The sequence below is a fragment of the Kitasatospora sp. NPDC059973 genome, from assembly GCF_042737525.1.
In the GTDB taxonomy this organism is placed as follows: Bacteria; Actinomycetota; Actinomycetes; order Streptomycetales; family Streptomycetaceae; genus Kitasatospora.
Map to the genome: position 1 here is coordinate 1 of NZ_JBHWUI010000025.1, position 57671 is coordinate 57671.

At 72.0% G+C, this 57671-nt stretch carries 46 protein-coding genes and 2 pseudogenes (1 of these 48 running past the window's edge); 26 read left to right on the plus strand and 22 right to left on the minus strand.

From position 1 onward, the window contains the following. Positions 1-768, minus strand: a pseudogene (locus tag ACFWA9_RS09660) (hypothetical protein); the annotation flags it as partial. 309 nt (positions 769-1077) lie between these two features. On the opposite strand from ACFWA9_RS09660, the gene ACFWA9_RS09665 reads away from it, so the two are divergent. The 7 genes from ACFWA9_RS09665 (at position 1078) to ACFWA9_RS09695 (ending at position 8798) form a co-directional block, all read left to right on the plus strand. Further along, entirely contained in the window at positions 1078-1839 is a 762-nt protein-coding gene (locus tag ACFWA9_RS09665; protein ID WP_352286999.1) for a 3-hydroxybutyrate dehydrogenase, read from the plus strand. 41 nt (positions 1840-1880) lie between these two features. Then, positions 1881-3293 (plus strand): MFS transporter, encoded by a 1413-nt coding sequence (locus ACFWA9_RS09670; RefSeq protein ID WP_380385007.1) that lies wholly within the window; start codon positions 1881-1883, stop codon positions 3291-3293. A 135-nt stretch (positions 3294-3428) separates the two neighbouring features. Beyond that, entirely contained in the window at positions 3429-5375 is a 1947-nt protein-coding gene (locus ACFWA9_RS09675; protein WP_380385010.1) for a helix-turn-helix domain-containing protein, read from the plus strand. A 182-nt stretch (positions 5376-5557) separates the two neighbouring features. Further along, positions 5558-6355 carry a lipoyl(octanoyl) transferase LipB gene (gene lipB, locus ACFWA9_RS09680; protein WP_352286991.1) on the plus strand — a complete coding sequence of 266 codons (798 nt, stop codon included), beginning with the start codon at positions 5558-5560 and terminating at the stop codon, positions 6353-6355. A gap of 150 nt (positions 6356-6505) precedes the next feature. Next, positions 6506-7462: a lipoyl synthase gene (locus ACFWA9_RS09685; protein ID WP_380385013.1), complete on the plus strand. Its 957-nt coding sequence runs from the start codon at positions 6506-6508 to the stop codon at positions 7460-7462. 333 nt (positions 7463-7795) lie between these two features. Next, positions 7796-7981, plus strand: a complete 186-nt coding sequence (locus tag ACFWA9_RS09690) for a hypothetical protein (protein ID WP_380385016.1) — start codon at positions 7796-7798, stop codon at positions 7979-7981. A 127-nt stretch (positions 7982-8108) separates the two neighbouring features. Continuing rightward, positions 8109-8798, plus strand: coding sequence for a DUF4191 domain-containing protein (locus tag ACFWA9_RS09695; protein ID WP_329487350.1), 690 nt, complete (start codon positions 8109-8111; stop codon positions 8796-8798). 91 nt (positions 8799-8889) lie between these two features. On the opposite strand, the gene ACFWA9_RS09700 is transcribed toward ACFWA9_RS09695, so the two are convergent. After that, positions 8890-9357 carry an RDD family protein gene (locus tag ACFWA9_RS09700; protein WP_380385019.1) on the minus strand — a complete coding sequence of 156 codons (468 nt, stop codon included), beginning with the start codon at positions 9355-9357 and terminating at the stop codon, positions 8890-8892. A gap of 254 nt (positions 9358-9611) precedes the next feature. On the opposite strand from ACFWA9_RS09700, the gene glnA (ACFWA9_RS09705) reads away from it, so the two are divergent. Then, positions 9612-11024 carry a type I glutamate--ammonia ligase gene (gene glnA / locus ACFWA9_RS09705; RefSeq protein ID WP_329487352.1) on the plus strand — a complete coding sequence of 471 codons (1413 nt, stop codon included), beginning with the start codon at positions 9612-9614 and terminating at the stop codon, positions 11022-11024. Positions 11025-11121: 97 nt separating this feature from the next. Here the strand turns inward: glnA (ACFWA9_RS09705) and ACFWA9_RS09710 are convergent, their stop codons facing one another. Continuing rightward, the gene (locus tag ACFWA9_RS09710; protein ID WP_380385022.1) at positions 11122-12339 is read right to left on the minus strand and encodes a cytochrome P450; all 1218 of its coding nucleotides are present in this window, start codon (positions 12337-12339) and stop codon (positions 11122-11124) included. A 143-nt stretch (positions 12340-12482) separates the two neighbouring features. Here ACFWA9_RS09710 and ACFWA9_RS09715 point away from each other — a divergent pair, with 143 nt between their 5' ends. Next, a complete protein-coding gene (locus tag ACFWA9_RS09715) occupies positions 12483-12839 on the plus strand; it encodes an ArsC/Spx/MgsR family protein (protein ID WP_329487354.1) in 357 nt (118 codons plus the stop codon). A 46-nt stretch (positions 12840-12885) separates the two neighbouring features. Here the strand turns inward: ACFWA9_RS09715 and ACFWA9_RS09720 are convergent, their stop codons facing one another. Then, on the minus strand, positions 12886-13356 hold the full coding sequence (locus ACFWA9_RS09720) for a pyridoxamine 5'-phosphate oxidase family protein (RefSeq protein ID WP_380385025.1): 471 nt from the start codon (positions 13354-13356) through the stop codon (positions 12886-12888). A gap of 84 nt (positions 13357-13440) precedes the next feature. Here ACFWA9_RS09720 and ACFWA9_RS09725 point away from each other — a divergent pair, with 84 nt between their 5' ends. Together ACFWA9_RS09725 and ACFWA9_RS09730 are read left to right on the plus strand one after the other, a co-directional pair. Beyond that, positions 13441-13992, plus strand: a complete 552-nt coding sequence (locus ACFWA9_RS09725; protein ID WP_352286983.1) for a DUF1697 domain-containing protein — start codon at positions 13441-13443, stop codon at positions 13990-13992. A 104-nt stretch (positions 13993-14096) separates the two neighbouring features. Continuing rightward, complete coding sequence (locus tag ACFWA9_RS09730) at positions 14097-14642, plus strand: DUF1707 and FHA domain-containing protein (protein ID WP_329487357.1); 546 nt, start codon at positions 14097-14099, stop codon at positions 14640-14642. A gap of 32 nt (positions 14643-14674) precedes the next feature. Here the strand turns inward: ACFWA9_RS09730 and ACFWA9_RS09735 are convergent, their stop codons facing one another. After that, on the minus strand, positions 14675-15637 hold the full coding sequence (locus ACFWA9_RS09735) for a DUF1152 domain-containing protein (protein ID WP_380385029.1): 963 nt from the start codon (positions 15635-15637) through the stop codon (positions 14675-14677). Positions 15638-15700: 63 nt separating this feature from the next. Here ACFWA9_RS09735 and ACFWA9_RS09740 point away from each other — a divergent pair, with 63 nt between their 5' ends. Further along, positions 15701-16294, plus strand: a complete 594-nt coding sequence (locus ACFWA9_RS09740; protein WP_352286977.1) for a DUF6891 domain-containing protein — start codon at positions 15701-15703, stop codon at positions 16292-16294. A gap of 751 nt (positions 16295-17045) precedes the next feature. Here ACFWA9_RS09740 and ACFWA9_RS09745 read toward each other — a convergent pair. Together ACFWA9_RS09745 and ACFWA9_RS09750 are read right to left on the minus strand one after the other, a co-directional pair. Continuing rightward, complete coding sequence (locus ACFWA9_RS09745; RefSeq protein ID WP_380385032.1) at positions 17046-17765, minus strand: hemerythrin domain-containing protein; 720 nt, start codon at positions 17763-17765, stop codon at positions 17046-17048. A 341-nt stretch (positions 17766-18106) separates the two neighbouring features. Beyond that, complete coding sequence (locus ACFWA9_RS09750; RefSeq protein ID WP_380385035.1) at positions 18107-19174, minus strand: alpha/beta hydrolase; 1068 nt, start codon at positions 19172-19174, stop codon at positions 18107-18109. Positions 19175-19609: 435 nt separating this feature from the next. Between ACFWA9_RS09750 and ACFWA9_RS09755 the strand changes: the two genes are divergently transcribed. Continuing rightward, complete coding sequence (locus tag ACFWA9_RS09755; RefSeq protein ID WP_380385038.1) at positions 19610-20371, plus strand: SDR family oxidoreductase; 762 nt, start codon at positions 19610-19612, stop codon at positions 20369-20371. Between the two features lie 48 nt (positions 20372-20419). On the opposite strand, the gene ACFWA9_RS09760 is transcribed toward ACFWA9_RS09755, so the two are convergent. The 6 genes from ACFWA9_RS09760 to pulA form a co-directional block, all read right to left on the minus strand. Further along, complete coding sequence (locus ACFWA9_RS09760) at positions 20420-20641, minus strand: hypothetical protein (protein WP_329487364.1); 222 nt, start codon at positions 20639-20641, stop codon at positions 20420-20422. A gap of 167 nt (positions 20642-20808) precedes the next feature. Then, positions 20809-22584 carry a carbohydrate-binding module family 20 domain-containing protein gene (locus ACFWA9_RS09765; RefSeq protein WP_380385042.1) on the minus strand — a complete coding sequence of 592 codons (1776 nt, stop codon included), beginning with the start codon at positions 22582-22584 and terminating at the stop codon, positions 20809-20811. Positions 22585-22872: 288 nt separating this feature from the next. Further along, the gene (locus tag ACFWA9_RS09770; RefSeq protein ID WP_329487365.1) at positions 22873-23211 is read right to left on the minus strand and encodes a P-II family nitrogen regulator; all 339 of its coding nucleotides are present in this window, start codon (positions 23209-23211) and stop codon (positions 22873-22875) included. After that, positions 23208-24530, minus strand: coding sequence for an ammonium transporter (locus ACFWA9_RS09775; RefSeq protein ID WP_352286965.1), 1323 nt, complete (start codon positions 24528-24530; stop codon positions 23208-23210). The genes ACFWA9_RS09770 and ACFWA9_RS09775 overlap by 4 nt, the downstream gene beginning before the upstream one ends. Before the next feature lie 295 nt (positions 24531-24825). Further along, complete coding sequence (locus tag ACFWA9_RS09780) at positions 24826-27156, minus strand: M4 family metallopeptidase (RefSeq protein WP_352286962.1); 2331 nt, start codon at positions 27154-27156, stop codon at positions 24826-24828. A gap of 559 nt (positions 27157-27715) precedes the next feature. Continuing rightward, positions 27716-33241 carry a pullulanase-type alpha-1,6-glucosidase gene (gene pulA, locus ACFWA9_RS09785; RefSeq protein ID WP_380385046.1) on the minus strand — a complete coding sequence of 1842 codons (5526 nt, stop codon included), beginning with the start codon at positions 33239-33241 and terminating at the stop codon, positions 27716-27718. A gap of 321 nt (positions 33242-33562) precedes the next feature. Between pulA and ACFWA9_RS09790 the strand changes: the two genes are divergently transcribed. Next, positions 33563-34528, plus strand: a complete 966-nt coding sequence (locus ACFWA9_RS09790) for a phosphatase PAP2 family protein (protein ID WP_380385049.1) — start codon at positions 33563-33565, stop codon at positions 34526-34528. A gap of 139 nt (positions 34529-34667) precedes the next feature. On the opposite strand, the gene ACFWA9_RS09795 is transcribed toward ACFWA9_RS09790, so the two are convergent. The 3 genes and pseudogenes from ACFWA9_RS09795 to ACFWA9_RS09805 form a co-directional block, all read right to left on the minus strand. After that, positions 34668-37685, minus strand: a complete 3018-nt coding sequence (locus tag ACFWA9_RS09795) for a bifunctional [glutamine synthetase] adenylyltransferase/[glutamine synthetase]-adenylyl-L-tyrosine phosphorylase (RefSeq protein ID WP_380385052.1) — start codon at positions 37683-37685, stop codon at positions 34668-34670. Between the two features lie 389 nt (positions 37686-38074). Then, positions 38075-39313, minus strand: coding sequence for a hypothetical protein (locus ACFWA9_RS09800; protein WP_380385055.1), 1239 nt, complete (start codon positions 39311-39313; stop codon positions 38075-38077). A 238-nt stretch (positions 39314-39551) separates the two neighbouring features. Further along, a pseudogene (locus ACFWA9_RS09805) lies at positions 39552-39638 on the minus strand (glutamine synthetase); the annotation flags it as partial. Between the two features lie 961 nt (positions 39639-40599). Here ACFWA9_RS09805 and ACFWA9_RS09810 point away from each other — a divergent pair. The 5 genes from ACFWA9_RS09810 (at position 40600) to ACFWA9_RS09830 (ending at position 44008) form a co-directional block, all read left to right on the plus strand. Beyond that, the gene (locus ACFWA9_RS09810; RefSeq protein ID WP_380385058.1) at positions 40600-41067 is read left to right on the plus strand and encodes a hypothetical protein; all 468 of its coding nucleotides are present in this window, start codon (positions 40600-40602) and stop codon (positions 41065-41067) included. A 53-nt stretch (positions 41068-41120) separates the two neighbouring features. Beyond that, the gene (locus ACFWA9_RS09815) at positions 41121-42239 is read left to right on the plus strand and encodes a hypothetical protein (RefSeq protein WP_380385060.1); all 1119 of its coding nucleotides are present in this window, start codon (positions 41121-41123) and stop codon (positions 42237-42239) included. Positions 42240-42513: 274 nt separating this feature from the next. After that, positions 42514-42948, plus strand: a complete 435-nt coding sequence (locus tag ACFWA9_RS09820) for a GntR family transcriptional regulator (protein ID WP_380385063.1) — start codon at positions 42514-42516, stop codon at positions 42946-42948. Between the two features lie 28 nt (positions 42949-42976). Next, positions 42977-43516 (plus strand): HD domain-containing protein, encoded by a 540-nt coding sequence (locus tag ACFWA9_RS09825; protein WP_380385066.1) that lies wholly within the window; start codon positions 42977-42979, stop codon positions 43514-43516. A gap of 96 nt (positions 43517-43612) precedes the next feature. After that, entirely contained in the window at positions 43613-44008 is a 396-nt protein-coding gene (locus tag ACFWA9_RS09830; RefSeq protein ID WP_380385069.1) for a hypothetical protein, read from the plus strand. Between the two features lie 107 nt (positions 44009-44115). Here the strand turns inward: ACFWA9_RS09830 and ACFWA9_RS09835 are convergent, their stop codons facing one another. Beyond that, positions 44116-44556 (minus strand): NUDIX domain-containing protein, encoded by a 441-nt coding sequence (locus ACFWA9_RS09835; protein WP_380385114.1) that lies wholly within the window; start codon positions 44554-44556, stop codon positions 44116-44118. Between the two features lie 143 nt (positions 44557-44699). On the opposite strand from ACFWA9_RS09835, the gene ACFWA9_RS09840 reads away from it, so the two are divergent. From ACFWA9_RS09840 to ACFWA9_RS09850, 3 genes are all read left to right on the plus strand, one after another. After that, complete coding sequence (locus ACFWA9_RS09840) at positions 44700-44930, plus strand: helix-turn-helix domain-containing protein (protein WP_380385072.1); 231 nt, start codon at positions 44700-44702, stop codon at positions 44928-44930. Between the two features lie 3 nt (positions 44931-44933). After that, complete coding sequence (gene xerC / locus ACFWA9_RS09845) at positions 44934-45899, plus strand: tyrosine recombinase XerC (protein WP_380385075.1); 966 nt, start codon at positions 44934-44936, stop codon at positions 45897-45899. Between the two features lie 78 nt (positions 45900-45977). Further along, on the plus strand, positions 45978-46193 hold the full coding sequence (locus tag ACFWA9_RS09850; protein ID WP_380385078.1) for a hypothetical protein: 216 nt from the start codon (positions 45978-45980) through the stop codon (positions 46191-46193). Positions 46194-46287: 94 nt separating this feature from the next. Here the strand turns inward: ACFWA9_RS09850 and glnA (ACFWA9_RS09855) are convergent, their stop codons facing one another. Then, positions 46288-47649, minus strand: a complete 1362-nt coding sequence (gene glnA, locus ACFWA9_RS09855; protein WP_329487371.1) for a type I glutamate--ammonia ligase — start codon at positions 47647-47649, stop codon at positions 46288-46290. A 150-nt stretch (positions 47650-47799) separates the two neighbouring features. On the opposite strand from glnA (ACFWA9_RS09855), the gene ACFWA9_RS09860 reads away from it, so the two are divergent. After that, positions 47800-49554, plus strand: a complete 1755-nt coding sequence (locus tag ACFWA9_RS09860; protein WP_380385081.1) for an NAD+ synthase — start codon at positions 47800-47802, stop codon at positions 49552-49554. 57 nt (positions 49555-49611) lie between these two features. Here ACFWA9_RS09860 and ACFWA9_RS09865 read toward each other — a convergent pair whose 3' ends face one another. The 3 genes from ACFWA9_RS09865 to ACFWA9_RS09875 form a co-directional block, all read right to left on the minus strand. After that, the gene (locus tag ACFWA9_RS09865; RefSeq protein ID WP_380385084.1) at positions 49612-50808 is read right to left on the minus strand and encodes an endonuclease/exonuclease/phosphatase family protein; all 1197 of its coding nucleotides are present in this window, start codon (positions 50806-50808) and stop codon (positions 49612-49614) included. Positions 50809-51061: 253 nt separating this feature from the next. After that, positions 51062-51694 carry a TetR/AcrR family transcriptional regulator gene (locus ACFWA9_RS09870; protein ID WP_380385087.1) on the minus strand — a complete coding sequence of 211 codons (633 nt, stop codon included), beginning with the start codon at positions 51692-51694 and terminating at the stop codon, positions 51062-51064. 190 nt (positions 51695-51884) lie between these two features. Further along, complete coding sequence (locus ACFWA9_RS09875) at positions 51885-53513, minus strand: MFS transporter (RefSeq protein ID WP_380385090.1); 1629 nt, start codon at positions 53511-53513, stop codon at positions 51885-51887. Positions 53514-53857: 344 nt separating this feature from the next. Here ACFWA9_RS09875 and panB point away from each other — a divergent pair, with 344 nt between their 5' ends. The 3 genes from panB (at position 53858) to ACFWA9_RS09890 (ending at position 56714) form a co-directional block, all read left to right on the plus strand. Further along, positions 53858-54727 carry a 3-methyl-2-oxobutanoate hydroxymethyltransferase gene (gene panB, locus ACFWA9_RS09880; RefSeq protein WP_329487377.1) on the plus strand — a complete coding sequence of 290 codons (870 nt, stop codon included), beginning with the start codon at positions 53858-53860 and terminating at the stop codon, positions 54725-54727. A gap of 155 nt (positions 54728-54882) precedes the next feature. Further along, on the plus strand, positions 54883-55905 hold the full coding sequence (locus ACFWA9_RS09885; RefSeq protein WP_329487378.1) for an ATP-binding cassette domain-containing protein: 1023 nt from the start codon (positions 54883-54885) through the stop codon (positions 55903-55905). Continuing rightward, complete coding sequence (locus ACFWA9_RS09890) at positions 55902-56714, plus strand: ABC transporter permease (RefSeq protein WP_329487379.1); 813 nt, start codon at positions 55902-55904, stop codon at positions 56712-56714. Before ACFWA9_RS09885 ends, ACFWA9_RS09890 begins: the two co-directional genes overlap by 4 nt. A gap of 49 nt (positions 56715-56763) precedes the next feature. Here the strand turns inward: ACFWA9_RS09890 and ACFWA9_RS09895 are convergent, their stop codons facing one another. Then, positions 56764-57671, minus strand: partial view of a BTAD domain-containing putative transcriptional regulator gene (locus ACFWA9_RS09895; RefSeq protein WP_380385095.1) — the 3' portion only. Its footprint extends 2482 nt past the window's final position; only the last 908 of its 3390 coding nucleotides appear in the window; its start codon lies beyond the right edge, outside the window — the gene reads right to left on this strand; the stop codon is at positions 56764-56766.

Consider the following 57671-nt stretch of genomic DNA (forward strand, 5'->3'; position numbering starts at 1 on the left):
GGCGGGGGACGCTCCGGGCGCCGCGGCGCGCGCCTGGGGTGCGGACGGCCCGCCGGGCGCCGGGCCGGCGGCGGTGTCCGGCCGGGGCAGCGTGGAGCCGTCCCTGGCGACCCGCTCGTCGGTGCGGCCGATCAGCCAGTCCCGGCTGGGGACGACCAGGCCGGCCGGGGTGAAGGCGATCCGGCGCAGCTCGGACTGCGGGCCGTTGTCCTTGCGCCACATGCTCGCCACGATGTCCACCGCCTCCTGCGGCGTCTCGGCGAACTCCAGGCCGGCGTAGACCGGGGCGCAGGCGTCCAGGCCGAGGTCCTGGGCGGTGAGCCGGCGGCCGAGCCGGCGGGTGAACACCTCGGCGATCAGCGCCGGGGTGGCCCCGCGCGGCTGCTGGCCGCGGAGCCAGCGGGTGACCGAGGTCTTGTCGTACCGCAGGTCCAGGCCGTGCTCCAGGCCGAGCTGGTCGACCCGGCGGGCCAGGCCGGCGTGCGAGAAGCCGGCCTCCTCGATCAGGGCGGCCAGCTGGCCGTTCTGCGGAGCCGGACCGGTGCTCACCGCGGCCGGTGGCGGGGCGGGCGCGGGTGCGACGGGCGCGTCCGCGGGCGCCGGGGCGCTCCGGTGCCGTGCGGTCGTGACCTGCGCGGGCAGCCGCATATCGTCGGCGGCCGGGGCCTCGGGGGCGTCCGGAAGGGCCCGGCCGACCGGACCTCGGTGCTGGTCGAGCGGGTCGAGCGGTCCGTACGCCGGGCTGTCGGTTGCAGGCCGTTGGGGCATAGTCAGTCAACACCTCTCGGACGCCGTACCGGCTCCACCAGCACTTCGGCTGCCTGTGGCGGCGCCCCCTGTCGGGAATCGGCGTGAATGTAGCGAGCATTCGGGCGCTATGGGCGGTTCTGACCGAGCAATCCTCCGAACGGGTGAAGCATCGGCGCCCATTGTGGGGAAGCCCGAGCGGCACGGGTTTGGCCCGGGGCGGCCGAACCGCCGATCGGCCCTCGTAGCGGTGACCACCACAGGGCGCCCGGCCGCTGTGGTACGCCATCACATGGGAGCCGGGCCGCCGACTTCCTACCGTTCTCGGCCATGGACACCACTTCAGCCCGCCCGCTCGACGGCCGTACGGCCCTGGTCACCGGGGCCGCCTCGGGCATCGGCCGGGCCTGCGCCGAAGCCTTCGCGGAGGCCGGCGCCCGGGTCTACGTCGTCGACCTCGCGGCCGCCCCGGCCCGGGAGCTCGCCGAGCGGATCGGCGGCGTGGCGCACGTCGCCGACCTCGCCGACCCGGAGGCGGTGGAGGCGCTGCCGGACGACGCCGACATCGTGGTCAACAACGCCGGCCTCCAGCACGTCGCGCCCGTCCACGAGTTCCCGATCGAGCGCTTCACCCTGATCCAGCGGGTGATGGTCGAGGCCCCGTTCCGCATCCTGCGCCGCACCCTGCCCCACATGTACGCGCGGGGCTGGGGGCGGGTGGTCAACATCTCCTCCGTGCACGGCCTGCGGGCCAGCGCCTTCAAGTCGGGCTACGTGACGGCGAAGCACGCCCTGGAGGGTCTGAGCAAGACGGTCGCGCTGGAGGGCGCGCCCCACGGCGTCACCAGCAACTGCGTCAACCCGGGGTACGTGCGCACCCCGCTGGTGGAGCGGCAGATCGCCGACCAGGCGCTCGCGCACGGCATCCGCGAGGACGAGGTGGTGGAGCAGATCATGCTCGACCGGCCCGCCGTCAAGCGGCTGATCGAACCCGACGAGGTGGCGCAGCTGGCCCTCTGGCTCTGCTCCGCGCACGCCTCCTACATCACCGGCGCCAGCCTCCCCGTCGACGGCGGCTGGACCGCCCGCTGATGCCCCCGCACCCCACTCCCCCCTTCGAGGTGACCCCGCCCATGGCCAGTTCCCCCGCCGTCGCGAGACCAGGCTCCCCCCTCTGGAAGGTGGTCGGTGCCAGCCTCATCGGCACCACCATCGAGTGGTACGACTACTTCCTCTACGGCACGGCCGCGGCGCTCGTGTTCGGCAAGGTGTTCTTCCCGGCGAGCGATCCGCTGACCGGGACCCTGCTCGCCTTCCTCACCTACGCGATCGGCTTCGCCGCCCGGCCGCTGGGCGCGCTGGTCTTCGGGCACTTCGGCGACCGGGTCGGCCGCAAGCGGCTGCTGGTGGTGAGCCTGCTGCTGATGGGCGGCTCGACCACGCTGATCGGCCTGCTGCCGACGTACCACCAGATCGGCGCCGCCGCGCCGGTGCTGCTGACCGTGCTGCGGCTGGTGCAGGGCTTCGCGCTCGGCGGCGAGTGGGGCGGCGCGGTCCTGCTGGTCTCCGAGCACGGGGACGCGCGCAGGCGTGGCTTCTGGGCGTCCTGGCCGCAGGGCGGCGCCCCCGCGGGCAACCTGCTGGCGGCGGGCGTGCTGTCGCTGCTCACCACCGTGCAGTCGGACGCCACCTTCCTGTCCTGGGGCTGGCGGGTGCCGTTCCTGCTGTCGGCGCTGCTGGTGGCGGTCGGCATGTGGATCCGGCTGGCGGTGGACGAGTCGCCGCTGTTCCAGCAGGCGCTGGCGGCCGCCGAGGCCCGGAAGGCGGCCGGCCGGGCGGTGGAGCAGCCCCCGCTGGTGGCGGTGCTGCGCCACCACTGGCGGGAGGTGCTGGTGGCGATGGGTGCCCGGATGGCGGAGAACATCTCGTACTACGTGATGACCACCTTCGTGCTGGCCTACGCGGTGACCCAGGTGCACCTGCCGAAGCAGACCGCGCTGAACGCGGTGCTGATCGCCTCGGCGATCCAGTTCGCGCTGATCCCGGTGTTCGGGGCGCTCTCCGACCGGGTCGGGCGCAAGCCGGTGTACCTGGTGGGCGCGGTGGGCGTCGGGGTCTGGGCGTTCGTCTTCTTCGGGCTGGTGGACACCCGCTCGTTCGGCTCGCTGCTGCTGGCGGTGACCGTCGGGCTGGTCTTCCACAGCGCGATGTACGCGCCGCAGGCGGCCTTCTTCTCCGAGATGTTCGCGACCCGGATGCGCTACTCGGGCGCCTCCATCGGCGCCCAGTTCGCCTCGGTGGCGGCCGGCGCCCCGGCCCCGCTGATCGCGACGGCGCTGCTGAAGGACTACGGCAGCTCGACGCCGATCGCGGTGTACGTCGCCGTCGCGGCGGTGATCACCGTCCTCGCGGTGCTCTGCGCCCGGGAGACCCGCGGCCGGGACCTGACCGAGGCCGACCCGGAGGCCGGTGCGCAGGCCGGTGCGCAGGACCGGGTGGCGGGTGCGCCGGAGAGCGCCGCCGGCACCAGGACCGCGCGGGCCTGACGGACCGGTGGCCGGCGCCCACGCCCCCGTGCGCGCCGGCCACCCGCACCGGCCACCCGCGCCCCCCGGGCCGAGCGGCTACGATCGCGCTTCCGTCCCTGGGGTAGCGACCCACTGCCGATTGGCGGCCGTACCGTGAACGACCCCCGTCCCGAGACCGGCGCGGCACCCGCGCTACGGCGGTTGCTCGACCTCCTGGCCTCCGGGGCCGCCACCGAGGACTTCGCCGAGGTCCTGGCCGACGCCCGCCGCCGGGGGGCGCCGGCCGCCGTGCTGAGCGCGATCGACGACGCCACCTGGCAGGCGCTGCGGGTGCACCGGACGCTGCGTCAGCACCGCCGCCGCGAGGCCGAGCTGACGGCGCTCTTCGACACCGCCGGGGACCTCGCCGCCTCCCGGGACCTGGACACCGTGCTCCAGGCGATCGTCCGCCGGGCCCGGCTGCTGCTCGGCACCGACACCGCCTATCTGACCCTCCCGGACGAGGCCGCCGGCGACACCTACATGCGGGTCACCGACGGCTCCGTCTCGGTGCTCTTCCAGACCCTGCGGCTGAGCCTGGGCGACGGCCTCGGCGGCCTGGTCGCCCAGACCGCCCGCCCGTACGCCACCCCCGACTACCGGACCGACGAGCGGTTCCACCACACCGGCACGATCGACGCGGGCGTGCTGGACGAGGGCCTGGTGGCGATCATCGGAGTGCCGCTGCTGCTCGGCGGGCGGGTGATCGGGGTGCTGTTCGCCGCCGACCGCGCCCCGCGCGCCTTCTCCCCCGACGAGGTCGCGCTGCTCTGCTCGCTGGCCGCGCACGCCGCGATCGCGCTGGACACCGCCAAGTCGCTGGCCGACACCCGGGCCGCGCTGGCCGGGCTGAACAGCGCCAATGAACTGATCCGGGCCCACGCCGCCGCCGTCCAGCGGGCCGAGCAGGGCCACGACCGGCTCACCGACCTGGTGCTGCGCGGCGCCGAGGTGCCGGACGTCGCCGCCGAGGTCGCCGCCCTGCTGGGCGGCGAGGTGGCGGTCCTGGACACCGAGGGCGACCCGCTGGCCGGCCGGGCCGGACCCGCCGAGGGGCTGGCCGGGGCCGTCGCCGCCTCCCGGGCCGAGGGCCGGTCGGTGCGGCACGGCGAGGACTGGGTCTGCGCCGTGCTGGCCGGCCAGGAGCCGCTGGGCACCCTCGTGCTGCGCGGGCGGCCGGGCCTGGAGGACGCCGACCGGCGGCTGTTCGAACGGGCCGCCGTGGTCACCGCGCTGCTCCTGCTGCTGCGCCGCTCGGTGGCCGAGACCGAGAACCGGGTGCGCGGCGAGCTGCTGGCCGACCTGCTGACCGCCCCCGACCGCGACCCGGCCGGCCTGACCGCACGCGGGCGCCAGCTCGGCGTGGACCTCGGCCGCCCGCACCTGGTGCTGGTGGCGGAGCCGGCCGGCGCCCCCGGCACCGCGGCGACCGACCGCGGCCGGCTGGCGGGCGCGGCGGGGCGCTACCTGTTCGGCTCGCGCGGCATCAGCGCGGAGCACGGCGAGGCCGTGGTCCTGCTGCTCCCGGAGGACGCCCCGGCGGGCCCCGCGGGTGCGGCGGGCCCGGCGTCCGCCCAGCAGGCGGCCGAGCTGGCCGCCGAGCGGCTGGCCCGGCTGGCCGGGTTCCCGGTCACCGTGGGCGCCGGCCGTCCCGCCGCCGGGCCGGTCGCGCTGGCCTCCTCGTACGCCGAGGGCCTGCGCTGCGTCCGGGCCCTGCGGGTGCTCGGCCGGGCCGGGGACGGCGCCTCGGCCCGCGACCTGGGCTTCCTCGGCGTGCTGCTCGGCGACGGCCACGACGTCGACGGCTTCGTCGGCGCGACGCTCGGCCCGCTGCTGGAGTACGACGCCCGGCGCGGCACCGAACTGGTCCGCACCCTGCGCGCCTACTTCGACTGCGGCGGCAGCCTGACCCGGGCCAAGGACGAGCTGCACGTGCACGTGAACACCGTGGTGCAGCGGCTGGACCGGGTCGAGGCGCTGCTGGGCCCGGACTGGAACCGGCCCGAGCGCGCGCTGGAGCTCCAGCTGGCGCTGCGCCTCCAACTGCTCGCCGGCGCCTGAGCCGGGGTGCTCCCCGGGCCTTCCCGGGGCGCTCCCGGGGTCGCTGCGGGCGGTTCGGGCCGGTCGTCCACCGCATTCGGGCACCTGAACGACCGGCCGGGGCTCGGGCGTACAGTGGCGAGGTTGGTCTCGAACGCCGGGCAAGGAGCAGCAGTGGCCACAGAGCGCGACGAGGTGGGCGCATGAGCGGGAACGTACGGTTCGTGCGCCTGGGCACCGGCGACGGTGCCGTCCCCTACCAGGAGGCCTGGGAGGAGCAGCAGCGGCTGCACGCCCTGCGGGTCGCGGACGAGATCCCCGACACCGTGCTGCTGCTGGAGCACCCCCCGGTGTACACGATGGGCCGCCGCACCAACCCGGCCGACCTGCCGCTGGACGGCACGCCGGTGGTCGAGGTCAACCGGGGCGGCGAGATCACCTGGCACGGCCCCGGCCAGCTGGTCGGCTACCCGATCGTGAAGCTCCCCGAGCCGATGGACGTCGTCGCCTACGTGCGCCGGCTGGAGGAGGCCCTGATCCGGGCCTGCGGCGAGTTCGGCGTGGAGACCACCCGGATCGAGGGCCGCAGCGGGGTCTGGGTGCTCGGCGCGAGCATCCCGGACGCGGTGGTCGACCCGGCGCAGGTGGTGGACATCGGCAAGCTCACCCTGCGGATGGGCCTGCCGCTGGGCATCGACCCGCGGCTGGCCGGCCCCGAGTACGCGCCGTCCAACGCCGGGCAACGCGGCGACGACCGCAAGCTCGCCGCGATCGGCGTCCGCGTCTCGCGCGGGGTGACGATGCACGGCTTCGCGCTGAACTGCAATCCGGACATGACCTGGTTCGACCGGATCGTGCCCTGCGGCATCCGGGACGCGGGCGTGGCCTCGCTCTCCGGTGAGCTGGGCCGCGACTTCGAAGTCGGCGAGGCGCTGTCCGTGGTCGAGAAGCGCCTGGCGGAGGTGTTCGCCGAACTGCCGGAACCGGCACTCGGCCGCTGAGCCCGCTCCCGGGGGCCGACCGACCTCGCCACCCGGGAATCTACCGGCCGGTAGCACTGTTGCCCTGCGTTTGCGGGCCACGGGCCCGGCGAAGGCCGTACAAGCACAGGCGTACCCTGGGGGTACCCCGTCTAGTTCTAGGAGTCGCACGTGTCCGCTGTCGCACCCGACGGCAGGAAGCTGCTCCGCCTGGAGGTCCGCAACAGCGAGACCCCCATCGAGCGGAAGCCCGAGTGGATCAAGACCCGCGCGAAGATGGGGCCGGAGTACAACGCCCTCCAGTCGCTGGTGAAGAAGGAGGGGCTGCACACGGTCTGCCAGGAGGCCGGCTGCCCCAACATCTTCGAGTGCTGGGAGGACCGCGAGGCGACCTTTCTCATCGGCGGTGACCAGTGCACCCGCCGCTGCGACTTCTGCCAGATCGACACCGGCAAGCCCGCCGACTTCGACCGTGACGAGCCGCGCCGCGTCGCCGAGTCCATCGTGACCATGGACCTCAACTACGCCACCATCACCGGCGTCGCCCGCGACGACCTGGCGGACGGCGGCTCCTGGCTGTACACCGAGACGGTGCGCCAGGTGCACGCGCTGACCGCCGGCCGCGAGAGCGGCCGCACCGGCGTCGAGCTGCTGATCCCCGACTTCAACGCCGTCCCGGAGCAGCTGGCCGAGGTCTTCTCGTCCCGCCCCGAGGTGCTGGCGCACAACGTCGAGACGGTGCCGCGGATCTTCAAGCGGATCCGCCCGGCGTTCCGCTACGAGCGCTCGCTGGACGTCATCACCCAGGCCCGCGCGGCCGGGCTGGTGACCAAGTCCAACCTGATCCTGGGCATGGGCGAGACCCGCGAGGAGGTCAGCCAGGCGCTGGCCGACCTGGTCGGCGCCGGCTGCGAGCTGATCACCATCACCCAGTACCTGCGCCCGTCGCTGCGCCACCACCCGGTCGAGCGCTGGGTGAAGCCGCACGAGTTCGTCGAGCTGCAGCAGGAGGCCGAGGAGCTCGGCTTCGCCGGGGTCATGTCCGGCCCGCTGGTGCGGTCCTCGTACCGCGCCGGGCGGCTGTACCGGCAGGCGCTGGAGCACCGCGAGCGGACCGCGGCGGTCTGACCGCGTCCGGTCGTGTTCCGGCCGCGGCCCGTCGTGTTCCGGTCGCGGCCGCGGGGCCGGTTGCGGCCGGAGGCCGCTGCGGGGTCGTTCCGGCGCGGGGCCCCGGTCTGGTCCGGTCCGGCCGCCGTCCGGTGTGAGCCATCTGAGGGGCGGAGCTACGGCTCCGCCCCTTCGGGTTCACCGGGCTTTGACTGACGGGTCACGGGCTGGTAACACGGAGTGGTGAGGATGGAAGCGTTCGAATCATTTCCGCCACACGATCCACCCTGTGATCCACCACGAGATCCGTGACGAGATCCACGACAGGATCCGCCACAAGAGGAGCTGTTCGACATGCAGGTCGGCATCCGGTCGGTGGGCACCGCGCTGCGGCTGGCCGAGAGCGTGCTGCTCGCGGGCGGGCAACGACAGGCCCGGCGCAACGCCTGGGCCGCGGTCTGCGAGAACCGCCGCTACGCGGCGGACCGCGAGCGCGCCACGGCGCCGGGAGGCCCCGTGGCGGAGTCCGCGCGCCGTTAGGGCCCCTCCGGCGCCGCCCCCGCGCGACCACTGTGCGCGACCGTCCCGGGGCACCCGGGTCACGGTTCGGTGCGAACGGGTACCCGGGCTTGGTTATCCCGTACCGACGGCACGTACCATGAGCGTTATGGCGAGGGAAACATCCGAGAACCCCGGGCGACTGAAGCAGATCCGCCTGGCATACACCATGACCAAGAAGGTCGACACCAAGATCGGCCTGATCATCGCCGGCGTCGGCCTGCTGACCTTCGGCGTGTTCCTCGCCATCGGCTTCGCGATCGACCACCCGATCTATCTGGGCATCCTGGGCTTCATCGTGGCTTTCCTGGCCATGGCGATCGTCTTCGGGCGCCGGGCCGAGCGCGCGGCGTTCGGGCAGATGGAAGGGCAGCCGGGGGCCGTGGCGGCGGTGCTGAACAACATCAAGCGAGGCTGGAGCGCGAGCTCCACCCCGGTGGCGGTCACCCGTAACCAGGACGCGGTCTACCGCGCCGTGGGCCGGGCCGGCATCGCGCTGATCGGCGAGGGCAACCCGAACCGGGTCCGCCAGCTGCTGGCGTCCGAGAAGAAGAAGATGGCCCGGGTCGTCGGCGACGTGCCGGTGCACGACATCGTGGTGGGCACCGGCGAGGGCGAGATCCCGCTCAAGAAGCTGCAGGTCCACCTGATGCGACTGCCCCGCGCGATCACACCCGCCCAGGTCACCGAGACCAACGACCGCCTCCGCGCGCTGGGCGACCTGCTCTCCAAGGCGCCGATCCCCAAGGGCCCGATGCCCAAGGGCGCCCGGATGCCCAAGGGCGGCCAGGTCCGCTGACCCCCTCCCCCATCGACGCGAACGGCCCCGCCGCGGAATCTCCGCTGCGGGGCCGTTCGTCGTTCCGGGGGGTGCCGTGGGGCGGCGTCCGTTAGATGCGGACCTCGACCGTGCCGACCGCCTTGTCGTGCAGGCCGCGGGTGTCGCGGTCCCACACCAGGGCCGGCACCACCAGGCAGAGCAGCAGGGTGCGCAGCAGCACCTGCGGGATGGTCGCGCGGCGGCCGTCCAGGCGGACCACCCGCAGGCCGAACAGCCGCTTGCCGACGGTCGTGCCCGTGGTGGCGAGCAGCAGCACGGTGACGGCGAAGAACAGCGGGGTGGTCCACAGGTTCGCCGAGGCCGGCGAGCCCTTGCCCAGCAGCCCGTAGGCGACCAGGGCGACCAGCCAGCCGTCGACGAACAGCGCGCCCAGGCGCCGGCCCGGGCCGCCGATCGAGCCGGTGCCCTCCTTGGGCAGTCCGAGGCGCTCACCGCGGTGGCCGAAGTCGGCACCCATCTTCTCGGCGGCCGCCTTCGGGCCGTCGATCCACGATCCCAACGCTTCTCTGGTGTCCACGAATCCACACTAACCGGGCGGACGGCGCGGCTCGGCACCGGCTCCCCCGGAGGGTGAATCGCGTCTCCCGGAGCTTCCCAAGTGGTCCAGACCACTCGTGGAGCGCGAACCGGGCCGCCGAAGCGTTTTGCCCCGGAGCGTACGACTTTGCCGCCCGCCCGGGGGCGGCGGTTAACATTCAGGAAACGAGCGGGTCACCGGTCGGAAACGGCCTGTTCCTAGGGTGAGCCCCATTCGCACGCCGAGGAGGATGGATGTTCAACAACGCCGCCGAAGTGAAGCAGTTCATTCAGGACAACGATGTGAAGTTCATCGACGTCCGGTTCTGCGATCTCCCGGGCGTCATGCAGCACTTCTCCGTGCCCGCGGCGACCTTCGACCCGTCCGAGACCCTGATGTTCGACGGCTCGTCGATCCGCGGCTTCCAGGCCATCCACGAGTCCGACATGGCACTCGTCCCGGACCTGGCCACGGCCCGCCTCGACCCCTTCCGCAGGGACAAGCACCTCAACATCAACTTCTTCATCCAGGACCCGGTCACCGGCGAGGCGTACAGCCGTGACCCGCGCAACGTCGCGAAGAAGGCCGAGGCGTACCTCGCCTCCTCCGGCATCGCCGACACCGCGTTCTTCGGCCCCGAGGCCGAGTTCTACGTCTTCGACTCGGTGCGCTTCGACACCAGCGCCAACGCGTCGTACTACCACATCGACTCCGAGGCCGGCGCCTGGAACAGCGGCTCCGCCGAGGGCGACGTGCGCGGCTACAAGGTCAAGTACAAGGGCGGCTACTTCCCGATCCCGCCCGTCGACCACTTCGCCGACCTGCGCGCCGAGATGTCGCTGGAACTGGCCGCGGCCGGGCTGGAGGTCGAGCGCCAGCACCACGAGGTCGGCACGGCCGGCCAGGCGGAGATCAACTACAAGTTCAACACGCTGCTGCACGCCGCCGACGACCTGATGCTGTTCAAGTACATCATCAAGAACGTCGCGTGGCGCAACGGCAAGACCGCCACCTTCATGCCGAAGCCGATCTTCGGCGACAACGGCTCGGGCATGCACGTCCACCAGTCGCTGTGGACGGAGGGCTCGCCGCTCTTCTACGACGAGCAGGGCTACGCCGGCCTGTCCGACACCGCCCGCTACTACATCGGCGGCCTGCTGAAGCACGCCCCCTCGCTGCTCGCCTTCACCAACCCGTCGGTGAACTCCTACCACCGGCTGGTGCCCGGCTTCGAGGCCCCGGTCAACCTGGTCTACTCGCAGCGCAACCGCTCGGCGGCGATCCGGATCCCGATCACCGGCTCCAACGCCAAGGCCAAGCGCATCGAGTTCCGCGCGCCGGACCCGTCGTCCAACCCCTACCTCGCGTTCGCCGCGATGCTGATGGCCGGCCTCGACGGCATCAAGAACAAGATCGAGCCGCTGCAGCCGGTCGACAAGGACCTGTACGAGCTGGCCCCCGAGGAGCACGCCAACGTGCCGCAGGTGCCGTCCTCGCTCCCGGCCGTCCTGGAGGCCCTGGAGGCCGACCACGAGTACCTGCTCGCGGGCAACGTCTTCACGCCCGACCTGATCGAGACCTGGATCGACTTCAAGCGCACCAACGAGATCGCCCCGATCGCCCTCCGCCCCCACCCCCACGAGTTCGAGCTGTACTACGACCTCTAGAAGGCCCTCGCCGCACGGCGGTTCGGCCTCGCAGCGTGCCCTGGGAGTCAGCGTTTCGCTGACTCCCAGGGCACGGTGCGTTCCGGGCTCGGCGGGGTCAGCGGATGGTGACGGGGAGGGTGTCGAAGCCGCGGAGGACGAGGCGGTCGCGGCGGGTGGGGACGCCTCCGGGGGCGAGTCGCTGGAAGCGGTCCAGGAGCGCCGGCACGGCGAGCTCGGCCTCCAGCCGGGCCAGCTGGGAGCCGAGGCAGAAGTGCGCGCCGCCGCCGAAGCTGAGCGGCTGGCTGTCCGTCCGGGTGGGGTCGAAGAGTTCCGGGCGGTGGTAGCGGGCCGGGTCGTGGTTGGCGGCGGCCAGCAGGACCAGCACCACCGTGCCGGGCGGCGTCGGCACGCCGGCCACGTCGAGCCCGGCGGCCAGCGCGATCCGGGTGGTGAGCTGGACCGGCGAGTCGTGGCGCAGCACCTCGTCGGTGAACCGCGCCGGGGCGAGCGCGCCGGTGCGCAGCCCCGCCATCGCGCGCGGGTGCCGGAAGAGCAGCGAGAGCCCGTTGCCGAGCAGGTTGGTGGTGGTCTCGAAGCCGGCCACCAGCAGCAGCACCAGGTTGGCCAGCAGCTCGCGGCCGGAGATCCGCTCCGGGGCCTCGACGGCGATCCGGGCGAGGTCGCTGACCAGGTCGTCCCGCGGACGGGCCAGGCGCTCGGCGGCGAGCGCGGTGAAGTAGCCGGACAGCTCGTCGGCGGCCGCGTCGGCGACAGCCAGCTCGGCGAGGTCCTGGACCAGCTCCAGGGCGACGGTCAGGTCTCCCGCGAGGGCGCGGAACCGGTAGCGGTCCCGCTCCGGGACGCCGAGGAGTTCGCAGATGACCTCGACCGGCAGCCGGAACGCGAAGGCGTCCATGAAGTCGACCGGCGAGCCGTCCGCGCCCTGCTCCGCCATCGCGTCCAGCAGCCGGCCGACCGCGGCCTCGACGGCCGGCCGCAGCGCCGCCACCCGGCGGGCGTTGAAGGCCGAGGCGATCAGCGAGCGGACCCGGGCGTGGTCGGGCGCGTTGCGCTGCAGGATCGAGCGGCCGAGCAGGGTCACCGACGAGTGCCGGGCCACCTCGGCGTTCGCCTGCGCCAGCAGCTCGATGTCCTCCAGCCCGAAGCCGGGGTCGCGCAGCACCCGGTTGGCCGCGGCGTGGCCGGCCACCAGGACCGTGCCGGGCCCGGCGGGCACGGCGGGGCCCAGCTCGTGCAGCCGCGCGTACAGCGGGTACGGGTCCGCCATGCCCCTGTCGGCCGTCAGCCGCTCGATGATCGACGCGCCGTCCACCCGGTGCTCCCCTCCCGCGGTCCGCTGCCGAGACCGCGTTCCCGGGGCCTCGCTGCCGGTTCGTAAACCGCCGGTGGACGCACGGTAGTTCCCGGGAGCCCGGGTTCACCCGGCCGGGGACCGGCAGTCGGTACCCTGGCGGCATGGAGATCTGGATCAACCCCCGCTGCGGGAAGTGCCGCACGGCACTCGGCGCACTGGAAGCCGCCGGCGCCAAGTACACCGTGCGGCGCTACCTGGAGGACCCGCCGACCGCCGCGGAGCTGGAGCAGGTCCTGGAGCGGCTGTCGCTGGAGCCGTGGGACATCACCCGGCTCGACGAGCAGGCCGCCCAGGACCTGGGCATGAAGCGCTGGACCAGGGAGCCGGAGGACCGGGCGCGCTGGATCGCGGCGATGGCCGAGCACCCGATCCTGATCCAGCGCCCGATCATCACCGCGGAGGACGGCCACGCCGTCGTGGCCCGCACGCCGGAGGTCCTCAAGTCGGTCCTGCCGTAGGGCCCGCGAGCGGACGGTGCCGCCGCGACCGGGCGGCCGGCACCGGTCAGTGCCGCTGGATCCGCCGCACCGGCTCTCCCGGCCGCCAGGACGTGATCCACAGGTGGTCGTCGCCCACGGTGGTGTGCACCGCCTGCTCCAGCTCCAGCCGGAAGGCCTGGAACGGGCCGGGCGGCGGCTCCGGCAGGTCGGCCGCGTAGGCGGCCAGCTCGGTCTCGTCGGTGATCTCGACGGCCCGGCCGGAGAGCTTGGAGTCACCGCCCGCCAGGGTCTCGTCGCTCGGGGTGCTGTGCAGCGCGAAGCGGGGATCGCGCTGGAGGTCGCGCGCCTTCCGCGCGTCCCGCATCGACCCGAGCGTCAGGTCCGCGCCGAGGAAGTCCACCTCGATGCCGCTCACCCGGGGCGAGCCGTCCGCGCGCAGCGTCGCCAGGACGTGGTGCCTGTTCGCCTCGAAACGGGCCCGCACGGCGAGGGCCAGCTCCGGTGCCTCGTGCTCGAAATCCTGCCAGGTAGCCATGGCCTCCAGTCTGGCACCGGGCACCGGCCGTGCCCGGGAGGCGCTGTCGAAGGCGCTGTCGGTGCCCGGTGCCAGACTGGACGGGTGACCACCACGACCACGTACATCGCGTTCCTGCGGGCCCTCAACGTCGGTGGCCGGACGGTGAAGATGGAGCGGCTGCGCGCCCTCTTCGCCGAGCTGGGCCTCGACGACGTGCGGTCGTACATCCAGAGCGGCAACGTCTTCTTCCGCACCGCGGAGCCGGACCGGGCCGCGCTCACCCGGCGCATCGAGGAGCACCTGGCCGAGGCGCTCGGCTACCCCGTCCCGACGATGCTGCGCACCGTGGACGAGGTGGCGGCGCTGCTCGACGCCGAGCCGTTCGCGGGCATCGAGGCCACCCCGGAGATCCGTCTGGTGGTCAACTTCCTCTCCGAGCCGCTGCCGGCGGACTTCCCGGTGCCCTACACCTCGCCCAAGGGCGACTACGAGGTGATCGGCGCCGACGCCGGCGCCGCGTACGTGGTGATCCACCTGCGGGACGGCAAGTGGCGGGCCGGCAGCAAGCTCTTCGGCGCGTCCTACCGGGGCTCGGCCACGGCCCGCTTCCTGCACACCACCGTCAAGATCCTGGCCGCCGCCAGGAAGGCCTGACCCCGGGCCGGCGGCCGGCCGGGTGGACGGGCCGGCGGCCGCCGGGCCGTCCGGCGCGCCCGGCAATCTGGACAGGCACGGGCGGGTGACCCGACAATCGGGCCATGACGTCTCCTGAGATCCGGACGCACGTGGTCCGGCCGTCCGAGGCCGAGCGCGACCAGGCGCTCGGGGTGCTGCGGGAGGGCGCGGGCAGCGGCCGGCTGTCCCACGACACCTTCCTCGGCCGGATGGAACTCGTCCTGCACGCCGGCAGTCGGGCCGAACTCGACCGGGCGATGGCCGACCTGCCGACCGGCAATCCTTTCGGCCGGTTCGTCCTGCGGACGGTGGGTCAGCTCTCGGCCTTCGGCGTGCGGTTGCGCGGGGCCTGGCGGATCGAGCGGCTGCCCGGACTGAGCCTGCCGCACCCCGCCGCACGGCAGCTGACGATCGGCCGGGTGCCGGGCTCGGGGCTGCGGCTGCACGACGCCTCGGTGTCGCGCCACCACGCCGAACTGCGGCGGGAGGGCGAGGACTGGGTGCTGTACGACCTCGGCTCGACCAACGGCACGCACGTGAACGGGCTGCGGGTCGCGGGCGGCGTCCGCGTCCGCCCGGGCGACCAGGTCCGGTTCGGGAACCTGGAGTTCCGGCTCGCCTCGGGCTGAACGGGCGCCGGGGCCCGGCGCACCCGCCGCCGTCAGTGCGGGAACTGCCGGGGCGGGCGCCGAACCGGCAGGGTGTCGCGGAACTCCTCGATCACGCTGCTGATCTGGCGGGTCAGCACGGTCCGCTCGATCAGGTGCAGGTAGCGGTGCTCGGCGGCCAGGGCCTCGACGGTGACGCCGAAGTACAGCGTCATCAGGGGATTGACGAAGAGCGGGCTGCCCTTGGTGCGGTCGGTGAACCGGACGTCGCCGAACTCGCCGCGCAGGGCGGCCGCCACCGAACCGTTGACGATGCTCGGGTACTCGGGGAACGCGGCCCTCGCGTACTCGACGGCGTCCAGGTAGAGCGCGCCCTCCCGGCTGTCGCGCGGGATCGAGAAAGCCCCGAGGTAGCCGCCGGCCCGCTCCAGCGCGGCGAGGTTCTCCAGCACCAGCGCGTGGTTGACGCCGTGGAAGGCGTCGATGCCGAAGCCCAGGCAGGCGACCAGGCGTTCGGGGACCTCCGTCAGCCCGGCGACCGCGCCGAGGCTGGCCATGTCCTCCTCCGGCGTGCCCAGGCCGGCCTCGTCGCCGCGCATCAGGATGTCGGTGCCGCCGTCGACCAACAGCACGGCGTCGACGCCGAGATGGGCGGTGAGCGCCCGGTAGGCGTCGCGCAGCGGCCGCACCCCGACCTTCGGGAACGCCCACACCGTGTCGGGCATGCCCTGCCGGTGCAGCCAGCGGGCCAGCGTCCGTTCGGGGAAGTAGCCGTCGGGGGCCGCGGTGTCGGGGCGGATCCGGGCGACGTCGGGCTCCAGCCAGACCTCGGCGGGGAGGCCGTGGAGGTGGCTGAAGGAGAGGTTGGCCAGGTGCACCTCCTTGCCGGCCGCGCGCAGCGCGAGTGCCAGCGGCAGGCCCGCGTACACGTCGAATCCACCGCCGGCGCCGGCGATCAGGATGCGGTCGGCCGCCAGCAGACGGGTGATCAGAGGCGGTTCGAGAAGGGAGGGCACCGGGGGACGGTAGCACCGGGGGCGGCCGGCGGGACTGTCGGTGGTCGGTGCGAGGATGCGGGCATGAACCAGGAGACCGAGCTCAGCTTCGAGGTACGGCGCGAGGCGGAGGAGCGTGCCCGCGAGTTGATCCGCTGCGGGTTCCAGGAGCCGGACGAGATAGCCGAGTCCCTGGTCGACGAGTTCGAGGACCAGGGACTGGAGCCGGAGGACGCCGAGGAGATCGTCGCCCCGCTCTGGCAGGAGCGGCTGGCCGAGCAGGCTTCGTGGCCGGAGACCACGGACGTGGACCGGCTGGAGGAGGCCTTCGACGCGCTGGAGGAGCAGGGCATCGTCGCGGCGATGGACTTCACCTGCTGTGCCAACTGCGGCTACGCGGAGATCGGCGGCGAGGCGGACGAGGATTCGCGCGGCTTCGTCTTCTTCCATCAGCAGGACACCGAGGGGGCGGCCGCCGGGCGTGGACTGATGCTGCGCTACGGCGGGTTCCGGGCCGACGGCGGGAGTGCCGAGTCGGCGGAGCTCAGGACGGTGGAGATCGGCCGCGCGGTGGTCGCGGCGCTGGAGGCGGCCGGACTGCCGGTGGAGTGGGACGGCTCGCCGGAGAAGGCGATCTGGGTGACTCCGCTGACCTGGCTCAACCGCCTGCCCGAGTAGCGGGCCACGGCCGCGGCCCGGTACCGGCCGGCGGCGGCGCCCGGCCGATGGCGGCGACGGGCGACTGCGGCACCCGGCGCGTGGCGGCGACGTTCGACCGCGGCAACGGTCAGCGGCTGACGTGGAGTTCGGCGTAGTGGTCGTGGGCGTTGGCGTTGGCGTTGCGCAGGGTGATCTTGGCCGTGCCGACGGCGGCTCGGCGCCCTCGGTGACGGTCCTGGTGTCGCCCCCGAGTCTCACCTCGGCCGCGCTGTCCGTGATGTGACTGACCGTCAGTTCGACGGTCCGGTCGCCGCCGAAGACCTCGACGGTGCGGGTGGAGTCGCCGCCCTCGGTGCGGACGACGACGTCGCAGCTGTTGTCGCTGGTGCAGAGCGCGGCGCCGCCCTCGCAGGCGGTCAGCCCGGCACCGAGCAGCAGCACGGCGGCCGCCGCGAACAGGGTCGGGCGGACCGGTACGGGCCGGCGCGCGGGGCGCGCGGTGGTGGTCGCCGTGGTCATGGCTCCGACGGTAGGCGGCGGCCCGGGCCCCGCCATCGGCCCGCGGCGGTACTCTCCCCCCGGCCGCCCCCGGACTGTCCGGACCATCCCGCCCCCTACGGCACCGGGGTCAATCCCTTAGGGGCCAAGGGGAGTTGAGACTCCCAGCGCGCCCGACGCGGACCCGCCGCCGATCATCGCACACCGTCGCTGCATAGGCGCGCGGCATATGCCACGCGCGTAGATCGAGGGCCCGCGTAAGCCCCGCCGCTCACTCGGCGGAGCCGTCCAGGGCCTCCGCCGGACCCCAGAGCAGGCCGGTGCAGCGCTGGTAGGTCGCTTGCCAGTGCGGCCAGTTGCGCGCCACATCGTCGTCGCACTGGGCCAGCAGGGACTCGACCACCGCCGGCTCGACGCCGTCCAGCAGCCAGGCGAGCGCGTCGGCGGTACCGGGTCCGTCGGCGGAGCGCAGCAGGTCCAGCAGCTCCGGCAGGCTTCCCACCCGCGAGGACCGCGCGAAGACCCGCTCCATCCGCGGCAGCAGCTGGCGCTCCTCGATCCGCAGGTGGGTCTCCAGCCGGGCCGCCAGGTCGTCCATGGCGTAGGCGACCGGCCAGGTGCTGCCCGCGTCCCGGCTGGCGATCCGGACCAGGGTGGTGACCCGGGTGAAGGAGTGGTCCAGGTTGTGGTGGTCGCTCTCCAGCCAGTTGAGCAGCAGGCGCAGCTCGGGCGCGAAGCGGCGGACCAACGGCCAGACCCGGATGTCCTGCTGCTCGTGGTGGCAGGTCAGCATCGCGGTGACGAAGGTCCAGTGCCGCAGGAGCGCCTCGCCCTTCTCGTCCTCGCCGGGCTGGAGCAGCCGCAGGGCGTTGGGCAGTCGGGCGAGGTCGCGACGGAGGGCGTTGTGCACCAGCCGCAGCCCGGCGAACCGGATGGCTTGCGGCTCCTCGTCGGCGGCCCGCTGACGCTGGGAGCCCGCCTGGGCGGGCACGGAGGGGGACGCTAGGGACAGCAGACGGCTCGGCATGGCACTCTCTTCACGACTTGGCACGGCGGGCTTGCACGGCATGGCACGACCGGTCCTCCCGGACCGGTCCCGTGGCTGGCAGCACTGGCGGAATGCGGTCCCACCACAGTGGCCGTAGTCGATCAGAGGCGAATCAATGTCCGATTGACGCGCAGGTCAGCGGCCTGCCGCGGACTTGGCGGCAGCCGTCGGCGACGGGCGCGCCGACGAGGACGAAGACGGAGGCGGGCCCCGAAGCGGCGTCCGGCGGCCCGCGACGGGGCGGGGCCACCGGACGCGTCCACGGCGGCGCCTCCCCGGCCGGGTCAGTCGCTCTGCGGCCCCGCGAGGTTCCTGGTCAGCCACTGCAGCGTGTCCGGGATCATCTTCTTGAAGTCGCTGGTGAGGTGCTTGCCGCCGGCCTGCTCGTAGTACTCGACGGAGAGCGGCGGTGCGGCCTTGGCGACCCACGCCTTGACCAGCTTCATCTCGAACGGGTTGGCGCCGCCCGCGGTGGCGAGCAGCTTCACCTCGGCCTTGCCCTGGGTGACCAGCAGATCGGGGCTGTTGGCCTGCCGCTCCGCCTCGTGGCCCTTCCAGAGCGGCGAATCCGGGTTGAAGTAGCCGTCGATCGGGACGGCGGCCTTGAACTTGTCCGGGTGCTGCAGCGCCAGCTTGGCACTGCAGAACGCACCCGTGGAGGCACCCATCAGGCCCCAGCCGTCGCGGCCCTTCACCGTCCGGAAGTTGGCGCGGACGAAGTCCGGGATGTCCTCGGCCATCCAGGTGCCCATCTTGGGCTGGCCCGGGATGTCGGCGCACTCCAGGGCCTTGGCCTCGTTGGAGTCGAGGTTCTGCACCGGCATGATCATGATGAACGGGTGCGCCTTGCCGGCCTTCGCCAGATCGGCGTCGATCTCCTGGATCGGCAGCTGGTTGTCGGTCCAGGTGTTGTACCCCGCGCTCTGGCCGCCCGCGTAGAGGGTGAGCACGGGGAACCCGGTCCGGGCGTACTTCGGGTCGTTGTACTGGGGCGGCAGCCAGACCCAGACCTTGCCGGAGACGCCCGACTTGGGCCCGTTCAGCGTGGCCACCAGGATCTGTCCGGCCGCGGTGTCCCGGGCCTTGCCGAAGCTCGCCTCCGGGCCGGTGGGCATGAGGACCTTGCCGGCCGGGTTCGGGGCCGTCGTCGTCGGGGTGCCGGGGGCGGCCGTCGGGCTGCCGGGTGCGGGGGTGCCGCTCGCCGTACCGGCGCCGCCCTTGGCGCTGCTCGCCTTGGCGGCGTCCCCCTTGCCTCCGGCATCCGTACTGCCGCACGCCGCCAGCGAGGCGGCCAGGGCGAAGGCGGCGGCGCCGGTCAGGGCGGCACGGACACGGGTGGACTGCGGCTGCACGGTGAGGACTCTCCGACCGATGTCACGCCCGGCCCCTCAGGAGCCGGCCGGCGGCCCCCGGGTGGGGCCGGACAGACCCGGGGTGCGACGTCACGCCGGCCCCCGGGGCGGCGGCGCGCCGCCCCTCGCGGGAGCGCGCCGTCCTGCGATCTTATGACGTGGACCCGGGCGGCCCGGTTGCGCTGCGGCCTGCGCCGATTCAAGGTTTGTCCCCGATCGGGTCAAGCCCCGCAGGCGCCCCCGCCACCCGGCGGGGCGGGCCACCCGCCGGGTGGCGGGGGGCTCCCCCGGGGTCCCCCCACAACCGACGGCGCGCCGGACGGGAAGGGGCCGGACTTTGGGACCTTCCACCAGTGACTCGGGGCGGCGGATCGGGAACGATCGCAGCTGCCGTCGACCGACGGGCCGCCCGAAGACCCTCCGAGGAGTACCGCCATGCCACAGCAGATCGCCGTCGTCACCGGAGCCGGCAGCGGGGTGGGGCGCGCCGTGGCCGTGGAGCTGGCCGCCGCCGGGTGGCTGCCGGTGCTCGCCGGACGGCGGGAGGAGCCGCTGCGCGGGACGGCCGAACTCTGCGCGGCGGCCGGACCGGGCGGCCGGGCGGCCGTCGTGGTGCCGACCGACGTCACCGACCCGGCGGCGGTGGACGCGCTCTTCGCGGCGGCCGCCGAGCCGTGCGGCCGGGTCGACCTGCTGTTCAACAACGCCGGGACGTTCGGCGCGTCCGCCGCGGTGGACGAGCTGGACATCGCCGAATGGCGGGCGGTGGTCGACCTCAACCTCACCGGCGCCTTCCTCTGCGCCCGGGCCGCGTTCCGGCGGATGAAGGCCCAGGACCCGCGGGGCGGGCGGATCATCAACAACGGCTCGATCTCCGCGCACGTGCCGAGGCCGCACTCGATCGCGTACACCGCGACGAAGCACGCCGTCACCGGGCTGACCAAGTCGCTGTCGCTGGACGGGCGTCCGTACCGGATCGCCTGCGGGCAGATCGACATCGGCAACGCGGCGACCGAGATGACGGCGGCGATGAGCACCGGCGTGCGGCAGGCGGACGGGCGGATCGCGGTGGAGCCGACCATGGACGTCGCGGACGTGGCCCGCACCGTGCGGCACATGGCGGAGCTGCCGCTGGAGGCCAACGTGCAGTTCGCCACGGTGATGGCGACCGCGATGCCGTACATCGGACGCGGCTGACGCGGGCCGCGGGGCACCCGGCCGACCCGGGCCGCGGGGCACCCGGCGCTACTCGTCGTGGGAGTGGCGGTAGCGCCGTCGGCCGCCGGTCTCGTCCAGCCGGTAGACGCTGGTGGTCGGCCAGTACTCGCCGGCCTCCGCGGCGGGCAGTTCGGCCCGCAGCACCATCCGCAGCGAGGGCGGCGGAGCCGCGGCGTGGACCCGCTTGCGGTGACCGTCCCAGCGGCCGCCGCACAGTTCGACGTCCAGGACGGCGGGGGTGGTTCTCATCCCGTGATGCTGACAGCGTTCACCCGTACCGGGGCGGCGAACCGGCGGGATCCACTCGCCCGGGGTAGTTGCCGGGCGGCGCGCTGACGGCCGCCCGGGGAGGGTGGCACGCCGACGGCCGCCACCCTCCCCGACGCAGGGCGGAGGGTGGCGGCCGTCGGCGCGGGTCAGCCGCGCCAGGTGTCGTTCAGGACCAGGCCGCCGGAGGCCGGCACCGTCGCCGTGCGGTTGGCGCCGGACTCCCAGGTCACGGCCCCGGAGGCGTCCTTGCGGACGTACTTGTACTCGAAGGACGTGCCCGCCGGCATCGTCACGTCCAGCTTCCAGACCGGGTACGCGGCCGAGGAGAGCGGCAGCGCCCGGGCCGGGTCCCAGCCACCGAGCGCGGCCGTGCCGCCGACCACGAAGATGTTCTGCCCGGGCACGGTGGTCGCGTTGACCGCGAAGGAGGCGCCGCCGCTCACCGGCGTCCCGCCGCCGGAACCGCTGGAACCGCCCGAGCTGCCCGAGCCGCCGGGAGCGCCCACGTACAGGGCCACCGCGTCGCCCGCGCCCACGGTCGCGGTGAAGCGGCCGTCCGAGCCGACGGTGTAGGACGGGCCGCCGCAGCCGCCCGCCGCCGGGTCGCCGTGCTGGACGTCGCAGTAGGAGCCGGCCGGCAGCGAGGTCTGGAAGGTCTGGGTGACCGGCCCGCTCTCGCGGTTGATCGCCACGAAGCCCTTGCCGCCGCGCCCGAAGGCGATCGCGTTGTTGCCGTTGGACCACCAGTTGGTGATCCCGGTGCCCGCCACCGCGTTGCGGAAGCCCACCATGTTGGCGACCTGCCGCCAGGCGTGGGTGCAGTTCCAGCCGTCGCTGTAGCAGGCGTTGACGGTGCCGCCGTTGGGCGGGCCGTCGTCGTGGCCGGAGAAGGCGTAGCCGGAGTAGACGTTGGGCGAGCCGTAGGGGTCGGCCAGCATGAAGACGTTGGCCAGGGTGTAGGCGGAGCCGTCCCTGTAGGTCAGCGTGGAGCCGTTGCGCTCGGTGTCCCAGTTGTCGACGAAGGTCCGGGCCTTGTCGCCCGGCAGCAGACCGGAGCCCCAGGAGGCGAGGTCGGCGATCCGGCCGCCCTGGAAGGCGCTCTTCAGCCAGGTGCCGGAGCGGAACTCGTCGACGTCGCCGGTGCCGGTGTACTCGGTGGGCTGGATCGGCTCGCCCGCGCCGTAGATGACCTCCTGCACCCAGTACGCGTTGGGGTTGGCGGTCTTCGCCTTGATCGCGGCGAGGTCGGCGGCGGCGATGTGCTTGGCCGCGTCGATCCGGTAGCCGTCGACGCCGAGCGAGGCCAGGTCGTTCAGGTAGCCGGCGATGGTCTGCTGGACGTAGGAGCTGCCGGTGTTCAGGTCGGAGAGGTTGACCAGTTCGCAGTTCTGCACGTTCGAGCGGTCGGCGTAGTTGCTGATCGCGGTGCGGCAGGAGTGGAAGTCCTGGTCCTGGTAGTACCCGGGGTAGGTGTACTTGGTGTAGTTGGTTCCACCGGTGCCGGTCCCGGAGCCGGCCGACATGTGGTTGATCACCGAGTCGGCGATCACCTTGACGCCCGCCGCGTGGCAGGTGTCGATCATGCTCTTGAAGGACGCCCGGTCGCCGAGGCGCCCGGCTATCCGGTAGCTCACCGGCTGGTAGGACGTCCACCACTGGCCGCCCTGGATGTGTTCCTGGGGCGGCGAGACCTCGACGAAGCCGTAGCCCTTCGGACCGAGGGTGTCGGTGCAGGCCTTGGCGACGGAGTCGAAGCGCCACTCGAAGAGGGTGGCCGTGACGTCCTTGCCGTTGCCTGGTGGCGCGGCCTGGGCGGTGGGGGCCGCGCCGAAGGCCGCGGTGAGCGAGAGCGCGAGCGCCGCCGAGGCGGCGAGCGCGCCGGCCGTCCGGGCAGGCCGGCGGGTGGGGGCGGTGGTGACCACGATGTCTCCTGGGGGCTGGGGTGGGGCAGCCTGGGGTACCGCGCGTGAAAGGTTGCTGAAACTTGCTGGAAACTTGCAGCGCTGAACCTAAGGTCACACTGAGAGCCCGTCAAGGCCTTGGGAACAACGTTTCCGCAGCCCCGGAAACCTCGTATACGACCTTCCATCCGTCGCGCGGCATGGCGATGCCCCCGCGCGGTCTCGCACGGGGGCATCGCCATAGCGTCTCCAGGGCCGCTTAGCGCCGCCCAGGGCCGCTCAGCGCCGCTCAGGACGGCGGGGCGGGCCTCAGACGGCGTCCGGCCCGCGCTCGCCGGTGCGGACCCGGACGACGGTCTCCACCGGCACCGCCCAGACCTTGCCGTCGCCGATCTTCCCGGTCCGGGCGGCCCGGACGATCTCCTCGATCACCTGGTCCGCGTCGGCGTCCTCGACCACCACCTCGATCCGGGCCTTGGGGACCAGGTCGATCCGGTACTCGGCACCCCGGTAGACCTCGGTGTGCCCGTGCTGGCGCCCGTACCCGCTGGCCTCGGTGACGGTCAGTCCGTGCACCCCGATGGCCTGCAGGGCGTTCTTGACCTCGTCCAGCTTGAACGGCTTGACGATCGCGGTGATCAGCTTCATGCGGAGGGGGTCCTGTCGGAGGAGTGCGTGAGCACGGTGGTGGCGTGGGCGGTCGTACCGTGGCCCAGGACGCCGTGATCGTACGCGGTCTCGGCGTGCACGGCGAGGTCCAGGCCGGTGAGTTCGTGCTCCTCGTCGGCGCGGAAGCCCATCACCCGGTCGACCGCCCGCCCGATCCCGTACGTCATGGCGAACGCGTAGACGGCGACGGCGGCCACCGCGGCCAGCTGCTTGCCGAGTTGGCCCAGGCCGCCGCCGTGCAGCAGCCCGACCGGGCCGCCGGTCATCGCGGCGCTGGCGAAGAGGCCGATCAGCGCGGTGCCGATGACCCCGGCGACGAAGTGCACACCCACCACGTCCAGCGAGTCGTCGAAGCCGAAGCGGAACTTCCAGCTGACCGCGTACGAGCAGACCACGCCCGCCGCCAGCCCGATCACCAGCGCACCGAGCAGGTCGACGCTCCCGCAGGAGGGGGTGATGGCGACCAGGCCGGCCACCGCGCCGGAGGCGGCGCCCAGGGTGGTGGCGTGGCCGTCCCGGCGCTTCTCGACCAGCAGCCAGCCGAGCAGCCCGGTGCAGCCGGCCGCCTGGGTGTTGAGCAGCGCGGACGCGGCCAGGCCGTTGGCGCCCAGCGCCGAGCCCGCGTTGAAGCCGAACCAGCCGAACCAGAGCAGGCCCGCGCCGAGCAGCACCAGGGGCAGGTTGTGCGGGCGCATCGCCTCCTTGCGGAAGCCGATCCGGGGGCCGAGCAGCAGGGCCAGGGCCAGTCCGCTGGCCCCGCAGTTGACCTCGACCACCGTGCCGCCGGCGAAGTCGAGCGCGCCGAGCTTCGACAGGATCCACCCGCCGGGCGCGAACACCCAGTGCGCCACCGGGACGTAGACCAGCAGCGTCCAGACGGCGGTGAAGGCGACCCAGGAACCGAACCGCGCGCGGTCCGCGATGGCGCCGCTGATCAGCGCGGCGGTGATGATCGCGAAGGTCAGCTGGAAGGTGGCGAACAGTACGGTGGGGACGTGGCCGGTGAGCGAGGAGGGGGTGATTCCGGCCATCCCGAGGTGGTCCAGGCCGCCGATCAGCCCCCAGCCGCCGACGTCCGGGCCGAACGCGAGCGAGTAGCCGGCCAGCAGCCAGACCACGGTGACCACGGCGATGGAGACGAAGCTCATCATGATCATGTTGAGCACGCTCTTGGTGCGGACCATGCCGCCGTAGAACAGCGCCAGGCCGGGGGTCATCAGCAGGACGAGTGCGGTACTGGCCAGCAGCCAGGCGGTGTCTCCGGTGTCGAGGCCGGGCGACGGGTCAGCCAGGAACATAGGGGCGTGCCTTCCCACGGGCCCGCGCCAGGGAGGAGCGCGGGTCGGTTGGGAGAGTGTCGCGAGGGCGGATTTCTGGTTGCGGACGGACACGTTTCGCCCGTGTTTCGTGTTGCCCGGCGGTTGCCCCGCGGTTGCCGGTCCGTTTCCGGAAGCTCACGCCCCGTGCCCCCGGGCGGGCCCCTGGACGGGCCGCCCGCACCCCGCCCGCCGCACCCACGACGCAGGGCCCGGCAGCCGTGGCTGCCGGGCCCTGCTCCCTGTCCTACTTGGTTCTACTGACCGCCGGAGCGGGTCAGCTGGTGGCGATCGAGGTGTCGTCGATCACGAAGCTGGTCTGCAGCGAGGCGTCCTCGGTGCCGGCGAACTTCAGGGTGACCGTCTGGCCCGCGTAGGACGAGAGGTCGAAGGTGCGGAGCTGGTAGCCCGCGGCGGCGTCCACGTTCGAGTAGGTCTTCAGCGCGGTGCCGTTGACCGTGACCGCCAGCTTGTCGTACACCGTCGAGCCGGTCTCGGCCGTGTCGATGTGCAGGTAGAAGCTGAGCGAGGCCTTGCAGCCGGCCGGGATGGTCACCGTCTGCGAGAGGTTGTCCGAGTGGGCGGAGCCGTAGCCGTTCAGCCAGGCCTTCCAGGTGCCGCCGTGCGCGGCCTGCGAGGCGCTGTTGTCCACGACACCGCTGGAGGCGGTCCACGGGGCGGCGCTGCCGGTCTCGAAGCCGGCGTTGCCGAGCAGCTGCGCCGGGGTGCAGCTGCCGCCCCCGCCGGAGACGGTCCAGGTGAAGCTGGTGGAACCGGTCTTGTTGGCGGCGTCCTTCGCGGTCACGGTCACGTTGTAGGTGCCCGCGGTCGTGGCGGTGCCGGTGATCTTGCCGCTGGAGCTGATCGACAGGCCGGTCGGCAGGCCGGTGGCCGTGAAGGTCAGCGGGGCGGTGCCGCCGGTGGCGGCGATCTGCAGGTTGACCGAGCCGTTCAGCGCGGTGCTCTGGTTGCCCGGGCTGGTGACGGTGACGCCACCCGGGTTCGGAGCGGTGCCCACGTTGACGCCCGCCCAGGCGGTGCTGACCGCGTTGAGTTCGGCGCTGCCGGCGCCGTACAGGTCGGTGGCCGCCTTCTCCGTCGCGGTGCGCGCCGCGGCGTAGTTGGTGGTGGAGGTCATGTAGGTGGTCAGCGCGCGGTACCAGACCGCCGCCGCCTTGTCCCGGCCGATGCCGCTGACGGCGATGTTGCCCTGGGTCGGCGAGTTGTAGCTGACGCCGTTGATCACCTTCGCGCCGCTGCCCTCGGACAGCAGGTAGAAGAAGTGGTTGGCGACACCGGACGAGTAGTGGACGTCCTTGTTGCCGACCGTGGAGGACCAGTAGTCGGCCGAGCCGCCGTCCTTGGAGGGCTTGTCCATGTAGCGCAGCGGGGTGCCGTCCCCGTTGATGTTGATCAACTCACCGATCAGGTAGTCGGGGTTGTCGGTCGGGATGTTGGCGTAGAACTCCACCATGGTGCCGAAGATGTCCGAGGTGGCCTCGTTCAGGCCGCCGGACTCACCCGAGTAGTTCAGGTTGGCGGTGGCCGCGGTGACGCCGTGGCTCATCTCGTGCCCCGCGACGTCGAGCTCGGTGAGCGGGTGGGTGTTGCTGTCACCGTCGCCGTAGGTCATGCAGAAGCAGGAGTCGTCCCAGAAGGCGTTCACGTAGTTGTTGCCGTAGTGGACGCGGCTGTAGGCGCCGACACCGTCGTTGCGGATGCCGCTGCGGCCGAAGGTGTTCTTGTAGTAGTCCCAGGTGGCCGCGACGCCGAAGTGGGCGTCGACCGCGGCCGACTCGCTGTTGGCGACGGTGCCGTCGCCCCAGCTGTCGGTCGACTTGGTGTACAGGGTGCCGGTGCCCGAGGTCCCGTGGTTCAGGTTCGTGGTGTACATCCCACCGCGAGCCCCGTCCTTCAACTGGTACGAGGAGCCCGACTGGGTCGTACCGACGGTGACGTTGCCGACGAAGACGCCCTTGCCGGTGCCGGTCTGGATGCCCTCGAACTTCTGGATGACCTGGCCGGAGGTCGCGTCGGTGACCACGTGCAGCTTGCTCGGGGTGCCGTCGGCCTCGGTGGAGGAGACGACCGTCTCCCACGCGAGGCGCGGGCTGTTGTCGGCGGCCCAGACCACCAGGCGGGGCGCGGACTCCAGCGCGGCGCCCGACTCGGCGGCCAGCGCGGCGGACTGCGCGGCCGGCGCGGCCAGCTTCGGCGTGGTGCTCACGCCGGTCAGCGGGGCGGTGCTGGCGCGGTCCACACCCTTGGTCGCACCCGTGGCGCTCTGGTGCACGACCAGGTCGCCGCCGAGAACCGGAAGGCCGTTCAGCGTGCGCTCGTACCGCAGGTGGCGGGTACCGTCGGCGTCCTGGGAGACGTCCTTGGTGACCAGCTTCTCCTCGCTGCCCAGGCCCAGGGTCTGGGCGAGGGCGGCGGTCTGCCCGGTCGCCGAGGCGATCAGCTGGGCACGGCTCGCCTGCTGGGCGGCGACCGCGGCCGGCGCGTCCGGGGTGGCGGCCTGCGCGATGACGGGGATGCCGGTCACCAGAAGCGCGGTGGAGGCGGCCATGACAACCGCTGCCTTCCGAGCCTGGGTGTAACGGGACATGCGGACTCCTTTTCCGACCGACGCGGGGTGCGCGTGCGGTGGAGAGAACCTGGCCGCAGGGTTGCGGCGCAGTGGGGGCCCCCGCCGCCGGGTGCGCGGCGCGGGTGCGGTTGCGGAGCAAAGACCGAGCAGTTGCTGGCAGGAAGAGGCGCTGAACCTGACCTGGGACAGCCGCACCGGGGGGTGGGGCCCCCTCGTCTGCAGCCGGGGGAATCGTGGCAGTAAACGAGCCGTGAATGACAGATGCATGCCACTGATTGGCCGATTAGCTACCGGGACCGTTCATCCGTCGGACCCCCGTCCGTGTTACAGGCGCGCGAACTACCGACGACGGTTTTCATCGCCACCCGAAAGGTTCGATCACTTCCGGCGGGCACTGACCAGCGCTCAGGGCCCGCTCGGCGTCCGCATGGTGGACCGTGCTGCCGGGCGGATCCGTCACCTCACCTTTCCGGCCGCGCCAACGACGGTTTTCGGCCACTCGCGCGCCGGGCACCGGCGGGAAATACCACGGCCCCGCGCCGCCCGAGGGCGGTGCGGGGCCGGGTACGGCGGAGCGTCAGTTCTGGACGAAGACCGCCACGGTGCGGCCCGGCACGGTGAAGGTGCCGGTGGCGGCGGCGAAACCGGACTGCCGGACCACCGGATCGGCCCCGCCCGCCTGGACCGGGTGCAGCGCCTGCGCCGTCCCCTTCAGGGCGGCCACGGTCTGGCTCTGCGCGGTGGGCGTGGCGTTGAACACCACGGTGATGCCCTTCTGCGCCCCGGCCAGCCCGGTGCCGTCCAGGTGCAGCGTGATCACCCCGGGCGTCTCGCCGGGCGTGCCGGAGAGCGGGTAGGAGAGCCGCTGCTGGACGGCGGCCAGGGTGGGCAGCGAGAACAGCGGCGAGCCCTGCTTGATCCGCAGGAACTGCTGGTACTGCGCGGTGGTCGCCCGGATGTCGGCGGCGCCCATCGCCAGCTTCGGATCGGCCAGCAGCGACTTGGCGGCCGGCCACATCTCCTTGTTGTCGGCCGCCGTCGGCACGCCGCGGCCCCAGCCGTTGCCCTGCGCCGGGTCCCACTGGATCGCGTTGAACCAGTCGCCCGAGTCGTAGGAGTTGGCGTCCAGCGACTTGGAACGCAGCAGGTCGGTGCCGGCCTGGACGAAGCCCGGCCCCTGGGTGAGCGCGGTCAGCGAGAGCGCGAGCGCCTGCATCCGGGCCCGGTCGGCGGGCGCGGTGGCCGCGGGCAGCTTGTAGGCCAGCGCGTCGAACAGGTCGGTGTTGTCGTGCGCGTCCACGTACTCCACCGCCTCGCCCGGCACGGCCGCGTACCCGGTCGGGGCGCCGTTGTAGTCGACGCCCGCGCCGGTGACGGCCCGGCCCGCGCTGTCGGTGAACGCGTAGCCGGCCAGGTTGCCGGTGAGCGCCACCTTGAGCTGGTCCATCTGCTTGAGCAGCCGGTCCTTCTGCTCCTGCGGCGTGCCGTTGGCCGGCGAGCCGTTGGGGTCGGAGTACAGGCCCGAGGCGAAGCCCTGCTGCGGGGCCGAGGAGAGCTGGAAGTTGCCGCCCCGCGCCGCGTCCCGGATCCGGTCGTCGAAGGTGGCGATGCCGGTGCCGGCCATGTTCAGCTGGGTGGCCTGCGCGAAGCGGGCGTCATTGGCCACGACGCCGAAGTTCCAGCCCTCGCCGTAGAGGAAGACGTTCTTCCCGTCGACGCCGTCCGAATCCGGTGTCATCCTGCGCAGTGCGGCCTGCACGTCCAGCATGGTGGACCTGGGATCCAGGCCCATCAGGTCGAAGCGGAAGCCGTCGACCTTGTACTCACGCGCCCAGGTGGTCACCGAGTCCACCACCAGGCGGTTCATCATGGCGTGCTCGGGCGCGGTGTCGGCGCAGCAACTGTCGGTCGTCACCTTGCCGTTGGCGTCGAGCCGCTGGTAGTAGCCGGGGACGACCCGGTCCAGCACCGAGTGCTCGGCCTGGCCGGCGGCGGCGGTGTGGTTGTAGACCACGTCCAGCACCACGCGCAGCCCGGCCTGGTGGATCGCCTGCACCATCTGCCGGAACTGCACCGTCCGGGCGGTGCCCTCCGGGTCGGTGGCGTACGAGCCCTCCGGCACGTTGTAGTGCAGCGGGTCGTAGCCCCAGTTGTAGGCGTCCTCGGCGGCGACGGCCGCCACGCACTCCTGCTGCCGCTCGCTGTCCGCCGCCAGGGCCTTGAGGTCGCAGGCCGGCAGCTTCTGCTGGGCCCGGTTCTCCCGGATGGTGGCGATGTCGAAGGTCGGCAGCAGGTGCACGGTGGTGACGCCGGCCTGGGCCAGCTCCCGCAGGTGCCGCATGCCGGCCGACTGGGACTCGGTGAAGGCCAGGTAGGTGCCGCGCTCGGCGGCCGGCACCGTGCCGTCCTCGACCGAGAAGTCCCGGACGTGCAGCTCCTGGATCTGCTGCCGCGCCGGCGGGACGGCCTTCGGGACGGTGTGGTCGTCCCAGCCCTCGGGCTTCAGCGCCTTGGCGGCGAGGTCGGCGACCAGGCTCCGCCCGGAGTCGGCGGACAGCGCCACCGAGTACGGGTCGGTGACGGTGTTGACCACCAGCTGCTGGACGGACGGCGCCCAGACCTTCACCTGGTACAGGTAGTACTTGCCATCCAACTCGGCCTTGTCACGGACGAGTTCCCAGACACCGGTCTCGTCGTCCAGCTTCAGGGGGACGGTCTTCGGGGCGCCGCCGGCCGGTCCGTCGAAGAGCTGGACGGAGACCTCCCGCGCGGTCGGCGCCCAGACCGACAGCGCCACCTTGCCGTTGTAGTAGGCCGGTCCGAAGTCCACCCGGCCGGTGCGGCGGGCGTACAGGTCGTCCAGCACGCCGGGCGTCTGCACCCCGGTCGCGGCCAGCGCGGCGCCGCTGGGCAGGTGCTCGGTGAAGAGCAGCTGGCCGCGGAGCGCGGCGGGCACCCGGGCCGCGTCGCGGGCGTCCACGGTGAAGGCCCGGTAGCCGGCCAGGTGCGGGAAGGCGGCCTTCTGGGCGTCGGTCAGCCCGGCGGCGGGGGTCAGCCGGATCCACTGCCCGGCCTTGCTCAGCACGCCCTTCTCGGCGCGGATGCCGCCCTCGGGGTCGTACACCAGCTGGGCGCTGGTGCCGCCGGCCAGTGCGGCGTCGTTGGCGCCGTACCCGGCGGGCACCACGACCGTGCGGGCGTCGATCCACTGGGCCTTGGCGGAGCCGGGGTCCAACTGCGAGGCGGCGGCGGCGTTCTGCGGGAGCAGGTAGCCCTCCCGGCCGCCCAGGATCCAGACCTCGTGGCCGTTGGCGGCGAGGTCCAGCGACTGGTCGGTCGGCAGGTCCTTGTCGTTGCCCCGGTGCAGGACGTAGCTGAGGCTGGTGGCGCCGGGGGCCAGCGGCACCTCGAAGACGGCGCCGAAGGCGTCGCGGCGGACCGGCAGCAGCGGGTTGCCCCAGTCGGTCGGGGTGGCGGCGCCGGTCCAGTCGTGCAGGCCCCAGCCGGTGTAGTCGCCGTCGGCCCGGTTGTAGTGGATGACGGCGGTGCCGGCGGGCTGGGTGTCGGCGGGCCCGGGGTTCGCCGTCCGGACGGTCGGGTCACCCTCCTTGAGCCAGACCTCGCCGGTCGCGCCGACGTCGAGGTGGCGGTCGGTGTCGACGTCCTTGACGCCGTCCTTCTCGACGACGAAGCCGACGTCCGAGGCCCCCTCCTTCAGCTTCACGTAGGCGAAGGCGCCGTAGGCGTCCCGGCCGGTGAAGCCGTGCCCGGCGGGCCAGGGGGTGGCCTCGCCGTCCGCGAGGTCGCCCCAGGCGTAGAGGTTCCAGCCGTCGTAGTCGCCGTCCTCGCGCTGGTAGTGCACGACGGCGTACGGGCGGGCGGTGGCGCTGGGCGCCGGGGCGGGGGTGGGGGTGCCGGTGGTGAAGCTGCCGGTGGCCGAGCGCAGGTGGCCGCTGGAGTCCTGGACCACGGCCTTGTAGCGGACCACCGTGCCGGGCCGCACGGCGCCGAGGTCCTGGGTGACCCGGTAGGTCCCGTTGTCGGCGGTGCCGAGGGTCCGCCAGGGCGCGTCGCCGATCTGCGCGGCGAAGGTGACCCGGTCGAAGCCGCCGCCGTCGACGGCCGCGCCGACGGTGACGGTGCCGGTGGAGCCGTCGGCCGGGGTCCGCAGCGCGAGCTTCGGCGCGGCCGCGACCGGCGCCAGCTTCCCGGCGGCCTTGAACACCACCGAGGAGAGCGCGGGCACGGTGACGGTGACCGCGCGGTCCGCGCCACTGGTCAGCCGCTCCCCCGCGGCCGGGTAGATCCGGTCGAAGCCCTGGCCGGCCGAGAAGGTGTCCAGGGTGACGGTCTTCGCCTCGGCCGCGTTGTTGACCGCGACCAGGTACTCGACCTGCTGCCCGGCGTCGATCCGGGAGAAGGCGTACACGCCCGCGCCGTCGGCGGCGTACCGCTCGATCTGGGCGCCGTCGGCGAGGGCCGGGTGGTCCCGGCGCAGCGCGGCCAGCCCGGCGATGCCCCGGTAGAGCTCGCCGTCGCGCCCGTAGCGGTCGGCGGAGCCGGAGGGGCCGCCGAGCACCCGGTCCGTGTTGTAGGAGGGGGTCCGCGAGGCGAAGAGGTCCTGCCGGGCGTCCTTGTCGCCGCCGGCGCCGGTGAAGCCCTGCTCGTCGCCGTAGTAGACGACCGGCTGGCCCCGGGTGAGGAACTGCAGCTCGGAGGCGAGCCGGTCCTTCTTCAGCAGGGTGGCGTCGTCGGCGCCCGGGTTGTCGCCGAGCAGGAAGGACCCGAAGCGGCCCATGTCGTGGTTGCCGAGGAAGGTCGGCAGCTCGTAGGCGTCGGTGTCGGCGGTGGTGTAGCGGTAGTCCTGCCCGTACACGTCGGCGAGGCCGCGGGCCGAGCCGCCCTGCGAGACGTAGGAGCGGGCGGCGCTCTGGAACGGGAAGTCCAGGGTGGCCTGGAGCCGGCCCTTGGTGACGTACGGCGAGGTGACCGCCGGGTCGCTGGAGAGGATCTCGCCGAACATGAAGAACTTCTTGTTGCCCTGCTTGGCGGCGAAGTCCTTGAGCGCGGGCGCCCACTGCTGCCAGAAGGCCATGTTGACGTGCTTGACGGTGTCGATCCGGAAGCCGTCCACGCCGGCGTCCTTGACCCACTGCTGGTAGACCTTCTCGAAGCCCTGGACCACCTTGGGGTTCTGGGTGTCGAGGTCGTCCAGGCCGGAGAAGTCGCCCTCGGTGGCGGACTCGCCGACGAAGGTCGAGTCGCCCCGGTTGTGGTAGAGCGCGGGGTCGTTCAGCCAGGCCGGGGCCTTGGCGGCGGTGTCGGCGGGCTTGCGGAAGACCGGGCTGTAGGGGAACGAGTCCTTGGTCAGCTTCGGCCAGGCGGCCGGGGAGCCGGCGCCCGCGTCGGCGACGGCGGTCTCGTCGACCGGCCGGCCGTCGGCGTCCAGCACCGGGTAGGCCCCGGTGGAGCGGTAGCCGTACTGCCGCTGCGCGTAGTCGATGACGTCGGCGGTGTGGTTGGTGATGACGTCGAAGAAGACCTTGATGCCCTTGGCGTGCGCCTTGGCTATCAGCTCCTTGAGCTGCTCGTTGGTGCCGAAGTGCGGGTCGACCTGGGTGAAGTCGGTGATCCAGTAGCCGTGGTAACCGGCCGAGACCTGGTCGCCGGCGCCCTGGACGGGCTTGTTCTTGAAGATCGGGGCCATCCAGATCGCGGTGGTGCCGAGGTCCTGGATGTAGTCGAGCCGCTGGAGCAGGCCCGCGAGGTCGCCCCCGTGGTAGAAGCCCTTGTCGGCCGGGTCGAGGCCGTGGTCCAGCCGGCTGCCGGTGATGCCCCCGGTGTCGTTGCCCGGGTCGCCGTTGGCGAAGCGGTCCGGCAGGACGAAGTAGAACTGCTCGCGGGAGAGGTCGTGCCGCCCGGCGGTGGCGGCCAGCGCGGCGTCCGAGGGCGGGCCGGGCGGGGCCGCGGCGAAGGCCGCGGGGGCCGCGCCGCCCAGGGTGGCGGCGGTCAGCGCGGCGGCCAGCAGCACGGCCGTGCGGCCGGGTCTGCGGATCGGGGTGGTGCTCCGTCGGCGTGTGCGGCGGGGCGGGACATCGGCCACTGAGGGCTCCCTTGCGGGGGTAAGGGGTGTCGAGTTGCCAGGACGCTAGCGGCCTGCAATCTGTTTCAGCAAGATGCAGAAAGGGTTTCAGTCCCGGAAATTTCGGCCCCCTGCGTGCCGCTGCCCGCCCCCGATTGCGCCACCCGAGGCACTCGGCGTGAGAATAGGACGTATGCCCGTCCCGCCGGTTCGTACCAGATCCCGCAGCACCCCCTACCCCGGTGGGAGCAGTCCCCTAGCCCTCAAGGGGGACAGTCGGTGAAGAATCCACTTCCAGAGGATGAGCGGACGGCTACGGGACGTCTGGCAGACTTCTCGTCCATGGGGGAACCGACCGAGATCCAGCAGACCGGCGCCGAGCGCGCCGCGGCGGCGCACGGTGGCGGTTCCGCAGCGGGCCCAGCCGGCTCCGGCCGGGTGCCCGACGGAGCCACCCGCGTCGCCCAGTCCCGCGCGGCCGCGCTGCGCGGCCGCATCCGTGACCAGCGCCGTTCACCGGCGCGACCGCGGATCTGGTTCGAGCTGGCGCTGATCGGGATCAGCTACTGGGTCTACTCCCTCGTCCGCAACGCCGTCCCGGAACAGGAAGCGATAGCCCAGAAGCACGCGGGCTGGATCTGGGACTTCGAGCAGAGCCTCGGCGTGGCCGTCGAGCGCTCGGTCAACCACGCGGTCGACAAGTTCTCGTGGTTGATCGTCGGGATGAACTACTACTACGCGACGCTGCACTTCATCATCACCATCGGCGTCCTGGTCTGGCTCTACCGGCGCCACCCGGGCCGCTACGCCGCGGCCCGCACGGTGCTGTTCGTCACCACCGGCATCGCCCTGGTCGGCTTCTACTTCTTCCCCCTCGCCCCGCCCCGGCTGATGACGGACGGCGGCTTCATCGACACCCTGAAGGTCCACAACACCTGGGGTTCGATGGCCTCCGGGCCCGCCACGCACGTCTCCAACCAGTACGCGGCGATGCCCTCGATGCACATCGGCTGGTCGCTCTGGTGCGGCCTGGCCATCTTCTTCCTGGCCCGCGCGGCCTGGGTCCGCGCGCTCGGCCTGCTCTACCCGGTGGCCACCCTGGTGGTGATCGTCTCGACCGCCAACCACTTCTGGATGGACGCCGTCGGCGGCGTCGTCTGCCTCACGGTCGGCTTCGTGGTGGCCCGGCTGATCTACCACGTCTGGGTCTACCGCCTGCCGAAGGTCCCGGCGCGGGGGGCGGCGGACGAGCCGATCACGGTGCCCGAGCAGTGGAGCGAGCCCGCGGTGAGCGCCGGACGGCGCTGAGACCGGTACGGCGAAGGGCCCGCGGAGCTTTCCGCGGGCCCTTCGCCGTACCCCGGGCCTTGCCCAGGGCCCCTTCGCCGGACCTCCGGGGGCCGGGGCGCAGCGATCCTCCGGGGGCCGGGGCGCAGCCGGTCGGGGATCAGCCGTAGAACAGCCGCTCCACCACCGCCCGGGCCCGCCGGGTGGTGCGCCGGTAGTCGTCCACCAGCTCCCCGCTGTGCCCGGCGCCGTACCCCAGGTAGCGGGCCACCGCGGCCAGCTCCCGGGCCTCCCCGGGGAAGCTGTCCCCGGGCCGGCCGCGGACCAGCATCACCGCGGAGCGCACCCGGGAGGCCAGCACCCAGGCGGCGTCCAGCACCGCCGCGTCCTCCGCCCCGACCAGCCCGGCCTCGGCGGCGGCGGCCAGCGCGGGCCTGGTCCGGGTGGTCCGCAGCGCCGGCAGCTCGTGCCCGTGCTGGAGCTGGAGGAGCTGGACGGTCCACTCCACGTCGGCCAGTCCGCCCCGGCCGATCTTGGTGTGGGTGGTCGGGTCGGCGCCGCGCGGCAGCCGCTCGGCCTCGATCCGGGCCTTGATCCGGCGGATCTCCACCACGTCCCGCTCCGGCACCCCGGAGCCCGGGTAGCGCAGCGGGTCGATCAGCTGCCGGAACCGCTCCCCCAGCTCCGCGTCCCCCGCCACCGGGTCGGCGCGCAGCAGCGCCTGGCTCTCCCAGGCGTGCGACCAGCGCCGGTAGTACGCCGCGTAGGAGGCGAGGGTGCGCACCAGCGGGCCGTTGCGGCCCTCCGGGCGCAGATCGGCGTCGACCACCAGCGGCGGCTCGGTGGACGGCCCGGAGAGCAGCGTGCGCAGCTCGTGGCAGACCGCCTGGGCGGCCCGGGCGGCGTCCTGGTCGAGCGAACCGAGCAGCGGCTCGTGGACGAAGAGGACGTCCGCGTCGGAGCCGTAGCCGAGTTCGCGCCCGCCGAACCGGCCCATCGCGATCACCGCGATCCGGGTCGGCAGCTCCCCGTGCCGGGCCTCCCAGCCGGCAGTGCAGGCGCGCAGCGCGCCCTGGAGGGTGGCCGCGTTGAGCGCGGTGAGCGCCTCGCCCGCGACGTCCAGGGCCTCGGCCGGGTCGTCACCGAGCCGCCCGAGGACATCGGCGGCGGCGGTCCGGAACAGCTCCCGGCGCCGCACCGAACGGGCGGCGGCGACGGCCGCGGGGGCGGAGTCGGCGCGGCCGACGGCGGCCAGTATCTCCTGCTCCAGGGCGGGCCGGCCGCGCGGCGCCAGGCCCTGCGGGTCGCCCAGCATGGCGACCGCCTCGGGGGCCCGCAGCAGCAGGTCGGGGGCGAGCCGGCCGGCCGAGAGGACCCGGGCCAGCTGCTCGGCGGCGGCGCTCTCGTCGCGCAGCAGCCGCAGGTACCAGGGGGTGCGGCCGAGCGCGTCGGAGACCTGGCGGAAGTTGAGCAGCCCGGCGTCCGGGTCGGCCGAGTCGGCGAACCAGCCCAGCAGCACCGGCAGCAGGGTCCGCTGGATGGCGGCCTTGCGGCTGACGCCGGAGGCCAGCGCGGTCAGGTGGCGCAGCGCGGCGGCCGGGTCGGCGTAGCCGAGCGCCTCCAGCCGGGCCCGGGCGGCGTCCGGGCTCAGCCCGGTCGCACCGGTCGGCAGCTCGGCGACGGCGTCCAGCAGCGGCCGGTAGAACAGCTTCTCGTGCAGCCGGCGGACCTCGACGGCGTGCCGCTTCCACTCCCGCTGGAGGGCGGCGACCGGGTCGGCCCGGGTGTCGTCGTTGATCAGCGGGGCGAGCGAGCGGGCCAGCCGGCGCTGGTCCTCCTCGCCGGTGGGCATCAGATGGGTGCGGCGCAGCCGGTGCAGCTGGATCCGGTGCTCCAGCGAGCGCAGGAAGCGGTAGGCGGTGTCCAGCGAGGCGGCGTCGGCCCGGCCCACGTACCCGCCCCGGGAGAGCGCGCCGAGTGCCTCCAGGGTGTTGCCGCTGCGCAGCGCCGGGTCGGTGCGGCCGTGCACCAGCTGGAGCAGCTGGACGGAGAACTCGACGTCGCGCAGGCCGCCCGGGCCCAGCTTGAGCTGGCGGTCGAGCTCGGTGACGGGGATCGAGTCGATCACCCGGCGGCGCATCTGCTGCACGTCGGTGACGAAGTTCTCCCGGGCGGCGGCCTGCCAGACCATCGGCTCCAGCGCCACCAGGTAGGCGGCCCCGAGCTCGGCGTCCCCGGCGACCGGACGGGCCTTGAGCAGTGCCTGGAACTCCCAGGTCTTGGCCCAGCGCTGGTAGTAGGCCTGGTGGCTGGCCAGGGTGCGGACCAGCGGGCCGTTGCGGCCCTCGGGGCGCAGGTTGGCGTCCACCGGCCAGATGGTGCCCTCGCCGGTGGTGTCCGCGCAGAGCCGGGTGAGCGCGGCGGCCAGCCGGGTGGCGGCCTTGATCGCCTCCTGCTCCTCGACGCCCTCCCGCGGTTCGGCGACGAAGATGACGTCCACGTCGGAGACGTAGTTGAGCTCGCGCCCGCCGCACTTGCCCATGCCGATGACGGCGAGGCGGCAGGCGCCGGCGGCCTCCGGATCCTCCTCGGCGGCGATCTCCAGGGCGGTCTGCAGGGTGGCGCCGGCCAGGTCGGCCAGTTCGGCGGCGGTCTGCGCGAGGTCGGTGGTGCCGGTGAGGTCGCGGGCGGCGATGGCCAGCAGGCAGCGGCGGTAGGCGATCCGCAACGCGTCCGCCGGGCTGACGGCGGCGTCCGCCCGCAGGCCCTCGCGCAGCGCGCGCCGGAAGTCCTCCGGGCCGGGGTGCATGTCGCGCAGTTCGAAGGTGACCAGGGCGTGCCAGTCGTGCGGGTGCCGGGCCAGGTGGTCGGCGAGCGCGGTGGACGCGCCGAGCACGCCGAGCAGCCGGTCGCGCAGCGGCTTGGAGGTGGTGAGGGTGTCGCGCAGGGTGTGCCGCTCGGTCTCGTCGGCGCCCTCCAGCAGCCGGGCCAGGCCAAGCAGGGCGAGGTCCGGATCGGCCGTGGCGCCGAGCGCGTCCAGCAGCACCGGGTCGTCGGCCAGTCCCTCCAGACCGGGCCCGGCGAGCAGCCGGACGGCCTGCGCCGGGTCGGTGAACCCGCGCCGGACCAGCCTGATCTCCGGCCGGCTCACCCGGCTCCCGGCCCGCTGCTCCTCCATGACCCCTCCATCCGCCCGCTCAGCAGGTTACGCGCCCGCACGGCGCCGCGCCGAGCGTGACCGCGGACCGGCCCCGCCCGGCCACGACCGGGAGCCTCACGGTCGCCCGGCGGACGGGCCCCGCCGCCGAGCGCCTTCACCGCCGCCGGTCGCCCCCGGCCCCGGCAGCCCCTCCGGCCGGCAGCACGGACACCGCCGTCCACTCCTCCTTCGAGGCGGACGGCGGCATCGGCTTCCTGTACGTCGAACGGGTGAAGGCCGGACGCGGAGCGCCGGGCGGCGGCCGACGGCGCACCGCCCTGTCGCCCGCTCACCGCCCGGGGCGCCCGACCGGGGCGGTGCCCCGTCGGACGGTCACGCTGTCCGGCGGCCCGGGGGGACGGACCCGATCATGCGCGCCGCCGGCCGAGCCGCATCACCGCCACACCCGCCGCGAGGAAAGCGGCCGAGAGGCCGATCAGGATCGGCGTCCCCTGGGAGCCCGTCTCGGCCAGCTCCCCGTGGGGGTGTTCGGCCGAGTGGTGCTCGCCCGCACCGTGCTGGCCGGACGCGTACCCCCCGCCCGAACCGTAGTGCCCGCCCCCGCCGTGCCCGGTCTGCTCGCCGTGCTCGCCGTGCTCGCCGTGCTCGCCGCCACCGTGGTGAGCCGACTTGCCCGGCGCCTGGCCCTTGGCGACGAGGGTCGCCTTGTTCAGGTTCTGCGAGGCCTGGTGGTTGGACTGGCTCTGCTGGTTGGAGAGGTTGTTGGCCTGCGAGGCCGACTGGTTGTTCTGCGCCGAGTTCTGCGCGCTGTTCTGCGCGGAGTTGTTCGAGTTGCTGGCGGCGCTGTTGTTCGCACTGTTGTTGAGGTTGTTCGTGACGACGTTCTGCACGTTGACGGTCACCTGGACGTGCTGGTCCTGACCCTGGTTCTGCGAGCCGCTCTGGCTCTGTCCCTGGTCCTGCTCGTTGCTCTGACCCTGGGCCTGGCCCTGACCCTGGCCCTGCTCGTTGCTCTGACCCTGCCCCTGTCCCTGACCTTGGCCCTGCCCCTGGCCCTGCCCCTGACCCTGGCCCTCGTGGCCGCCGTGACCCTCGTGGCCCTCGTGGCCCTCGTGACCGCCGTGGTGCTCGTGGTGCTCGGGGGAGCAGTCGCAGTCCGCGGCGCCGTGCTCCCCGGGCTGGCCGTGCCAGTCCTCCTCACAGTGCTCGCCACCGCGGGGCGACGAGCCCTCGGGGAACACGGACTCCGGCTGAGCCATCGGCCGACCGCGTCCGAGACCGCTCTCCTCCGACAGCGCGGGCTGCTCGGCGGCTTCGGCGTCGCCCGGCTCCGCGAGCTCCGACACCGAGCCGTCGGCGAAGGCCTCTCCGGCCTCGGTGCCCTCGTCGCCCCGGTGAGCCGGGCGAAGCCCCGGTGCGGAGTAGACGGTGCTTCGCCCGTTGAAGGTCCAGGTGCTGGTGGTGGAGCCGCTGTCCTCCTCGGCCAGACGCAGGAGGCTGTCGACCCATGCGCCCTGGGCCTCGACCGATTCGGCGGCTGCGCCGTGGTCGACGACGGGCGAGGCGTAGGCCGTGCCGCCGGCGCCCAGGGCGAGGGCGGCCGAGGCCAGTCCGGACAGGACCAGGGTGGTGATTCGAGTACGCATGACACTCCAGGATGATCCGCAAAACGGATCTTCTGAATACGCTCCCGCATCACCTGGTCACGGCTCGCACCGCTGCAGGGTAACCGCATTGGCCCAACGAATTAGCGTGCGCGGGGGACCCCTGCCCGGACGCCCGCACCGCCCTCGCCCGCCGGAGACCGGCGGGAGCGGGCGGACCCGCACAACGGAACGGGCCTGCTCCGACCGGAGCAGGCCCACTCGCGCGGTTGACGGAGCGTCAGAGCACCTGGAGGTTCTTCCGCAGCTCGAAGGGGGTGACCTCGGAGCGGTACTCCTCCCACTCCTGGCGCTTGTTGCGGAGGAACTGATGCCACCCCTGGAGGGGATAGATCAGCCCCCGATTAGCGACCGTTCGGCGGTCGTCGGCGCGTGCCCTTGGCCGTCGCCGGCCAGCCCCGGACGGCCCACAGACGGCCCGGCCCAGGCCATGAGCCCCGCCCGCTCCCCAACCACCACCCCACCAGCGCGCGGAGTCGACCGTCACACACCACCCGTTCTGACACCGGACTGGTACGAGCAGTCACCCGCCGAAGAGGTCCAGGTGCGGGCAGGCCTCCAGCGGATCGCCCGGCCGATCCAACCACTTCCACCAGACGTGCCGCCGTCCGCACCCCCCACGCCCCGGCACACACGCCGCCCATCCTCCGCCCGGTGACACAGCACCATCGCCCCGAGAGTCAGAGGCTCATTGCACTCCGGACAGCGCGGGCGGCTCTCATCCACTGCCATGACACGCAACGTACCGGGCGGATGGCGGCGCGATTACCCCATGGCCCCTTCGTAACCTGAGGGCCGGAACGACCTCGATGCACAGCATGTGGTCCCGATCCAGGCACACGACCCTGGACGAACCGACAACTCACCTCGTTGCGACTTGGTCGCGAGGGGGTCGTCCACAGTCACCCAGACAGGCGCTCCCATAGTGCAGCCCTGATTGCCCGGCTTCGGACGGCAAGAGACAGACCGAAGCACTCCCGCCTCTATTGGCAGATCACATTTTCGCCAATTCACACCCGCCGACCGAGCCAGCATGGGAGCATGCCCAGATGCTTCACAGACGCCTGAGAAGCGCTGCGCTGGCCACCCTCGCCCTGACTGCTACAGCTGCATGTGGAAGTCCGCCAGACCGTCCCGCAGCGGCCACGCCCTTCTCGTCCACCCCAGGCCCGGCCAGTCCGCCGCCCTCCCAAACAGTAAGAGTCACGACACCGAGCCCAACGGCAAGCGCAGCCCCCAGTCCAAGCATCGAGGACGAAATCGACCTCTTGGCGACGAAACAGGGCTGGCACGCCGACACATGGCATCGAACGGCATCGTACCTGGTTTCAGATATTTGCAAAACTCTGGATAGCCTCGCCGCCCAGAATGCACCCGAGGGACTTCCGCAATGGCTTATATCTGGCGGCCACACCGAAGGTGACAACGGGAAAATTCTCATCTCCGGCGTTCCGATGCTTTGCCCGAAGTGGACGGAAATAATCAAGCAGGCCACCGAAGGTAATTTCGAGCGGTCGTACGGCAATGGAGATTACGAGGTAGGCAAGGAAATAAAGCCCGGAAAGTACCGAACCTCCGGCGACCTCAAGAACTGCTACTGGGCTCGTCTTACCATATCGGGCGAGATCATCGACAACAACTTTGCACCAGCAGCGCGAGAGATTACGGTTACAATCCAGAAGGGCGACGGACTTTTCACCACCAAAGGATGCGGCGCCTGGAAGGCTGTTAAGTAGATTCACCCTATTGGATAGTGAGATTAGAACCTCCACCAGGCCTTCAGGGAACCATGAGCATCGCAACCGAGATCACCAAGAGAAGCATCGCCGCTGACGTCTCCTACCTTGGCCGATACGCCCGGGATTGCCGATCCCTCTCGGAATCTGGAAGGGGAGCCCCAGTTCCCATCCTTGGCCTCTGCATGGTCCCATATATTTCACTATGCGTCCACGAATCCCAGAAAAAGCTGGGAATCGTAATGCCACACCCAAACTCCGAGCTTTCCGCCACCGCCTCATCCATAGTTGCCCGATCTCGCCACTCTCTGAAGCTCTTCGAGGACAGTGGCCGCGGCGGCATTCACGGACTACTCTCATACTTTCACAATGAAGCATTCCCGGCCCACTTCTCGAAGTTCAGAGGCAAGCATTCGCTATCTCTGGCGAGGCTATTCGGACACGACTTGGGGATATCATATTTTGACGGCAAGCTTATTTCCACCAGTTGCTCATCAACACTCTTCCTGGGGATGCCGCTAGAAATATCGCTTCGGCAGGGTGTCGAGATTGGTGCAATATACAAGGAATACGGATCCTATCTTGGCGGCCTTGGTGCACGTCTCGACACCGGACCTGCAAGCTACGCAATAGGTTTGAATCCCGGATCATTTACATCGCGAGACGATAGAATAGCAATATTCTATTCGCGGGGGTTTAATGAGGATGGCACTCTAGCACTCAATGCAGCCCTGACCGTCTTTCGAGGGCTTCTGAATTTTGCAGACCGGGTAATCTGTCACGGACACAGCCCTCTCGCGCTCGAATATGCCCCGTTCAAGATGCGCTACATCACCCTTTATCATGTCCTATCTAGCTTGCGCCTACTCCGAAATGATCCGATCTTTCCTCTGTCAGATATTTCAAAAGGCTTCCTAGACAATATACTCTCGACTAATGGGGCCCGGACGGTCATGTCCGGCAGTGGGCGCCCATTTCGAAATAGCTTGATTCACTATGATCTCGATAGCCGGATCAGGCCGTCGGAGATAGATTTTGACGAGCCGCTTTTTGGACTGGTTCACGCTTGCTTCCAGCTGCATAACTTTGCCTCTTTTAGTACGCTGGTCGACCAGTGCATAAAAGAGACCGCAGCCCAGATTGACACATGGGCAGAGTGCACACGTAAATAGAAGACCCAGGCTCACAGGAGATCAAGCACTGCGTCCATGGCACCCAGACGCAGTTGGAAAGCGCTGGCGTGTTCGACCGTACGCCACGACAAAACCTCGCACGTTCAGGCTCTTCCAAGCTGCAGATGCTGACCGAGCCAACCTCAGCACGGCCAGCATCTCGGACAGCTCAGCGAGGCAGCCGTTGGCTGTGGGGTCCCGTCCTAGACGCTGGCAACTGACCCCTGCCATCGTTCATCCTGGCTAGGTATCTGCCTAGAGAAGGGAGCGGCTAGTGCCGGAGCGGAGCCCGCGCGGTACCTACCTGCGGATCGCCGACGCGATCGAGACGGAGATCAGCGGGAACTCCACAGAGACGTCGCTTCCTTCCGAAGCCCGGCTGATGGAGACCCACGGCGTTGGCCGAACCACGGTTCGTCGCGCTCTGGACTCCCTTGCGGCGAAGGGCCTCATCACCTCACGTCCCGGAGCTGGATGGGTGGTTGTGGGCGCCGAAAGCAAACCGCCAGTGATCGACCAGCTCATCGCACTGGTGCGGACGCTCGGTGTCGGAGCCGACTTCCCCTCGGAGAAGGAGCTCACCGAGACGACCGGCGCCGCGCGAGGCACCGTTCGACGGGCCCTCGCTCAGTTGGAGGGCGCCGGCGTTCTCGAAGTGCGCCACGGGAAGGGCCGGCGCGTCCGAACACTTCCCGCCGATCACTCCTGACCACGATCAACGAGGAGCAGATACAACCGTGTGGGCCTACGAGCTTGCCGAGTCCCTCCTGTCCACCGACCTTCCCCGCCGCTGGTCCCACTCGAAGGGGGTTGCCAGCAAGGCGCGCACCCTCTCCCGCATCCTCGGCCCCGACGCGGAGCTGCTGGAAGCCGCCGCCATCCTGCACGACGTCGGCTACTCGTCGCGGATAGTCGCCACCGGCTTCCACCCGCTCGACGGCGCGCGGTTCCTGCGCACGGAGAACGTGGACGAGCGCGTCGTGCGGCTGGTAGCCCACCACTCGTGCGCGCTGCTCGAAGCGGAGGAACGCGGCCTGCGGCGTGAGCTGGAGGAGGAGTTCCCCCTGGAGGAGCCGCACCTGGTGGACGCGCTGATCTACTGCGACATGACGACGACGCCGGACGGCACGCCGACGACGACTTCCGACCGAATCGCGGAGATCGTTGGCCGGTACGGGCCCGACAGCATCGTCGGACGGTTCATCCGCCGAGCCGAGCCGACGATCGACGCAGCAGCACGCCGGATTGAAGGTCAGCTGCTCCAGGCCCAAGTCTAGGACGCGCCTGGCAAAGCCGGAGGGACGGGAGTTGAGACGAAAAGGCGCCTCGGCCAAACTGATGCGCAGGACACACTATTACCTGCTGAGGCGAATATGACCTACGTCATCAAGGGCACGTCGAACCGAGCAGCAACCTGCGACGAGTGCGGGAAAGACGTCCAGCGCCCCATCCAACTCGAAACCATCGACCTTACCGGCAACCCACTCGGTCACCGCACCTACGTCGGCGTCGACTGCGCCGCCACCCGAACCCGCAGAAGTGTGAAGGCCGTCGAAGCCGACGCCGCACGTGCCGACCGGGCGAGGGAAGCCGATGCGCGGCGCCAAGCCGAACGAGAAGCCTTCTCCCGGCGCTACGACCAGGCCCAACTCGAATGGTTGAGAGAGACGTACGGCGTCACCACCATTGACGAAGCCTCGGAGAAGACCGGAAAGGACTGGATCGAAATCTGGACCGAAGCCCGCGCAACACTCACCGAGCTCGACTAAAGCCACACCGGCAGGGCGATTGCCACTTCCTGTGACCGTCGTGGGCTCCTCAGTCAAAGCTGTCTCCGCTCGCGCCAGGCTCTCCTCGGCCGTCAAGCGTCAGGCGGTTAGCCGATGTATGGCTGCACACGGGCGGCCTCCAGGCCGTGCGTGATCCGCAGCCGCATGGACGGGTGAATGTCCAGGTCGTCGAGGCCCACCGGGTCTACCCAGCGGACCTCCTTCGACTCCGAGCTCGTACGCAGTTCGCCGCCGACAGGCCGGGCCCTGAAGCAGATGGAGAACTGCTGCCGGACCTCCCCGTCGTCGTACGCCATGACGTGCCCCGGGTCCGTGTACAGGCCCACGACGGAGTCGACCTCGACGTCGATTCCCGTCTCCTCGCGCACCTCGCGGACCACCGTGTCCGCGACGGATTCCCCAATGTCGTGGCCGCCGCCGGGAAGCGCCCAGAGGTTGTTGTCGGTCTTGTGGATCAGCAGCAGACGCCCCGCCCGCGTCGGTCTTTTGAGTCGGCTGCAACGTCTTTCCCTGACATCCCTGACAATCCCTGACGTCCTGCCAGGAGCCAAAACCACAGGTCAGCGAGTTCCCCTGACATCCCTGACACTTTCCGCCCTCCGCCTCCGTCCGCGAGAGGGCCAATCACACTCCGCATTCACCATCCGAACCTCTCGCCGGAGGTGTCCGCATGCCCGCAAGGGGCCAACGGGGCAGCAGCGCACCAGCCGTCCGCCCCCTCCCCGATCGCTACCTCGAACCCGAGGACATCGCCCGGATCTTCGGCGTGCCGCTGGAGACCGTCTACCAGTGGCGCCGCAAGCGCACGGGGCCACCCGGATTCCGGGTCGGTCGGCACGTCCGCTACCACCCCCAGGCCGTCGCCGAATGGGCGGCCGAGCAGAACGAACAGGCGGCTTGATCCATGGCAGGACACATCCAGGACCGCTGGTACAAGACCGAGGCCGGGCCCGACGGCAAGTCCCGCCGGGCGAAGACCGACCGCCACGGCAGCGGCATGCGCTACCGTGCCCGCTACGTCGGACCGGACGGGACCGAGAAGAGCAAGTCCTTCCCCGACCGCCAGAAGCGACTGGCGGACGAGTGGCTGGCCCGGATCGAGGCCGACATGTCGCGCGGCCAGTACACCGACCCGAAGGCAGCCCGGGTCACCTTCAGGCAGTACGCGGAGAAGTGGCTGGCCTCCCAGCACACCGACCTCAACACCCGGGCCTCGGTGGACGCTCAGATCCGTCGACACGCCATCCCGTACCTGGGCCCGCGCCCGATGGACTCGTTCCTGCCCACGCACATCCGCGAGTGGCTGGCGGAACTGGAGAAAGCTGTCCCTGCATCGTCGTACCGCCGCGTCATCTTCGGGAACGTCTCCGGCATCTTCACCGCGGCTATGGAAGACCAGCTTCGGACCACGAACCCGTGCCGCTCCCGCTCGGTCATGGCGCCCAGCCGGGCTCCGGGCCGGGTGCGACCGTGGCCGGCCGATCGGGTGGCCGCCGTCCGAGCGGGCCTCCCGGAGCGCTACCGGCCCATGATGGACGCCGGCGGCGCGTGCGGCCTGAGGCAGGGTGAGATCTTCGGTCTTCCGGTGGATGAGATCGGGCTCGACACCGGCTGGCTGCACGTCGGCTATCAGGTCAAGGACATCGGGGGCCGCCTGGTGTTCGCCCCGCCCAAGCGCGGGAAGGTCCGGGACGTCCCGCTCCCGGAGCAGGTCTCCCACATCTTCAAGGCCCACATCGAGGAGTTTCCGCCCGAGGAGGTCACGCTGCCGTGGCTCACCCCGGACGGCCCGCCGGTCACCAAGCGACTGCTGTTCACGCGGGAGGAGGGAGGCCCCGTCCGCCGGAGCGACTTCAACACGTACGCGTAGAAGCCCGCTCTCGTCGCGGCCGGCGTCATCCCGCCACCGGAGAAGGGCAAGCGGCACCAGGCGTCCCGTGAGGACGGCATGCACGCCCTGCGGCACTTCTATGCCTCGGTCCTGCTGGACGCCGGCGAGAGCGTGAAGGCGTTGAGCGGGTACCTCGGGCACAGCGACCCCGGGTTCACGCTCCGGGTCTACATGCACCTCATGCCGAGCAGCGATGGCCGCACCCGCCGGGCGGTGGACAAGCTCTACGAAGGGCTCGGCTGGGCCCCGGTTTTGCGGCCCGACGGCCCCTAGACGGCCCAGGGCGGGTGAGGGGCCTCCCGGGTCGGCGGTGCGATACCGCCGACCCGGGGCCCTCACCCACCCTGGTAACCGCGCTGACCTGCGGCTACAGCACCTGGAGGTTCTTCCGCAGCTCGAAGGGGGTGACCTCGGAGCGGTACTCCTCCCACTCCTGGCGCTTGTTGCGGAGGAAGAAGTCGAACACGTGCTCGCCGAGGGTCTCGGCGACCAGCTCGCTGCGCTGCATCAGGTCAATGGCCTCGCCGAGGTTCTGCGGCATCGGCTGGATGCCGAGGGCGCGGCGCTCCGCGTCGGTGAGCGCCCAGACGTCGTCGTCCGCGCCGGGCGGGAGTTCGAGGCCCTCCTCGATGCCCTTGAGGCCGGCCGCGAGGGTGACGGCGTAGGCGAGGTAGGGGTTGCAGCCGGTGTCCAGCGAGCGGACCTCGATCCGGGTGGAACCCTGCTTGCCGGGCTTGTACATCGGGACGCGGATCAGGGCCGAGCGGTTGTTGTGGCCCCAGCAGATGTACGACGGCGCCTCGCCGCCGGCGCCCGCGGTGCGCTGCGAGCCGCCCCAGATCCGCTTGTAGGAGTTGACCCACTGGTTGGTGACGGCGGCCGTCTCGGCGGCGTACTTGAGCAGTCCGGCGATGAAGGAGCGGCCGACCTTGGAGAGCTGGTACTCCGCGCCGGACTCGTGGAACGCGTTGCGGTCCCCCTCGAAGAGCGAGAGGTGGGTGTGCATCCCCGAGCCGGGGTGGTCGGAGAACGGCTTCGGCATGAAGCTGGCGTGCACGCCCTGCTCCAGCGCGACCTCCTTCATGACCAGACGGAAGGTCATGATGTTGTCGGCGGTGGAGAGCGCGTCGGCGTAGCGCAGGTCGATCTCCTGCTGCCCGGGCGCGCCCTCGTGGTGGGAGAACTCCACCGAGATGCCCATCGATTCCAGCATCGTGATCGCCTGGCGGCGGAAGTCGTGCCCCACCCCGCGCGGGGTGTGGTCGAAGTAGCCGGACTGGTCGGCGGGGATCGGCGCGGTGCCGTCGCCGGGCAGGTTCTTCAGCAGGAAGAACTCGATCTCGGGGTGGGTGTAGAAGGTGAACCCGAGCTCGGAGGCCTTCTCCAGGGTGCGCTTGAGCACGAACCGCGGGTCGGCGAAGGACGGGGAGCCGTCCGGCATCAGGATGTCGCAGAACATCCGGGCCGTCCCGGGCGTCTCCGAGCGCCAGGGCAGGATCTGGAAGGTGGTCGGGTCCGGCTTGGCGATCATGTCGGACTCGTAGACGCGGGCGAAGCCCTCGATCGCCGACCCGTCGAAGCCGATGCCCTCCTCGAAGGCCTGCTCCAGCTCCGCTGGCGCCACCGCGACCGACTTCAGGAACCCGAGCACGTCGGTGAACCACAGTCGGACGAAACGGATGTCACGCTCTTCGAGCGTCCGGAGCACGAACTCCTGCTGCTTGCCCATGGGGACAGTCTCACCTCTGCTCTTTACGTTCGTGTTACGCCCGGAAACCACCCGAAAGCGACTGTCCCCATCATGGCGGATCGCGGCCGCCGAGGGCAGTGGCAACCCTCGGACGCGACATCGCGTCAGATTGACGATTAGACTCACGGCATGCCCACTCTCCGTCTCGCCCTGTGCCAGACCGACCCCTGGGTCGGTGATCTCGACCGCAACGCGGACGAGGTGGTACGCCGGACGGCCCAGGCCGTCGAGGCCGGTGCCCGGCTGATCGCCTTCCCCGAGATGGCCCTGACCGGGTACCCGGTGGAGGACCTCGCCCTACGCCGCTCCTTCGTCGAGGCCTCCCGGTCCGCGCTGGTCGCCCTGGCCGCGCGGCTGGCCGGCGAGGGGCTGGGCGAGGTGCCGGTCGTGGTCGGCTACCTGGGCCGGTCCGACCAGGCCTCACCGCGGTTCGGCCGCCCGGCCGGGTCGCCGCAGAACTGCGCCGCGGTGCTGCACCGCGGCGGGGTGGTCACCCGGTTCGCCAAGCACCACCTGCCCAACTACGGGGTGTTCGACGAGTACCGCTGGTTCGTCCCCGGCGACCAGCTGCCGGTGCTGCGGCTGCACGGGGTGGACGTGGCGCTCGCGATCTGCGAGGACATCTGGCAGGACGGCGGCCGGGTCAGCGCCGCCCGCGAGGCCGGGGCCGGCCTGCTGCTGGTGCTCAACGGCTCGCCCTACGAGCGGAACAAGGACGACGCCCGGCTGGAACTGGTCCGGCGGCGCGCCGCCGAGGCGGGCTGCGCGCTGGCCTACGTCAACATGGTCGGCGGCCAGGACGAGCTGGTCTTCGACGGCGACTCGATCGTGGTCGGCGCGGACGGCGGGGTGCTGGGCCGCTCGCCGCAGTTCGCGGAGCACCTGCTCGTCCTCGACCTCGACCTGCCGGCCGCGAGCAGCGACCACACCGACGGGCTGCTGCTCGCCGACGGCCTGCACCTGGTCCGCCGCGAACTGGGCGGCGAGCCGCTGCCCGCGCCCGCCGCGCCGCTCCGGGCCGAGGTGGCGCCCAGGATCTCGGACGAGGCCGAGATCTGGGCCGCGCTGGTCTCCGGCACCGAGGCGTACGTGCGCAAGAACGGCTTCCGCTCGGTGCTGCTCGGCCTCTCCGGTGGCATCGACTCCGCGCTGGTGGCGGCCATCGCGGTGGACGCGCTGGGGGCCGGGAACGTGCACTGCGTCTCGATGCCGAGCCGGTACTCCTCCCAGCACTCCCGGGACGACGCCGCCGAGCTGGCCCGCCGGACCGGCCTGCACTTGCGGACGGTGTCGATCGCGCCGATGGTCGACGCCTACCTGGCGGCCACCGAGCTGACCGGCCTGGCCGAGGAGAACCTGCAGTCCCGGCTGCGCGGCACGCTGCTGATGGCGATCTCCAACCAGGAGGGCCACCTGGTGCTCGCGCCGGGCAACAAGAGCGAGCTGGCGGTCGGCTACTCCACGCTGTACGGCGACTCGGTCGGCGCGTTCGGACCGATCAAGGACGTCTACAAGTCGCTGGTCTTCCGGCTCGCCCGCTGGCGCAACGAGGAGGCCGCGCGGCGCGGCGAGCCGGCGCCGATCCCGGAGCACACCATCGACAAGCCGCCGTCCGCCGAGCTGCGGCCGGACCAGGTGGACACCGACTCGCTCCCCGACTACGACCTGCTGGACACCGTGCTCAGCCGCTACGTCGAGGGCGACGAGGGCCGGGACTCGATCGTGGCGGCGGGCTTCGACCCGGCGGTGGTCGACCGGGTGGTGCGGCTGGTCGACACCGCCGAGTACAAGCGCCGGCAGTACCCGCCGGGCCCGAAGATCTCCGCCAAGGGTTTCGGCCGGGACCGCCGGCTGCCGATCACCAACCGCTGGCGCCGGGGCTGATCACCGACCGCCGGCGCCGCGGCTGATCGCCGGCCGGCCGGTCCCGGCCGCCGGTGGTCACCCCTGGTAGCGGTAGGTGGCCGCGATCGCGAGGTGGTCGCTGCCGTCGTGGCCCAGGGTGCGGGAGTCGGTGGGCTTCAGACCGCCCTTGCTCATGATCTGGTCGATCCGGGCCATCGGGAAGGACGCCGGCCAGCTGAAGCCGAAGCCGTCACCGGCCGCGCCCTGGGCCGAGCGCATCTGCGAGGTGACCGGCGCCAGGCTGCGGTCGTTCATGGTGCCGTTGAGGTCACCGAGCAGCAGCACCTTCTTCAGCGACTCGGCCTCGATCGCGTCACCCAGGGCCTGGGCACTGGCGTCCCGCTGGTTGACGGTGAAGCCGCCCTCGGCCTTCAGCCGGACGGACGGCAGGTGCGCGACGTACACCGCGACCGGGCCCTGCGGGGTGCCGACCTGGGCGCGGAAGGCCCTGGTCCAGCCCATCTTGATGTCCACCACCGAGACGCCGCTGATCGGGTACTTCGACCAGAGCCCGACCGTACCCTCCACCGCGTGGTACGGGTAGCTGTCGGCCAGCCCGGTCTCGTAGGCGCGCAGCGGCCGGCCGGCCAGCTCCTGGAGCGCGACGATCTGGGCGCCCGAGTCCTTGAGCAGCTGCACCGTGCGCTGCGGGTCGGTGTTGGCGGCGGCCACGTTGTGGCTGACCACCGTCCAGTCCCCGGCGCCGCCGCTCTTGTCGCTGAGCAGCCCGCCGAACATGTTGAACCAGATCACCACCGGCAGCAGCAGCGCGATCAGCGCGGTGGCGGAGCGGCGCAGCAGGGCCGGCACCAGCAGAACGGGTACGGCCAGGCCGACCCAGGGCAGGAAGGTCTCCAGCAGGCTGCCGAGGTTGCCGACGGTGTTGGGCACCTCGGCGTGGAAGGCCAGCAGGGCGGCGGCGAGCAGGGCGAGGGCGGCGAGGAGCAGGCCGCGCGGCCAGGGGTTGCTGCCCCGGGCGTCCCGGCCCCAGCCGCGCAGGCCGAGGAACCCGGCACCGGACCCGGACCGGCCGGCACCCCCCGGACCACCGGGCCCGGGACCGCCGAGGCCACCGGGACCGCCGAGGCCGGGGCCGGGGCCGCCGAGGTCACCGGCGCCACCGGGGCTACCGGTGCCGTCCGGGCCGGTGCCGGTGCCGGTGCTCCCGGCGGTGGCCGGGGCCCCGCCTCCCGCCGCCGGTGCCGTCCGGTCCGTCCAGTCCGCCTGCGCCATCCCGTGGCTCCCGTTCGTTCGTGCCGTCTGCCGGTCCGACGCGCGACCCCGCCGGAGGGCGGGCACGGTGCCGGACTGGTGCCGGTTTGATCGGATTCCCGGCTCAGCCTATGCCGGGACAGACGCGGGCTCCGGGGAGCGGGTTCCGGCGTGGCCCGGTTTGGTGAGCCAGGCCACGCCGGGGAGCCGCACGGAGGCCCCCGCGGCAGGTCGGTCGCGGCGGGCCGGTCGCGGCGGAGCGCGGCGGGGCGGGTCAGTCGCGGGCGGCCGGGCCGGCCAGGCCCTGGAGCATCGCGTCGATCATCGTGGTGGCGAGCCCGGGATCGTCGAGGTCGGACTCCTCCCACAGGATGCTGCGGGTGAGGATCGGACCGATCAGCAGGTCGGCGAGGAGTTCCTCGCCGAGGTCGCCCCGGAGCACGCCCTCGGCGACGCCCCGGCGGATCAGGTCGCGCGCCATCACCCGGCGCGGCCCGATCACCCGTTCCCGGTAGGCCGCGTGCAGCTCGGGCCAGCTGTGCATCTGGCTGAGCGCGGCCTTGAGCACCCAGCGGGAGCGCTTGGCGAGGCCGCGGATGCGCATGTACTCGACCATCGCGATCAGGTCGTCCCGGACGGCGCCGCCGGTGGTCTCCGGGACGGGCGCCTCCAGCCGGCTGACCATGTCGACCAGCAGGGCCTCCTTGTTGGGCCAGCGCCGGTAGATGGTGGCCTTGCCGACGCCGGCGGCGGTGGCGATGCCCTCGATGGTCAGCTCGGCCAGACTGCTGCCGGCCGCCATGAGCTCCTCGACGGCGGTGAAAATGGCCTGCTCGGCCGCCTCGCTGCGCGGGCGGCCCCGCCGCGGGCTCGTGCAGTCCGGCGCGACCGTGGTGTCCGTCTTCATCCCCGCTGGTCTCCCTCGATGGTCGCGGGCGCGCGGCGCCGTTCCAGTACCGATTGTCGTCCGCACTCCGGCCCGGTGGAAGCCGCCGTACGCACATGGCCCCGGCCGCCCGGACGGGTCCGGGCGGCCAGGGGCCCATTCTCGCTCAGCTCGGCCGCAGCTCAGCCGGGGTCCGGCCGACCGCGACCGGTCAGGCGTCGGCCGCTTCGGTCTCCCGCACGGGGCCGGCCGCCTTCGCCGGGGCGGGTGCGTCCCCCGGCGCGCCGCCGGGGCCGCCCGCCGTGATCCGGCCGGGGAGCAGGAACCAGGCGAGCAGTGCGCCGACCGCGGTGACTCCGGCCGAGAGGCCGGCCACCACGTGCATGGCGTCGATGAAGGAGGCGTTCGCCGGGCCGATCAGCTCGGCGCCCTGCGGCCCGAGCCGGCCGGCCACGGCCATGGTGGCCTCCAGGGACTCACCGGCCTTCTCCCGCAGCGCGCCGGCCGGCAGCTTGTCCAGCTGGTCGGACATCCCGTTGCGGTAGACGGTGGAGAGCACCGCGCCGAGCACGGCCACCCCGAGCGAGCCGCCGACCTGGCGGAAGGTGTTGTTGATCGCCGAACCGGCACCGGCCTTCTCGCGCGGCAGCGAGCCCATGATCGCGACGGTGACCGGCGGCATCACGTGCGCCATGCCGCTGCCCATCAGCAGGCCGAGGACCACCAGCACCCAGATCGGCGTGTCGACGTCGAGCAGCAGGTAGCCGAGGAAGCCGATCGCGATCAGGGCCATGCCGCCGGCGCAGGTGGCGCGGACGCCGAAGCGGTCCACCACCAGCCGGGCCCGCGGGGCGAACAGCAGCTGGGCGGCGGCCAGCGGCAGCATCAGCAGGCCGGCCTGCAGCGCGCTGTAGCCGCGCACGCTCTGGGTGTAGAAGACGCCGAAGAAGGAGACGCCCATCAGCGCGAAGAAGACCACGCCGACGACGACCACGGAGGCGCTGAACACCTTGTTGCGGAACCAGCTGATGTCCAGCGCCGGGTACGCGGTGCGGCGCTCGAACCAGACGAAGGCGACCAGCGCGACCACACCGACCAGCACCGGCCCCCAGGCCTCCGGGGAGGTGAAGTCGGCCAGCTCGCCGCCCTTGATGATGCCGAAGATCAGCGCGACCAGGCCGATGATCGAGAGCAGCACGCCGACCGGGTCGAGCCGGCCCGGGTTCGGGTCCTTGGACTCGGGCACCAGCAGCACCATCGCGATCACGGCGACCACCACGATCGGGACGTTGATCAGGAAGACCGAGCCCCACCAGAAGTGCTCGATCAGCAGGCCGCCGGTGATCGGGCCGATCGCGATGGCCAGGCCGACCGCGCCGGCCCAGATGCCGATCGCCTTGGGCTGCTCGGCGCGCTCGAAGACGTTCATGATGATGGCGAGCGTGGCGGGCATCGCCAGCGCGCCGCCGACCCCCATCAGCGCGCGGTAGCCGATGAGTTCACCCGGCGAGGCGGCCATCGCGGAGAGCAGCGAGGCGATCCCGAAGACCACCATGCCGGCCAGCAGGGCGCGCTTGCGGCCGAACCGGTCACCGAGCAGGCCCGCCGTGAACAGCAGCCCGGCGAAGACCAGGGTGTACGAGTTGATCGACCATTCCAGGTCGCTCTGGCTGGCGCCGAGCCCGGTGGGCGCGGGTGACGCGATGGTCTTCATCGCGACGTTCAGGATCGAGTTGTCGAGGACGACGACGAGGAGGGCGAGCACCAGGGTGCACAGGATCGCCCAGCGTCGGCGGTGGATGGCTTCCGGCACCCGAGGTGGCGCGGCTGCGGTGGTCATTGCGGTCTTCCCGTCCGTGGTGGCGTGTCACTGGCGGGCATTTGCGAGTCGTGTGCGTCTCGTAACCCCCGCGATCACCCTAGCGCGACTTTCGATACGAGACGAATCCGTTTCGTAAAGCTCGGGCAAAGGCTCGGCGCCGGGCCGGCGCGGCGAGCCGCACCGGGTCGGGCCGCGTCGGTCGGCCGGGCCGGGTGCCGCACCGGGCGCCCGGCCGGTGTGCCCTAGATCGCAGCGCGGTCCGGGCACGCCTCTTTGCGCCCGCGCCGGGGCGTGCAAGCATGGAGGGGATCCGGGGACGCCACACGGCGCCACGAGACGACAACCCTTCAGGAGCCTGTTCGATGAACGCTTCTTCGCCTTCGCCTGCCCAGAACCAGGCGTCGACCGCGACCCTCTACGGCGGGGTCACCAACCGCCGCGTCACCGTCCGCGACCTCGCCGCCGCCAAGCAGCGCGGCGAGAAGTGGTCGATGCTCACCGCCTACGACGCCCTCACCGCGGGCGTCTTCGACGAGGCCGGCACCCCCGTCCTGCTGGTCGGCGACTCGGCGGCCAACTGCCACCTCGGCTACGAGACCACCGTGCCGGTGACCATGGATCAGATGGTGATGCTCTCCGCCGCCGTCGTCCGCGGCACCAAGCGCGCCATGATCGTCGCCGACCTGCCCTTCGGCTCCTACCAGGAGTCCCCCGCGCAGGCCATGCACAACGCCGTCCGGCTGATGAAGGACGCCGGGGTCGGCGCGGTCAAGCTGGAGGGCGGCGAGCGCAGCGCCCGGTCGATCGAGCTGCTGGTCGAGGCCGGCATCCCGGTGATGGCCCACATCGGCCTCACCCCGCAGTCCGTGCACGCCTTCGGCGGCTACCCCGTCCAGGGCCGCGGCGACGAGGCGGCGCACCGGATGCTGCGCGACGCCAAGGCCGTCCAGCAGGCCGGCGCCTTCGCCGTCGTCCTGGAGGCCGTCCCCGCCGAGCTGGCCGCCCAGGTCACCGAGCAGCTGGCGATCCCGACCGTCGGCATCGGCGCCGGGGTGGACACCGACGCGCAGGTGCTGGTCTGGACGGACATGGCCGGCATGACGGCGGGCCGGGTCCCGAAGTTCGTCAAGCAGTACGCCGACCTGCGGGCCGTCCTCGGCGAGGCCGCCCGCGAGTTCGCCGCCGACGTGCAGTCCGGCGCCTTCCCGGCCCCGGAGCACACCTTCCACTGACCGGCCGGTACGGGCCCCGCTCCGCTCGGAGCGGGGCCCCACCCGTGCCCGGGACGCCGCACCGGGAGCACCGCGACAGCGGGATGACAGCGGGCCGCCCGGGCCCGGGCACACCGTGACAGCAGACTGTCAGTGGGGTCGGACAGTCTGGGGGCATGACACGAATCGCCACTGCCCCGAACGACCGGGGGCCCGCCGCGGGCAATGCCGTAGAGGTGCGCGGCATCGTCAAGCACTACGGCGCGACCAAGGCACTCGACGGTGTCGACCTCACCGTCCGCGAGGGCACCGTGCTCGGCGTGCTCGGCCCGAACGGCGCCGGCAAGACCACCCTCGTCCGGGTCCTCTCCACGCTGATCAAGCCGGACGCCGGCACGGCCTTCGTCGGCGGCTACGACGTGCTGCGCCAGCCCAAGCAACTGCGCCGCACGATAGGCCTGACCGGCCAGTACGCCTCCGTCGACGAGATGCTCTCCGGCTACGAGAACCTCTACCTGATCGGCCGGCTGCTGGACCTCTCCCGCAAGGACGCCAAGGCCCGCGCCACCGAGCTGCTGGAGCGCTTCTCGCTCACCGAGGCCGCCAAGCGCGTCGCCAAGACCTACTCCGGCGGCATGCGCCGCCGCCTCGACCTGGCCGCCAGCATGATCGGCCGGCCCCGGGTCCTCTACTTGGACGAGCCCACCACCGGCCTGGACCCGCGCACCCGCAACGAGGTCTGGGACGAGGTGCAGCGGATGGTCGGCGAGGGCACCACCGTGCTGCTCACCACCCAGTACATGGAGGAGGCCGAGCAGCTCGCGAACGAGCTGACCGTGATCGACCGCGGCCGGGTGATCGCCTCCGGCGGGGTGGCCGAGCTCAAGGCCCAGGTCGGCGGCCAGACCCTGCAGGTCCGCCCGGCGCACCCGGGCGAACTCTCCGAGATGGCCCGCTGCCTGCGCGAGAGCGGCATCGCCGGGGCCACCGTCTCGGCCGACACCGGCCTGCTGTCGGTCCCGATCACCGACGAGGCGCAGCTGACCGCCGTGGTCGGGGTGCTCGGGACCCGCGGTTTCGCCATCGCCGGCATCGACACCCTGGTCCCCAGCCTGGACGAGGTCTTCCTCACCATCACCGGCAAGCCCGCGACCGTCGCGGCCGCCGCCCCGAGCCTCGCCAAGGAGCCCGTCGCATGACCACCGCAACGCTCGCCCCCGCCCGGGTGGAGGACACCCGGATCGGCCTGGCCGGCACCTTCCGGCACATCGGGGCGCTGACCCGCCGCAACCTGATGCGGATCAAGGCGGACCCGGAGTCGATGTTCGACGCGGTGCTGATGCCGATCATCTTCACCGTGCTCTTCGTCTACGTCTTCGGCGGGGCGATCTCCGGCGGCCAGGACGCGTACAAGCAGTACATGATCCCCGGTCTGCTCGGGCAGACCGGCCTCACCCTGGCGATGGCCGTCGGCACCGGTCTGAACAGCGACTTCCAGACCGGGGTGATGGACCGCTTCCGCACCCTGCCGATCGGACGCTCCGCCGTCCTGCTCTCCAAGATCGCCGCGGAGACCTGCCGGGCGCTGGTCTCCTTCGCCATCCTGATCGGCTTCGCGCTGATCCTCGGCTTCGAGGTGAAGACCGGACCGCTGGAGGCGCTGGCCGCGGTCGGCCTCTCGCTGGTCTTCGGCATGTCGATCGTCTGGATCTCGATGCTGCTCGGCATGGCGATGAAGAGCGCCCAGGCCGTCCAGGGAGTGTCCATGCTCGTCCTGATGCCGATGCAGTTCGGCAGCTCGATCTTCGCGCCGACCGACACCATGCCGGGCTGGCTGCAGTCCTTCACCAAGGTGAACCCGCTCTCGGCGCTCGCCGACGCCTGCCGCGCGCTGCTCAACGGCGAGGGCGCGGTGGCCCACCCGGTGCTCATCGTGCTCGGCTGGTCGATCGGCATCACCGCGGTCTTCGCGCCGCTCGCGGTGGCCCGGTTCCGCAAGCGGACCTGAGGGCCCGCACCACCTGGTCCGCCGGCCGGCCGACCCCTGGGACGGGGGGTCAGCCGGCCGGCCAGTCGATCATCCGCTCCAGCAGCGCGTTCGCCTCGGCGATCGAGCGGCAGGCGCCCAGCGCGCGGGCCTCGGCGAAGGCGTCCTCACCCAGCCGGGCCCGCAGGCCCGCCTCGGTCCGCTCGCTCTCCACCCGCTCCAGGTAGCCGCCCTTGGGCCCGGTCAGACCGACGTGCGCGCCGAGCAGGACCGCCGCCCGGCGGGCCGCCTCGTCGTCGTCGTCCCGCTCGGCGTAGGCCCACAGGACACCGACCGCCGGGAGCACCATCATCACGGACATCTGCTCCGCGAAACCGCTCGTGGTGTCCGTCAGCTCGCGCAGCAACCGCCGCCCCTCCCGCAGGAGTTCCATCCCGCGGTCCGGATCCCCGGAACGGGCCACCATCCAGCCCCGGGTGACCGTCAGCAGCCCGCCGACCAGGCCGGGGGCGAAGCCGCCCACCTTGGTCCCGCTCAGCTGGTCCAGCTCGCGCAGCGCGGCGTCGAACTCACCGCGCTGGGCGTGCACCGCGCAGAGCATCAGGTGCCCGAAGAGCAGCGCGCCGTTGGCCGCGTGGCTCTCGCCCGGCTCGACCGAGGCCAGGGCCTCCCGGATGTGCCGCTCGCCGGCGTCGAGGTCGATGCCGAGCATCGCCCCGCCGAGCTGTACCTGCAGCATCGGCACCTCCTGCGGGGCGCCCAGCAGTTCGGCCAGCTCGATGGCGCGCTCGTACGCGACGACGGCCTCCTCGGACCGGCCCTCGTTGGACATCGACTCGCCGCGGGCCGCGTAGGCCTGGGACATCCCCCACCGGTCGCCGCAGCGCCGGAACAGCTCCAGCGACTCCTCGCCGTCGCGCAGGGACTGCTCCATCCCGCCGGGCCAGTCGTTCATCATCTTGGCCCGGATCTGCAGGA

Bases quoted from the DNA above. Each gene is read 5' to 3' on its own strand.
- ACFWA9_RS09665 (WP_352286999.1), top strand. From the start codon at position 1,078: ATGGACACCACTTCAGCCCGCCCGCTCGACGGCCGTACGGCCCTGGTC.
- ACFWA9_RS09740 (WP_352286977.1), top strand. From the start codon at position 15,701: ATGAACCAGGAGACCGAGCTCAGCTTCGAGGTACGGCGCGAGGCGGAG.
- ACFWA9_RS09815 (WP_380385060.1), top strand. From the start codon at position 41,121: ATGAGCATCGCAACCGAGATCACCAAGAGAAGCATCGCCGCTGACGTC.
- ACFWA9_RS09770 (WP_329487365.1), bottom strand. From the start codon at position 23,211: ATGAAGCTGATCACCGCGATCGTCAAGCCGTTCAAGCTGGACGAGGTC.
- ACFWA9_RS09775 (WP_352286965.1), bottom strand. From the start codon at position 24,530: ATGTTCCTGGCTGACCCGTCGCCCGGCCTCGACACCGGAGACACCGCC.
- ACFWA9_RS09695 (WP_329487350.1), top strand. From the start codon at position 8,109: ATGGCGAGGGAAACATCCGAGAACCCCGGGCGACTGAAGCAGATCCGC.
- ACFWA9_RS09760 (WP_329487364.1), bottom strand. From the start codon at position 20,641: ATGAGAACCACCCCCGCCGTCCTGGACGTCGAACTGTGCGGCGGCCGC.
- xerC (WP_380385075.1), top strand. From the start codon at position 44,934: ATGGCAGGACACATCCAGGACCGCTGGTACAAGACCGAGGCCGGGCCC.
- ACFWA9_RS09830 (WP_380385069.1), top strand. From the start codon at position 43,613: ATGACCTACGTCATCAAGGGCACGTCGAACCGAGCAGCAACCTGCGAC.
- ACFWA9_RS09870 (WP_380385087.1), bottom strand. From the start codon at position 51,694: ATGAAGACGGACACCACGGTCGCGCCGGACTGCACGAGCCCGCGGCGG.
- ACFWA9_RS09690 (WP_380385016.1), top strand. From the start codon at position 7,796: ATGCAGGTCGGCATCCGGTCGGTGGGCACCGCGCTGCGGCTGGCCGAG.
- ACFWA9_RS09875 (WP_380385090.1), bottom strand. From the start codon at position 53,513: ATGACCACCGCAGCCGCGCCACCTCGGGTGCCGGAAGCCATCCACCGC.
- glnA (WP_329487371.1), bottom strand. From the start codon at position 47,649: ATGGGCAAGCAGCAGGAGTTCGTGCTCCGGACGCTCGAAGAGCGTGAC.
- ACFWA9_RS09670 (WP_380385007.1), top strand. From the start codon at position 1,881: ATGGCCAGTTCCCCCGCCGTCGCGAGACCAGGCTCCCCCCTCTGGAAG.
- ACFWA9_RS09890 (WP_329487379.1), top strand. From the start codon at position 55,902: ATGACCACCGCAACGCTCGCCCCCGCCCGGGTGGAGGACACCCGGATC.
- ACFWA9_RS09840 (WP_380385072.1), top strand. From the start codon at position 44,700: ATGCCCGCAAGGGGCCAACGGGGCAGCAGCGCACCAGCCGTCCGCCCC.
- ACFWA9_RS09720 (WP_380385025.1), bottom strand. From the start codon at position 13,356: ATGGCTACCTGGCAGGATTTCGAGCACGAGGCACCGGAGCTGGCCCTC.
- ACFWA9_RS09850 (WP_380385078.1), top strand. From the start codon at position 45,978: ATGCACGCCCTGCGGCACTTCTATGCCTCGGTCCTGCTGGACGCCGGC.
- ACFWA9_RS09730 (WP_329487357.1), top strand. From the start codon at position 14,097: ATGACGTCTCCTGAGATCCGGACGCACGTGGTCCGGCCGTCCGAGGCC.
- ACFWA9_RS09800 (WP_380385055.1), bottom strand. From the start codon at position 39,313: ATGCGTACTCGAATCACCACCCTGGTCCTGTCCGGACTGGCCTCGGCC.
- ACFWA9_RS09780 (WP_352286962.1), bottom strand. From the start codon at position 27,156: ATGTCCCGTTACACCCAGGCTCGGAAGGCAGCGGTTGTCATGGCCGCC.
- glnA (WP_329487352.1), top strand. From the start codon at position 9,612: ATGTTCAACAACGCCGCCGAAGTGAAGCAGTTCATTCAGGACAACGAT.
- ACFWA9_RS09865 (WP_380385084.1), bottom strand. From the start codon at position 50,808: ATGGCGCAGGCGGACTGGACGGACCGGACGGCACCGGCGGCGGGAGGC.
- ACFWA9_RS09885 (WP_329487378.1), top strand. From the start codon at position 54,883: ATGACACGAATCGCCACTGCCCCGAACGACCGGGGGCCCGCCGCGGGC.
- ACFWA9_RS09790 (WP_380385049.1), top strand. From the start codon at position 33,563: ATGGGGGAACCGACCGAGATCCAGCAGACCGGCGCCGAGCGCGCCGCG.
- ACFWA9_RS09795 (WP_380385052.1), bottom strand. From the start codon at position 37,685: ATGGAGGAGCAGCGGGCCGGGAGCCGGGTGAGCCGGCCGGAGATCAGG.
- ACFWA9_RS09715 (WP_329487354.1), top strand. From the start codon at position 12,483: ATGGAGATCTGGATCAACCCCCGCTGCGGGAAGTGCCGCACGGCACTC.
- panB (WP_329487377.1), top strand. From the start codon at position 53,858: ATGAACGCTTCTTCGCCTTCGCCTGCCCAGAACCAGGCGTCGACCGCG.
- ACFWA9_RS09860 (WP_380385081.1), top strand. From the start codon at position 47,800: ATGCCCACTCTCCGTCTCGCCCTGTGCCAGACCGACCCCTGGGTCGGT.
- ACFWA9_RS09755 (WP_380385038.1), top strand. From the start codon at position 19,610: ATGCCACAGCAGATCGCCGTCGTCACCGGAGCCGGCAGCGGGGTGGGG.
- lipB (WP_352286991.1), top strand. From the start codon at position 5,558: ATGAGCGGGAACGTACGGTTCGTGCGCCTGGGCACCGGCGACGGTGCC.